Annotated in this window: 49 protein-coding genes (1 of these 49 only partly in view); 14 read left to right on the top strand and 35 right to left on the bottom strand. The window is 58.7% G+C overall.

The features are described from left to right. The 3 genes from gltB to hemE form a co-directional block, all read left to right on the top strand. A protein-coding gene (gltB, locus tag K5D32_RS09740) for a glutamate synthase large subunit (protein WP_221600081.1) crosses the window boundary here: on the top strand, positions 1–391 show its 3' end. Its footprint begins 4,055 nt before the window's first position; only the last 391 of its 4,446 coding nucleotides appear in the window; the start codon falls outside the window, past its left edge; it ends in the stop codon at positions 389–391. Positions 392–512: 121 nt separating this feature from the next. Then, on the top strand, positions 513–1,931 hold the full coding sequence (locus K5D32_RS09735) for an FAD-dependent oxidoreductase (RefSeq protein ID WP_221577111.1): 1,419 nt from the start codon (positions 513–515) through the stop codon (positions 1,929–1,931). 217 nt (positions 1,932–2,148) lie between these two features. Continuing rightward, a complete protein-coding gene (hemE, locus tag K5D32_RS09730) occupies positions 2,149–3,213 on the top strand; it encodes a uroporphyrinogen decarboxylase (protein ID WP_221600079.1) in 1,065 nt (354 codons plus the stop codon). A gap of 53 nt (positions 3,214–3,266) precedes the next feature. On the opposite strand, the gene K5D32_RS09725 is transcribed toward hemE, so the two are convergent. The 3 genes from K5D32_RS09725 to K5D32_RS09715 form a co-directional block, all read right to left on the bottom strand. Next, positions 3,267–3,929 (bottom strand): retron system putative HNH endonuclease, encoded by a 663-nt coding sequence (locus K5D32_RS09725; protein ID WP_221600076.1) that lies wholly within the window; start codon positions 3,927–3,929, stop codon positions 3,267–3,269. Next, positions 3,926–5,194, bottom strand: a complete 1,269-nt coding sequence (locus tag K5D32_RS09720; RefSeq protein WP_221600074.1) for an AAA family ATPase — start codon at positions 5,192–5,194, stop codon at positions 3,926–3,928. Before K5D32_RS09720 ends, K5D32_RS09725 begins: the two co-directional genes overlap by 4 nt. A 77-nt stretch (positions 5,195–5,271) precedes the next feature. Next, positions 5,272–6,525: an MFS transporter gene (locus K5D32_RS09715; RefSeq protein ID WP_308125044.1), complete on the bottom strand. Its 1,254-nt coding sequence runs from the start codon at positions 6,523–6,525 to the stop codon at positions 5,272–5,274. Between the two features lie 116 nt (positions 6,526–6,641). Here K5D32_RS09715 and K5D32_RS09710 point away from each other — a divergent pair, with 116 nt between their 5' ends. After that, positions 6,642–7,526 carry a LysR family transcriptional regulator gene (locus K5D32_RS09710; RefSeq protein ID WP_221593225.1) on the top strand — a complete coding sequence of 295 codons (885 nt, stop codon included), beginning with the start codon at positions 6,642–6,644 and terminating at the stop codon, positions 7,524–7,526. 75 nt (positions 7,527–7,601) lie between these two features. Here K5D32_RS09710 and K5D32_RS09705 read toward each other — a convergent pair whose 3' ends face one another. From K5D32_RS09705 to K5D32_RS09605, 21 genes are read right to left on the bottom strand one after another with little or no spacing between them, the layout of a single operon-like run. After that, a complete protein-coding gene (locus K5D32_RS09705) occupies positions 7,602–8,024 on the bottom strand; it encodes a hypothetical protein (protein ID WP_221600069.1) in 423 nt (140 codons plus the stop codon). A gap of 26 nt (positions 8,025–8,050) precedes the next feature. Then, positions 8,051–9,277, bottom strand: a complete 1,227-nt coding sequence (locus K5D32_RS09700; protein ID WP_221600067.1) for a beta-ketoacyl-ACP synthase — start codon at positions 9,275–9,277, stop codon at positions 8,051–8,053. Beyond that, the gene (fabG, locus tag K5D32_RS09695; protein WP_221600065.1) at positions 9,277–10,005 is read right to left on the bottom strand and encodes a 3-oxoacyl-ACP reductase FabG; all 729 of its coding nucleotides are present in this window, start codon (positions 10,003–10,005) and stop codon (positions 9,277–9,279) included. Before fabG ends, K5D32_RS09700 begins: the two co-directional genes overlap by 1 nt. Continuing rightward, on the bottom strand, positions 10,002–10,457 hold the full coding sequence (locus tag K5D32_RS09690) for a hotdog family protein (RefSeq protein ID WP_221539408.1): 456 nt from the start codon (positions 10,455–10,457) through the stop codon (positions 10,002–10,004). The genes fabG and K5D32_RS09690 overlap by 4 nt, the downstream gene beginning before the upstream one ends. Continuing rightward, entirely contained in the window at positions 10,454–11,650 is a 1,197-nt protein-coding gene (locus K5D32_RS09685) for a beta-ketoacyl-[acyl-carrier-protein] synthase family protein (RefSeq protein WP_221600063.1), read from the bottom strand. Before K5D32_RS09685 ends, K5D32_RS09690 begins: the two co-directional genes overlap by 4 nt. Then, complete coding sequence (locus K5D32_RS09680; protein WP_221600061.1) at positions 11,647–12,129, bottom strand: hypothetical protein; 483 nt, start codon at positions 12,127–12,129, stop codon at positions 11,647–11,649. Before K5D32_RS09680 ends, K5D32_RS09685 begins: the two co-directional genes overlap by 4 nt. Further along, the gene (locus K5D32_RS09675; protein ID WP_221600059.1) at positions 12,126–12,860 is read right to left on the bottom strand and encodes a class I SAM-dependent methyltransferase; all 735 of its coding nucleotides are present in this window, start codon (positions 12,858–12,860) and stop codon (positions 12,126–12,128) included. The genes K5D32_RS09680 and K5D32_RS09675 overlap by 4 nt, the downstream gene beginning before the upstream one ends. Beyond that, positions 12,857–14,104 (bottom strand): NAD(P)/FAD-dependent oxidoreductase, encoded by a 1,248-nt coding sequence (locus K5D32_RS09670; protein ID WP_221600057.1) that lies wholly within the window; start codon positions 14,102–14,104, stop codon positions 12,857–12,859. Before K5D32_RS09670 ends, K5D32_RS09675 begins: the two co-directional genes overlap by 4 nt. After that, on the bottom strand, positions 14,091–15,263 hold the full coding sequence (locus tag K5D32_RS09665; RefSeq protein WP_221600055.1) for a sodium:proton antiporter: 1,173 nt from the start codon (positions 15,261–15,263) through the stop codon (positions 14,091–14,093). Before K5D32_RS09665 ends, K5D32_RS09670 begins: the two co-directional genes overlap by 14 nt. Continuing rightward, a complete protein-coding gene (locus tag K5D32_RS09660) occupies positions 15,260–17,581 on the bottom strand; it encodes an MMPL family transporter (protein WP_221600053.1) in 2,322 nt (773 codons plus the stop codon). The genes K5D32_RS09665 and K5D32_RS09660 overlap by 4 nt, the downstream gene beginning before the upstream one ends. Beyond that, positions 17,565–18,176, bottom strand: coding sequence for an outer membrane lipoprotein carrier protein LolA (locus K5D32_RS09655; RefSeq protein ID WP_221600051.1), 612 nt, complete (start codon positions 18,174–18,176; stop codon positions 17,565–17,567). The genes K5D32_RS09660 and K5D32_RS09655 overlap by 17 nt, the downstream gene beginning before the upstream one ends. Then, complete coding sequence (locus tag K5D32_RS09650; protein WP_221600049.1) at positions 18,173–18,598, bottom strand: thioesterase family protein; 426 nt, start codon at positions 18,596–18,598, stop codon at positions 18,173–18,175. The genes K5D32_RS09655 and K5D32_RS09650 overlap by 4 nt, the downstream gene beginning before the upstream one ends. Beyond that, positions 18,588–20,135: a histidine ammonia-lyase gene (gene hutH / locus K5D32_RS09645; RefSeq protein WP_221600047.1), complete on the bottom strand. Its 1,548-nt coding sequence runs from the start codon at positions 20,133–20,135 to the stop codon at positions 18,588–18,590. The genes K5D32_RS09650 and hutH overlap by 11 nt, the downstream gene beginning before the upstream one ends. Beyond that, positions 20,116–21,060 (bottom strand): glycosyl transferase, encoded by a 945-nt coding sequence (locus tag K5D32_RS09640; protein ID WP_221600045.1) that lies wholly within the window; start codon positions 21,058–21,060, stop codon positions 20,116–20,118. The genes hutH and K5D32_RS09640 overlap by 20 nt, the downstream gene beginning before the upstream one ends. After that, on the bottom strand, positions 21,057–21,791 hold the full coding sequence (locus K5D32_RS09635) for a glycosyltransferase family 2 protein (RefSeq protein WP_221600043.1): 735 nt from the start codon (positions 21,789–21,791) through the stop codon (positions 21,057–21,059). The genes K5D32_RS09640 and K5D32_RS09635 overlap by 4 nt, the downstream gene beginning before the upstream one ends. Continuing rightward, complete coding sequence (locus K5D32_RS09630) at positions 21,784–23,472, bottom strand: acyl-CoA synthetase family protein (RefSeq protein WP_221600041.1); 1,689 nt, start codon at positions 23,470–23,472, stop codon at positions 21,784–21,786. The genes K5D32_RS09635 and K5D32_RS09630 overlap by 8 nt, the downstream gene beginning before the upstream one ends. A 10-nt stretch (positions 23,473–23,482) precedes the next feature. After that, positions 23,483–24,028 (bottom strand): hypothetical protein, encoded by a 546-nt coding sequence (locus tag K5D32_RS09625; RefSeq protein WP_221600039.1) that lies wholly within the window; start codon positions 24,026–24,028, stop codon positions 23,483–23,485. Further along, positions 24,025–24,279 carry an acyl carrier protein gene (locus K5D32_RS09620; protein WP_117167185.1) on the bottom strand — a complete coding sequence of 85 codons (255 nt, stop codon included), beginning with the start codon at positions 24,277–24,279 and terminating at the stop codon, positions 24,025–24,027. Before K5D32_RS09620 ends, K5D32_RS09625 begins: the two co-directional genes overlap by 4 nt. 9 nt (positions 24,280–24,288) lie before the next feature. Continuing rightward, entirely contained in the window at positions 24,289–24,549 is a 261-nt protein-coding gene (locus tag K5D32_RS09615; RefSeq protein ID WP_025258164.1) for a phosphopantetheine-binding protein, read from the bottom strand. After that, on the bottom strand, positions 24,524–25,336 hold the full coding sequence (locus K5D32_RS09610) for a 1-acyl-sn-glycerol-3-phosphate acyltransferase (protein ID WP_221560961.1): 813 nt from the start codon (positions 25,334–25,336) through the stop codon (positions 24,524–24,526). Before K5D32_RS09610 ends, K5D32_RS09615 begins: the two co-directional genes overlap by 26 nt. Further along, positions 25,312–26,031: a beta-ketoacyl synthase chain length factor gene (locus tag K5D32_RS09605; RefSeq protein WP_221577090.1), complete on the bottom strand. Its 720-nt coding sequence runs from the start codon at positions 26,029–26,031 to the stop codon at positions 25,312–25,314. Before K5D32_RS09605 ends, K5D32_RS09610 begins: the two co-directional genes overlap by 25 nt. A 335-nt stretch (positions 26,032–26,366) precedes the next feature. Here K5D32_RS09605 and K5D32_RS09600 point away from each other — a divergent pair, with 335 nt between their 5' ends. Further along, the gene (locus K5D32_RS09600) at positions 26,367–27,146 is read left to right on the top strand and encodes a ParA family protein (RefSeq protein WP_221577089.1); all 780 of its coding nucleotides are present in this window, start codon (positions 26,367–26,369) and stop codon (positions 27,144–27,146) included. 43 nt (positions 27,147–27,189) lie between these two features. On the opposite strand, the gene K5D32_RS09595 is transcribed toward K5D32_RS09600, so the two are convergent. Beyond that, positions 27,190–27,591 (bottom strand): PAAR domain-containing protein, encoded by a 402-nt coding sequence (locus K5D32_RS09595; protein WP_221577088.1) that lies wholly within the window; start codon positions 27,589–27,591, stop codon positions 27,190–27,192. A gap of 253 nt (positions 27,592–27,844) precedes the next feature. Between K5D32_RS09595 and K5D32_RS09590 the strand changes: the two genes are divergently transcribed. The 3 genes from K5D32_RS09590 (at position 27,845) to K5D32_RS09580 (ending at position 30,068) form a co-directional block, all read left to right on the top strand. Next, complete coding sequence (locus K5D32_RS09590) at positions 27,845–28,291, top strand: hypothetical protein (RefSeq protein ID WP_221577087.1); 447 nt, start codon at positions 27,845–27,847, stop codon at positions 28,289–28,291. Between the two features lie 75 nt (positions 28,292–28,366). Further along, positions 28,367–29,176 carry a hypothetical protein gene (locus tag K5D32_RS09585; protein WP_221600037.1) on the top strand — a complete coding sequence of 270 codons (810 nt, stop codon included), beginning with the start codon at positions 28,367–28,369 and terminating at the stop codon, positions 29,174–29,176. A gap of 25 nt (positions 29,177–29,201) precedes the next feature. Further along, a complete protein-coding gene (locus tag K5D32_RS09580) occupies positions 29,202–30,068 on the top strand; it encodes a hypothetical protein (RefSeq protein ID WP_221600035.1) in 867 nt (288 codons plus the stop codon). Here the strand turns inward: K5D32_RS09580 and selO are convergent. From selO to K5D32_RS09565, 3 genes are read right to left on the bottom strand one after another with little or no spacing between them, the layout of a single operon-like run. Next, the gene (gene selO / locus K5D32_RS09575; RefSeq protein WP_221600033.1) at positions 30,007–31,470 is read right to left on the bottom strand and encodes a protein adenylyltransferase SelO; all 1,464 of its coding nucleotides are present in this window, start codon (positions 31,468–31,470) and stop codon (positions 30,007–30,009) included. The genes K5D32_RS09580 and selO overlap by 62 nt on opposite strands. Positions 31,471–31,518: 48 nt before the next feature. Continuing rightward, on the bottom strand, positions 31,519–34,905 hold the full coding sequence (gene mscK / locus K5D32_RS09570) for a mechanosensitive channel MscK (RefSeq protein ID WP_221577084.1): 3,387 nt from the start codon (positions 34,903–34,905) through the stop codon (positions 31,519–31,521). Positions 34,906–34,944: 39 nt separating this feature from the next. Continuing rightward, positions 34,945–36,687: a potassium/proton antiporter gene (locus K5D32_RS09565; RefSeq protein ID WP_221600031.1), complete on the bottom strand. Its 1,743-nt coding sequence runs from the start codon at positions 36,685–36,687 to the stop codon at positions 34,945–34,947. A gap of 197 nt (positions 36,688–36,884) precedes the next feature. On the opposite strand from K5D32_RS09565, the gene K5D32_RS09560 reads away from it, so the two are divergent. Next, positions 36,885–39,182: a dermonecrotic toxin domain-containing protein gene (locus K5D32_RS09560; protein ID WP_221600029.1), complete on the top strand. Its 2,298-nt coding sequence runs from the start codon at positions 36,885–36,887 to the stop codon at positions 39,180–39,182. Here K5D32_RS09560 and K5D32_RS09555 read toward each other — a convergent pair. Beyond that, positions 39,179–40,981, bottom strand: coding sequence for an acyl-CoA dehydrogenase (locus K5D32_RS09555; protein ID WP_221577081.1), 1,803 nt, complete (start codon positions 40,979–40,981; stop codon positions 39,179–39,181). The genes K5D32_RS09560 and K5D32_RS09555 overlap by 4 nt on opposite strands. A 161-nt stretch (positions 40,982–41,142) precedes the next feature. After that, the gene (gene putA / locus K5D32_RS09550; protein ID WP_221600027.1) at positions 41,143–45,096 is read right to left on the bottom strand and encodes a trifunctional transcriptional regulator/proline dehydrogenase/L-glutamate gamma-semialdehyde dehydrogenase; all 3,954 of its coding nucleotides are present in this window, start codon (positions 45,094–45,096) and stop codon (positions 41,143–41,145) included. Between the two features lie 455 nt (positions 45,097–45,551). On the opposite strand from putA, the gene putP reads away from it, so the two are divergent. After that, entirely contained in the window at positions 45,552–47,039 is a 1,488-nt protein-coding gene (putP, locus tag K5D32_RS09545; protein WP_221600101.1) for a sodium/proline symporter PutP, read from the top strand. A 65-nt stretch (positions 47,040–47,104) separates the two neighbouring features. Here the strand turns inward: putP and K5D32_RS09540 are convergent, their stop codons facing one another. After that, complete coding sequence (locus K5D32_RS09540) at positions 47,105–47,776, bottom strand: polysaccharide lyase family 7 protein (protein ID WP_221577079.1); 672 nt, start codon at positions 47,774–47,776, stop codon at positions 47,105–47,107. A 310-nt stretch (positions 47,777–48,086) separates the two neighbouring features. On the opposite strand from K5D32_RS09540, the gene K5D32_RS09535 reads away from it, so the two are divergent. Genes K5D32_RS09535 through K5D32_RS09525 form a run of 3 tightly spaced genes read left to right on the top strand, consistent with a single transcriptional unit; the run spans position 48,087 to position 51,105 of the window. Beyond that, positions 48,087–50,213, top strand: a complete 2,127-nt coding sequence (locus K5D32_RS09535) for an EAL domain-containing protein (protein ID WP_221600025.1) — start codon at positions 48,087–48,089, stop codon at positions 50,211–50,213. 41 nt (positions 50,214–50,254) lie between these two features. Continuing rightward, positions 50,255–50,782, top strand: a complete 528-nt coding sequence (locus K5D32_RS09530) for a M48 family metallopeptidase (protein WP_221600023.1) — start codon at positions 50,255–50,257, stop codon at positions 50,780–50,782. 26 nt (positions 50,783–50,808) lie between these two features. Next, on the top strand, positions 50,809–51,105 hold the full coding sequence (locus K5D32_RS09525) for a helix-turn-helix domain-containing protein (RefSeq protein ID WP_095067267.1): 297 nt from the start codon (positions 50,809–50,811) through the stop codon (positions 51,103–51,105). Between the two features lie 12 nt (positions 51,106–51,117). On the opposite strand, the gene K5D32_RS09520 is transcribed toward K5D32_RS09525, so the two are convergent. Beyond that, positions 51,118–51,576: a GNAT family N-acetyltransferase gene (locus tag K5D32_RS09520; RefSeq protein ID WP_095067266.1), complete on the bottom strand. Its 459-nt coding sequence runs from the start codon at positions 51,574–51,576 to the stop codon at positions 51,118–51,120. 256 nt (positions 51,577–51,832) lie between these two features. Here K5D32_RS09520 and K5D32_RS09515 point away from each other — a divergent pair, with 256 nt between their 5' ends. Beyond that, positions 51,833–52,585, top strand: a complete 753-nt coding sequence (locus K5D32_RS09515; protein WP_221600021.1) for an ABC transporter substrate-binding protein — start codon at positions 51,833–51,835, stop codon at positions 52,583–52,585. Here the strand turns inward: K5D32_RS09515 and yccS are convergent. The 3 genes from yccS to dbpA form a co-directional block, all read right to left on the bottom strand. After that, positions 52,551–54,746, bottom strand: a complete 2,196-nt coding sequence (gene yccS, locus K5D32_RS09510; protein WP_221577075.1) for a YccS family putative transporter — start codon at positions 54,744–54,746, stop codon at positions 52,551–52,553. The two genes, K5D32_RS09515 and yccS, sit on opposite strands and share 35 nt — an antisense overlap. Before the next feature lie 124 nt (positions 54,747–54,870). After that, positions 54,871–56,049, bottom strand: coding sequence for an NAD(P)/FAD-dependent oxidoreductase (locus K5D32_RS09505; RefSeq protein WP_221577074.1), 1,179 nt, complete (start codon positions 56,047–56,049; stop codon positions 54,871–54,873). A 71-nt stretch (positions 56,050–56,120) separates the two neighbouring features. Further along, positions 56,121–57,500 (bottom strand): ATP-dependent RNA helicase DbpA, encoded by a 1,380-nt coding sequence (gene dbpA, locus K5D32_RS09500; RefSeq protein WP_221593206.1) that lies wholly within the window; start codon positions 57,498–57,500, stop codon positions 56,121–56,123. Positions 57,501–57,671: the final 171 nt, after the last annotated feature.

The following is a 57,671-nucleotide window of genomic DNA, read 5'->3' as shown; positions in this document are numbered from 1 at the left end:
CTCGGGTGCCCACGCCGTCGTGGAAGGCACTGGCGACCACTGCTGCGAATACATGACCGGCGGTTTCGTCTGTGTGCTGGGCAAGACTGGCTACAACTTCGGTTCCGGCATGACGGGCGGTTTCGCCTACGTGCTCGACCAGGACAACACCTTCGTTGACCAGGTCAACCATGAGCTGGTCGAGATTCAGCGCATCAGCGGCGAGTCGATGGAAGCCTATCGTACTCACCTGCAAAGCGTGCTGAACGAGTATGTCGAGGAAACCGGCAGTGAGTGGGGTCGTAACCTGGCCGAAAACCTGGACGACTACCTGCGCCGTTTCTGGCTGGTCAAGCCCAAGGCTGCCAACCTGAAATCGCTGCTCTCCAGCACCCGGGCGAATCCGCAATAAGGCACAGCTGCAAGCGGCAAGTTTCAAGCCGCAAGTTAACAGCAGTGCGCGAATTGCCTGCGATCATGATTCTTGCAGCTTCAGGCTTGTAGCTTGAAGCTGCCGTTAGAGGTTCCAGAGTATGGCTGAACGTCTCAGTAACGACTTCCAGTTCATCGAGGTCGGACGTAAAGATCCGAAGAAGAAGCTGCTGCGCCAGCGCAAGAAAGAGTTCGTGGAAATCTACGAGCCCTTCAAGCCCCAGCAGTCCGCCGATCAGGCTCACCGTTGCCTGGGCTGCGGCAACCCGTATTGCGAGTGGAAATGCCCGGTACACAACTTCATCCCCAACTGGCTGAAGCTGGTATCCGAAGGCAATATCCTGGCGGCCGCCGAGCTGTCGCACCAGACCAATACCCTGCCGGAAGTCTGCGGCCGTGTATGTCCTCAGGATCGTCTGTGTGAAGGTGCATGCACCCTCAATGACGGTTTTGGTGCTGTCACCATCGGTTCAGTCGAGAAATACATCACCGACACCGCGTTCGCCATGGGCTGGCGTCCGGACATGTCCCGCGTTGTGCCGACTGGCAAGCGCGTGGCGATCATTGGTGCAGGTCCTGCGGGCCTGGGTTGTGCCGACGTGCTGGTGCGCGGTGGCGTAACACCGGTGGTCTTCGACAAGAACCCGGAAATCGGCGGTCTGCTGACCTTTGGTATTCCCGAGTTCAAGCTTGAGAAAAGCGTGTTGAGCAATCGCCGTGAAGTGTTCACCGGCATGGGTATCGAGTTCCGTCTCAATACCGAAGTCGGCAAGGACGTCACCGTCGATCAACTGCTTGAAGAGTTCGATGCCGTGTTCATGGGCATGGGAACCTACACCTACATGAAAGGTGGCTTTGCCGGTGAAGAACTGCCGGGCGTACACGATGCGCTCGACTTCCTGATCGCCAACGTCAACCGCAATCTGGGTTTCGAGAAGTCGCCGGAAGATTTCGTCGACATGAAAGGCAAGAAAGTTGTGGTGCTGGGTGGTGGTGACACCGCGATGGACTGCAACCGTACGTCGATCCGCCAGGGTGCCAAATCGGTGACCTGTGCCTATCGTCGCGACGAAGAAAACATGCCGGGTTCACGCAAGGAAGTGAAGAACGCCAAGGAAGAGGGCGTGAAGTTCCTCTACAACCGCCAGCCAATCGCCATCGTTGGTGACGGCAAGGTTGAAGGTGTGAAAGTGGTCGAGACTCGCCTTGGAGAGCCTGACGCCCGCGGTCGTCGCAGCCCAGAGCCGATTCCGGGGTCCGAAGAAATCATCCCGGCCGACGCTGTGGTCATCGCCTTCGGCTTCCGCCCAAGCCCGGCGCCATGGTTCGAACAGTTCGGCATCAACACCGACAGCCAGGGCCGCGTCATCGCCCCGGAGCAGTCGCAATTCAAGCACCAGACCAGCAACCCGAAAATATTCGCAGGCGGCGACATGGTCCGCGGCTCCGACCTGGTCGTCACCGCAATCTTTGAAGGCCGCAACGCGGCTGAAGGGATTCTGGATTATCTGGGCGTCTGATGACGGCAGCTTCAAGTTGTAAGCTACAAGCTACAAGCTACAAGCTACAAGCGGTAAGCAAAGGCAGGCTTTTCTGCTTCTAGCTTGCCGCTTAAAGCTTGTAGCTTAAAGCTACCCTGTGCCCCCAATCACCCCAATAGAGAAAAGAAACCGCTCTTGCCGTGCCTTTTGTGTCGAGCTCTGAGAAAATGCCCGCACTTTTTTTGCGGATGCCGACATGACTGCCCTGAAGAACGACCGTTTCCTTCGTGCCCTGCTCAAGCAACCCGTAGACGTCACGCCTGTCTGGATGATGCGTCAGGCCGGTCGCTACTTGCCTGAATACCGCGCCAGCCGTGCCAAGGCGGGTGATTTCATGAGCCTGTGCAAGAACGCCGAGTTCGCGTGTGAAGTCACGTTGCAGCCGCTGGATCGTTACCCGCTGGATGCTGCGATCCTGTTCTCCGATATCCTCACCATCCCCGATGCCATGGGCCTGGGCCTGTATTTCGAGACCGGTGAAGGTCCGCGCTTCAAGAAAACCGTCAGCACCCTGGCCGACATCGAAGCCCTGCCGATTCCCGATGCGCAGCAAGATCTGGGCTATGTGATGAATGCGGTCAGCACCATCCGTCGCGAGCTTAATGGTCGCGTCCCGCTGATCGGTTTCTCCGGCAGCCCATGGACGCTGGCCACTTATATGGTCGAAGGCGGCTCGTCGAAAGACTTCCGCAAGTCCAAGGCCATGCTCTACGAAAACCCGCAAGCCATGCACCTGCTACTCGACAAGCTGGCGCAGTCGGTCACTTCGTACCTCAATGGCCAGATCCTCGCGGGTGCTCAGGCGGTGCAGATCTTCGATAGCTGGGGCGGCAGCCTTTCCTCAGCGGCTTATCAGGAATTCTCGCTGGCCTACATGCGCAAGATCGTCAGTGGCCTGATCCGCGAGCACGATGGCCGCAAGGTTCCGGTCATCCTGTTCACCAAGGGTGGCGGTCTGTGGCTGGAAAGCATTGCCGATGCCGGTGCCGATGCTCTGGGCCTGGACTGGACCTGCGACCTCGGCCAGGCCCGCCAACGCGTCGGCAACAAGGTTGCGCTGCAAGGCAACATGGACCCGACCGTGCTTTATGCACGCCCGGAAGCCATCCGCCAGGAAGTGGCCCGCATCCTGGCCAGCTACGGCAGCGGCACCGGCCACGTCTTCAACCTCGGCCACGGCATCACCCCGGAAGTCGACCCGGCCAATGCCGGTGCGTTTATCGAAGCGGTGCATGAGTTGTCGGCGCAGTATCACCAGTAATTTGTATTGCGGTCATGAAAGCGCCCGGTTTTTGCCGGGCGTTTTCATGTGCGTCAGACGGTGAGGAGTTGTTCAGCGTACCGGGCAATAACGTGGCAAAAGCGTGTTTGTTGTCCACGGGCGCGTTGGGCGATTATTTGTAGCTCGTCTTTGCTTGCCGTAAGCAAGAAGTCGTCATTGAAGATACCGAGCATCGTTTCTTCCCGACGGTTATTCAACCGAAGGGTGTCAAGCGCGAGGATTTCGAGCATTTTTGATGCGGCTTCATCATCTGCGTCTGTCGGTTTTATCTCGCCACTCAGCGTATATTGAAAGCGGCTTTCGCAGTTTTCATCCTGTGGGGAGATATGCCGAGCTTCATCAAAGAGATTGCCTTTCTTATGGCCGCAATGCAGCAGGTAATCAGGTTCTCTTTGTTGTAGCTCACCCACGTCGCGCAAGCAGGAGGCATGCAGGTTGCTATAGTCAAGTTCCAGGCTCTTATAGTCTGATTTTGGGCGAAAGTGCTCTATGTGGCTGGTTTGCTCGGATATCTCATCCCCGCAATAACAGCACAGATAGGCTTGCTCTCTCAGCAGGCTTTCATGGACCTCTTTTTTCTTTTGTGGCGCAGAGCGAGTCAGTGATTTATAGGTAGGCTTGCGGTTTTCTCTTTCTGCTTTGACTTTCCAGCGTGTAAAAGACAGCGGCTCAATTCCCTTGAGTACTTTCCTCATCTGCCAATCATCTCTTTGCGGGTTATCAGAGCCTGAGCTCTAGCATATTCAGGAAGGTCTGGAGTCAGCGCTTTGAGTTCTTCCAGTTGCAGCTTGGCCTTTTCGAGATTGTTATCTTCCAGTGTGGAAAATAGCTGGTTCAGTAACTTTTCGATCTCTGGATCGCGCTGCGTAACGCCCATGACCTCTTCAAGCACGCTGCTGGAGTCCATTCCGTAGGTCGTTCTCGGGTTAGAGGCCTTGCCGTTATGCAGCAGGATGACTTCTTCGGGTTGCAGGCTGCCGATGATCTGTGGTGAATGGCTTGTGGCAATGAATTGCACTTTCGGGAATGCTTTTTTGAGCGTAGGAGCAATATTGCGTTGCCAGGCTGGGTGAAGATGTATGTCCAACTCATCGATAATCACGATGCCATTGGTATTCTCCAGAACATCTTTCCCCATCTGTGGATTGAGGATGCACATCCGACGCGCAATATCGGCTATCAGAGCAATCAAACTGCGCTGCCCATCACTGAGGTCGTGGAACGGCACAGTCTTGCCTGGCCCCATATCGATTAGCAGACTTTGCAGTCTCAAGTCATATCTGAGGTCAAGCGCATCAGGGATTGCGAGCTGTATCGCCTGGTTTACCCATGTGAGTTCATCCTCGGGTTCGCTGTTGGACTTCGAGTCCAGCTTGTCCTGAAGACGCTCAAGAGTCCTGGCGATTAACCAGCTTTCAAAGTCGCGCAAGTCGGCTACGGCATCAAACCAGTTCAGGTAGCCATCGAAACGGGATAATTTCTGTTGTGCCGAAAACTCTGCCGATACGTTAGCGCTTTTCCACCGGCGATTGGCACGATAAAAAGCCAGTACTGGTAGATCGATACGCTCCCCCGCATTCCACTTGGCATGTACTTCTTCCATGTGCGTCAGGAATGATGGGTCGACGGCTGCTTCCCAGATATCAGCCAGCTGTATCGTTCCCCAGTCCGGAAGGCCAAAAATGTCACCCTCGGCTTTTATGAAAACAGGAAGTTTGCGTTCAAACCGGCTTCGCCCTTCGTACTTATCAACAACGAAGCGCACATCTTCGATGGGTAAATTTTTTTCGTCGCATTTCATCGCGTTGCCAAACGGCACAAGAGACACGGCCACCCCCTGCAACAACGACGTCTTCCCACTCCCATTGACCCCAACCACCAGGTTAAACCCCGGCTGGAAATCAAAATGAGCATCTTCGTAACAACGAAAATTCTGTAGGTGGAGATGGTCGAGGCGCATGCTGGTTTCCTTTACCAAGTCTGGCAGATGCGCCAGTGTACCTTGGCTTGCCGTGTCTGCCAGCGTTCAGTCTGTGACTAGGCCTTTGCAGGCAGCGGCTGCAACCTCGACAGCCGCAAGGCTACGCCCAGTGCGATCAGCAGCAAGATGCCAATAAACAGGCCGATGCCGTTCCAGCCAGCGTAATGCCAGAACACGCCACCGCCGGTTCCGGCCACGCTTGAGCCGGCGTAATAGCAGAACAGGTACAGTGAAGTGGCCTGGCCTCTGGCCTTGACGGCTCTGCGACCGACCCAACTGCTGGCCAGTGAGTGGGCACCGAAGAAGCCGAAGGTGAAGATCAAGACGCCGACAATGATGACTGCCAACGGGCTGAACAGGGTCAGGGCCAGGCCGATCAGCATCATGACGATGACGGCCCACAACACTTTGCGCCGTCCCAGCCTGTCGCCCAGTGCGCCGATCTGCGCGGAGCTGTAGATGCCCGACAGGTAAACGATCGAAAACACGCCCACCACTGCCTGGCTCAGGTTGTAGGGTTCGGTCAGCAGGCGATAGCCGATGTAGTTGAACAGGGTGACGAACGCGCCCATCAGCAGAAAGGCGAGCAGAAACAGCAGCGGCAGCCCTGCATCGCGAAACTGCAGGACGAAACCGTCCAGCAGGCTGCGCGGGTGCAGCGAGCGGGGCTGGAAGTTGCGGGACTCGGGCAGGATTCTCCAGAACACAGCTGCAGCAATCAGTGCCAGACCGCCGACCACCAGCATCGCGGTATGCCAGCTTACGTAATCGATCATCACTCCCGTAATCAGCCGTCCGCTCATGCCGCCGACCGCGCTGCCGCCGATATAAAGCCCCATGGCCAGGCCAAGGTGCATCGGGTGGATTTCCTCGCTGAGGTAAGTCATGGCCACCGCCGCCAGCCCGCTGAGGGACAGGCCGACCATTGCGCGTGTCACGAGAACGCCTTCCCAGGTGGGCATCAGTGCGCTGGCAATGGTGGAGATGGCTGCACAGAACAGCGCCAGCACCATCACCGGCTTGCGCCCCAACCGGTCGGAAATCGGCCCGGTGATCAACAGGCCAATGGCGAGCATTGCCGTCGCAACCGACAGGATCAGGCTGCTTTGCGCGGCATTGATCGAGAACTCCTGGGACAGCAGCGGCATCATCGGCTGCACGCAATACAGCAGGGCAAAGGTCGCGAACCCTCCGGCGAACAGCGCCAGCACTGTCCTGGTGAAAGCCGGTGTGTTTTTTTCGATATAGCTGTCGCCTGCGGCAGCGGTGGGCTGAGAGTCTGTGGAAAGCGGGGCAACGGCAGGGTTCACGATGGACCTCGGGGCGCGGCAGACAGGTAATGAAAAAAGCATATAGCGCCGAAATCATTCAATCCAATATATTGTTCGACCTGTTTGATATGTAAAACGACTTGATCGGAGGTCGCATGGAATTGCGTCATCTGCGTTACTTCATCGCAGTTGCCGAAGAGCTGCATTTTGGCCGTGCCGCTCAGACGCTGGGTATTTCCCAGCCGCCGCTGAGCCAGCAGATCCAGACGCTGGAGCAGGAGCTGGGAGCGCGTCTGTTCGACCGCACTAACCGGCGGGTGCAACTGAGCGAAGCCGGGCGGCTGTTTCTCGAAGAAGCTCGTGGCGTGTTGGCGCAGGTCGACAAGGCTGCCGATGTGGCGCGTAGGGCACAGTTGGGTGAGCTTGGCGAATTGAAGATCGGTTTCACCGCTTCGGCGCCTTTTACCTCCAGCATCCCACAGGCAATTTTCTCTTTTCGGCAGAAGTACCCGGCTGTACACCTGGCCTTGAAGGAGATGACCAGCAAGGATGTGGCCGAGCAACTGGAGGACAGATCGATACAGGTCGGCATCATGCGTCCGCTGGCCTTGCCTGATTCACTGGTGTCTTTCGAGCTGTTGCGCGAGCCACTGGTGGCAATCATGCGTTCAGACCATCCATTGGCGGCGTGCAGCGAGCAGGGGCTGTACATGTCGGAGCTGGCGACCGAGCCGTTCGTGTTTTTCCCACGCACTTATGGCAGCGGTTTGTACGCCCAGATACTGGAGCTGGCGCGAGACGCCGGTTTCAGCCCGCTGATTACCCAGGAAGCCGGAGAGGTGATGACCATCATCGGGCTGGTGGCAGCCGGTCTGGGTGTAACGGTTCTGCCTGCGTCCTACCAGCGAATGCGCATCGAGGGCGTGGTCTATAGAACCTTGCTGGACCCGGCGGCAACCAGCGCGGTATGGCTGGTACAGAGAAAGGATGAACAGTCACCAATGGCTAAGGCGTTCTTTGAACTGGTGACTGGCCGGTAGATTTCACTTGCCCCGTCGCGGGCAAGCCCCCTCCCACAAGGATTTGCGTTCATCCTGCGCCAGATCATCACGTCGTCATTGACGATGCCCCGCATTGAAGTCCTGGATGCCTGGATTGATCGACAGCTCCTTGAGGATTCTTTCACGCAGCAGGTTAATCCAGCGGTTGTAGTTACGGTGGATCTGGCCGTCCTTGTAGTCCAGGCCGGTACTGCTGCGGTAGTCGATTTCAAACGAGGTCGGGGTGTACGGAATATCGACCTCGGCATGATGACGGCCACGCACGGTGATGGCGGCTTTGATCATGCCCGGTTTTATCGATTGCACGACCCATTGGCGATCATTGAGCGCGGTGACGATTGCACGGCTCATCTGCTCGTTGCTGAAACCCATCTCGCTGGAGAAGTTTTCCTTGGCGTTGTACACCGGCTTGCTGGTACAGCCTGTTATCAACAAGGCCAGAGCCATCAAGGCGACGATGCGGTGGATCAGATTCATTCCCTTTACTCCGTAGGTAGATCGGTTTAGTGCCAGCGGCGGAAAATCAGCGAAGTATTGACCCCGCCAAACGCAAAGTTGTTGTTCATCACATACTCGTTGCTCATTTGCCGGGGTTCGCCGATCAGGTAATCCAGCTCGCCGCATTGCGGGTCGATGCTGTCGAGATTGAGCGTGTGGATGTAACGGTCGCGGTTGAGCATTTCGATGCTGAACCATGATTCCAGCGCGCCGCAGGCACCGAGCGTGTGACCGAAAAAGCTTTTTTGCGAGCTGATCGGCATGCGCGGGCCAAAGAGGCTGCTGGTCGCCAGGGTTTCGGCGATATCGCCCTGCTCGGTGGCTGTGCCGTGGCCGTTGACGTAGCCGACGGCCTCTGGCGGCAGGTTGGCGTCTTCCAGTGCCAGCTCCATGGCGCGGCGCATGGTGATCTGCTCCGGACGGGTGCTGTGAGCGCCATCGGCATTGCTGCCGAAACCGACGATTTCCGCGTAGATATGCGCACCTCGGGCCAATGCATGCTCAAGCTCTTCGAGCACCAGCATGCCGGCACCCTCACCAATCACCAGCCCATCGCGCCCACTGTCGTAAGGCCTTGGGCTGGTGTGCGGCGCGTCGTTTTTCAGGCTGGTTGCGTACAGCGCATCGAAAACCATGGCTTCGGTGGGGCACAGTTCTTCAGCGCCCCCTGCCAGCATCAGCGGCAAGCGTCCGAACTTGATCGCTTCATAGGCGTAGCCGATGCCCTGACTGCCGCTGGTGCAGGCACTGGAGGTCGGGATCAAGCGTCCGGTCAGGCCGAAGAAGATGCTGATATTGGCTGCCGTGGTGTGGGGCATCATTCGCACATAGGAGTTGGCGTTCAGGCCTTCTGCCACGGAGTTGAGCAGCATGTTGCCGAATGCTTTTATGTCGTCGGTACTGCCAGTCGAGGAGCCGCATGCAGTGCCCATGCGACCGTCGCGAATGATCGGGTCATTCAGCAAGCCTGCATCTATCAGGGCTTTTTCCGACGCGCCCACAGCCATACGCGATACCCGGCCCATGCTGCGCAACTGCTTGCGGGTCCAGTGCTCGGGGACTGCGAAGTCGTCGACAGGTCCGGCCAGCCGTGTGTTGAGTTCGGGGAACCGATCCCACTCGCCCATGCGCCGGATGCCGCTGCGGTTAGCGGTAAAGTTGGCTTCGATGCTGGCCCAGTCGCTGCCCAGTGAAGTAATGCCGGACATGCCGGTAACGACAACGCGCTTCATCAGCACAGGCCTCCGTTGACGGCCAGGACCTGGCGAGTGATGTAGGCTGCCTCCGCGGACATCAGGAAGTTCACCGCGCCGGCGACCTCTTCAGGCGTGCCCATGCGCTGGGCCGGGATCATTTTCATCAGTTCGTCCACCGGAACGTTTTCGTCCAGCATCGCCGTATCGATCAGGCCCGGTGCCACGCAGTTGACGGTGATCTTGCGTTTGCCCAGTTCGATGGCCAGAGCCTTGGCTGCGCCAATCAGGCCCGCTTTGGAAGCGCTGTAATTGACCTGCCCACGATTGCCGATCAGGCCCGAGACCGACGTGATACACACAATCCGGCCAGCCGCACGACGGCGAATCATCGGCATCATGACCGGGTGCAGCACGTTGTAGAAACCATCGAGGTTAGTGCGCAGCACTTGATCCCAGTCTTCTTCGCTGAGAGCCGGAAAGGCACCATCGCGAGTCAGGCCGGCGTTGAGCACGACGCCGTAATAGGCGCCATGGACTTCAACATCCTCTTCGAGAATCGCCTTGCAGGTGGCACGGTCGCTCACGTCGAATTGCAGAACGCGGGCCTGACGACCCAGGGCGATGACCTCGGCCTGAACGGCTTCGGCTTCACTGCGACCGCTGCGGCAATGCAGGACCAGGTCATATCCGGCCTGGGCCAGACGCAGCGCAATGGCGCGGCCGATGCCACGGCTGGAGCCGGTGACCAGTATCGATTCAGTCATGCCATGGCTCCTTCGGTCAGGTATTGGGCGGCGTTGGGTGGGCAATAGACACTGAGGCGGGCAAAGGCCTGGATGTCCGGGCCGGTCAGGTTGCATTCAAAGACACCCATGCCGCTGTCGTCCTGCAATGAGCGTGTGGCCTTGATCGTCAGCTCGCTGCCAGCCGGGAAATGCCCGACGTTGCATTCGTATTTTCGGCTGCCGAGCAGGAAGCCCAACTGAACAGGCTCGCCCTTGAGACGGGCCTGACAACCGGCATAGGCCGCAACACTCTGGGCCATCAGTTCTACGCCGATCCAGGCGGGAAGGTTGCCATCCGGCTGGCTGAACAAGCCATCGGGGCGCACGGTCACGCGGGTCTGGATCTGTTCTTCGTCAAAGCTCAGGACCTGATCGATAAGGATCATGTCGGCAGCATGGGGGATCAACTCGGCGAGCGGCCAATCGATCATGGTGCATCTCCGATAATCAGGCTGATGTTGTTGCCGCCGAAAGCAAAGGAATTGCTCATCAGGTAGCGGGAGTCAGTGAGCGCCAGCTGCGCGCCGGGCAGTGTCCATTGCAGGACTGGCAACAATGGATCGGCCTGGCCATCCCACAGATGAGGAGGCAAGGCCCGTTCGCTGTTCTGCGGTGCAAGAGTGAGCCAGCAGAACGCGACTTCCAGGGCACCGGCGGCACCGAGGGTATGGCCGCTGAGAGGCTTGGTCGAAGAGCACGAAACACCGTAGGGAAATACCGCCTGCACGGCCAGGCTTTCCATGGCGTCATTGTGCTGGGTCGCGGTGCCGTGCAGGTTCAGGTAACCGATTTGCCGGGCAGCGAGCCGGGCATTGTCCAGTGCCTGTTGCATGGCTTGCCGGGCTCCACGGCCATTGGGCTCTGGCGCGGAGATATGGTGAGCGTCGCAACTGGCACCGGCCCCGAGCAGGGCGATCGAGTGTGTGCCGCTGGCTTCACGGGTCATGAGGAACAGGACGGCCGCTTCGCCGATATTGATGCCGTCGCGGTTGACTGAGAATGGATTGCAGCGCTGTTGCGACACGGCTTCCAGCGCGGAAAAACCATTGAGCGTCAGCCTGCAAAGGCTGTCCACGCCACCACACAGAACGGCGTCGCACAGACCCATGTCCAAGGCTCGCCTTGCGCTGAGCAAGGCGCGGGCGCTGGAGGTGCAGGCTGTGGAAATCACATAGGCCGGGCCGCGCAGTTCCAGCCATGACGCCAGGAAGGTCGCCGGTGCGCCCAGTTCCTGCTGCTGATAGTCGTAATGTTCGGGGAAACTCTGGTCGCGCAGCCAGGTCGCCATGCTGTTGCTGGCTTCGTCGATACCCGAGGTGCTGGTACCCAGAATGACTCCGATACGCTCGACGCCATAACGCTCGATGGCTTGACGGATATCACTTTCGATCTGCAGGGCGGCGGTCAGCAACAATTGGTTATTGCGACTGCCCTGTGCGCTCAATGACGCGGGGATGGGAGCCAGGGCATCTTTGATTGCGCCGACCGGCAATACCCGGTCGGGCACCCAGCCGTTCTCTGCAACCATCCCCGAACTGTCGGCAGCGAACAGCTTGCGCGACACCTCTTCAGGACCATTGCCCAGGGCACAGATCAGCCCCATGGCATTGAGGTAGGCAGTCATTGTGAGGTCTCGACATTCAAGGGGGTGATTTCATAACTCAGCCCTTCCTTGAGCTTCAGCGTAAAGACAGTGGCAGAACGGTAATCGACCCGCCAGCGGTCATCGAGGCGACGCTGCTGTTGTTGATCTTGCGCGGCAGGATAACTGATGAGCAGCTTTTCGTTTGGTGTCAGGGCAAACAGCAGTGCTGCGAACAGCTCACGCGCCTCCGGGTTCGGCGGCAGTAGGCCATCGGCCTGCCACTTGCCCTGAATCAGCAACTGGCGTGCTTGGGGAATGCCCAGCGGGTCCATCAAGGACCAGCGCAACCCGGCATTTTCACGCTGGATAATCAGCAGCCAGTCCTGGCGCTGATCGGCCTGCTCACGCTGGATGTGCAGCTGCATTGGTAACTGTAACGACGGCATGGCCGCAGGCAACGGTGCCTGACTGGCACAGCCGCTCAGCAGCAGAATCACGAAAAGCCAAGCGCGGATCATGACGCCTCGCCGGTCAGGGGCTTGCGAGCCACGACATTGACCAGGGTTTCTTCGCGCTGCCCGAACGGCTTGGGCTTGAGCAGCTTCAAGCGCTCCAGCAAGCCGAAGTCCTTGGAACGACTCCACCACAGATAGGGGTACGAGACATTCTCCGCTTCAAACTCGAAGCCCTGGTCGCGAATCATCTCCAGGTACTGCGCTGCGCTTTTCTGCACATGCATGGGGTGGCGAAACAGCCAGCGAATCACCCAAGTGTCGATATAGGCCTCGGTGGATTCGGCGAACAGCAGATAACCGCCCGGCTTCAGCACGCGATAGAACTCGGCAATGGCTTTTTCCTGCTCGACCAGATGGTGAAAGGTCTGGTGACAGAACAGCATGTCGACGCTGGCATCCGGCAATTGCAGGGCGGCGCAATCACTGCCGATCAGCTCGATATCGATACCCTGGCGGCGAGCTTCTTCACGGCTCATCTTCAGGCTGTGGGGGTCGGCGTCCACACCTAGCAAGCGTGAAGGTGCGAAGACCTGACGCAAATACTGGAAGGACTTGCCTTGACCGCAACCGGCATCCAGCAGCACCGGCGCTTCAGGCGGTTGGCCATTGAACAGCGTGCGCAGATCATTGATCGCAACCCGCAGGACGTGATGCTGCCAGGTGTGGCTGCGCAGGAACCAGAACCCGAAACGGGTTTCTTCGACATAGCTGTCGCTCAGGAATGGCTGGTTCATGAGGCGTTACTCGCGCAGAACTCGGCCAGCATCCGCAACCGGCGCTTGGGCTCGCTGACAAAGGGATTGCGTTCATCCCAGGCATAACCGGCCAGGATGGCGCTGATCATGCGGCGGATTTCCGGGGTGCTGTCGGGGTAGAAAATCACGTCCTGAAAGCTGTTGTCATACCAGCCTTCGACATAGGCGCGGAAGGTATCGACACCGCGCTTGAGCGGGATGGCGAATCCGGTTTCCCAGTCCACGCTTTCGCCCTGTAACTGTCGGCTCAGCAGGTTGGCGGCCATGCTGGCCGAGCGCATGGCAATGGTCACGCCGGACGAGAACACCGGGTCGAGAAATTCCGCCGCGTTGCCCAGCAGTGCGAAGCCCGGGCCGTAGAGGGTTTTTACGTTGGCCGAATAACCACCGATGGTCCGTGCTGGCGTATCCCAGACGGCATTTTTCAGCACCTTCTTGAGCTGTGGTGTTTCATCGACGAATGCTTGCAGGCAGGCGTCCAGATCCTGCGGCTTATCCTTGAAGCGCTCAGCCGAAGCCACCACGCCCAGAGAACAGCGGCCATTGCTGAACGGGATCGACCAGAACCAGACGTCCCGGTGCTCGGGATGAATGCTGATCAGGATCTTCTCGCGGTCGAAGGGCGGGCTTTCGATATGGTCTTCGATGTGGGTGAACACGGCCTGGCGCACCGGGAAGCCGGACGGAGCTTCAAGGTCCAGCAAACGCGGCAGGACGCGGCCATAACCGCTGGCATCCAGTACGAACACGGCTTGCACGCTGTACTCGCTGCCGTCTTCACGACGAACGCTCAGGATGGGCTGCGAGCTGCTGAAGTCGACGTTGATGATTTCCTGCTGATAGCGGATTTCAACACCTTGCAGCGCTGCCTGATCGGCCAGCAGCTTGTCGAACTCGCTGCGCTGGACCTGAAAGGTCGTGGGTTTGCCGTTGCTGAACGTGTCACCGAAATCGAAATCGCTGTACTGATCACCGACAGCAAAGGCTGCACCGTTTTTCTTCTGGAATCCGGCCGCCTCAACCGCTTCGAGCATGCCGGCTTCTTCGACGAAATCCAGGCAATGGGAGAGCAGGCTTTCGCCAATGGAGAAGCGTGGAAACAGCTGGCGTTCGATGATCAGAACATCATGGCCCTTGCGTTTGAGCAACGCTGCGGCGATAGCACCGGCAGGGCCGGCACCAATGATGACAACCTGCCGATTTTCCATGTCAGTGAGGGGCACAAGAATTCCTTATCGGTTGGTCGGTGTTAAGGGAGGACGGCAACGGTTTGCGACCCATGCCGGTCAGGGCAGGCATGAGCGTCGCCAGCAGGCTCATCAGCATCAGCGCGAAATACAGCGCCGGACTGATGAGTTGCTGTTGCAGCAGAAGATTGAGAAAGACGATTTCGCTCAGACCGCGGATGTTCAGCAGCACGCTTTCGCGCCAGCGGCTTGCGCCTGCAAAAGAGGGTGGAGCCCAGCGCAGACCGATCCAGTTCCCCAGCATCTTGCTGACGATGGGGACGATGATCAGTGCGCCCAGTTGCAGCCAGCTCAGGGTGCTCATGGCGCTGTGTATGTTGATTTGCACAATGCCGAAGGTCAGCAGCAACGGGATCGCCAGTTGGTTCTGCAAGCGTTTGAACAGGGCCGCAGGCAGCGGCAGCCTCCAGGTTTGCCCAAGGCGCGACATGCATAGCAGATAGCCAATGCCGAAGATCAGCGCGTTAAGTTTGTAGTGCTCGGCTACCACCAGCATTGCAAAGAACGTCAGGCTGTAGAGCAACGGCTGGCGCAGGCCCACTAGGCGAAACAGCAAGGGAATGCAGGCTCCCAGCAACGGCAGTAACAGGCTGGCGGGTTTCAGGCTGCCCTGGCCCATGGCAAACAGGCTCCAGCAGGCCAGATCGATGAGGATCGCGGTCTGCACCAGACGGCGTGTCGCCTGAGGCGGGTAGCCGATGTGTTGCAGATAGAGATAAAGCACCGGAATTGCAGTGATCGCGAACACCAGCCCAATGGCCAGCGAGCTGAGCCAGGATTGGTCCGGCAGCAGCCATAGCGCACAGGCCAGGCCTGTAATGAAGGGCACCAGAAAGCTCGGAATCGCGACTTTCAGGCTCTGGCGGTCCAGTCGGGCATCGATGACATCGCTGAGGATATGCCCAAGGACTATCGCGAAGGCCAGGCCATACAAGGTTTTGAGCCATACCGGCGACACCAGTTGCGCGCCGCTCAGTTGCCAGTTCGGCTCGATCCAGAACAGCATCAGCAGCGGCAAACCAAAGGTCGCCAGCAGCAACTGACTGACGATGGGAATCAGCCCCAGCCGCTGACCCGCCCAGGTTGCCAGGGCAAAGGCCAATAGCGCCATCAGCCAGAACAGAAGGATCATCACGAGCGATGTTCCTTCTTCGGACTTGCCCAAGGCGCAAGGATGAAGCTGAACGCCAGCCCAAGGCTGACGGAGAGCCCGAAATTGCTGATGGCCGGGGTACTGGATATCGCCAACAAGCCGAACGAAAGCCAGGTGGTGACAGCCGCCAGCAGCGTACCCAGCAGGCTGACGGCAGCGCCGCCGATCTGCTCGCGCATGAGAATGGCGTAATCGACACTGATCGCCGTCACCAGCAGCAGGCCGAACAGGCTGAACAGGGTCAGCGGCTGACCGAGCCAGCCCAGGCTTGCCAGACTGCACAGTGCCGCCAGCAAGGGCAGGGCGACAATGCGCAAGGCACCGCCGAAGCCGAATGGCACGATCAACAACAGGACGATCAATACGCAGGACAGCAGCTTCAGTTCGGCGGCGCTGATCTGGGTGGCGGCGAATACGCTGTTGAGTTCGCCCAGGCGATCCACCAGTTGTACACCTTCCAGCCCTTGCGCCTGAGTCTTCAGCAGAGCGGGATCGTTCAGACCTCGCAAACTTACGATGCCGGCCACGCCGTTATCGTCATGGCCGAGCCAGAGCGTGCGCCAGGGTTCGCTGAGTGGTCCGGTGAGGGCGAGGTCGATATTTTGTGAGGGCAGCGCTTGCAGTCGAGCCAGCTCGGCCTGCAATGCGCTGGCCGGTACGCCCAGTTGGACCAGAGGCTGCCAAAGCGGCTCCAGACGGGAGAGTGCAGTGCGTGTGGCTTGCTGGTCGGCGGGCGATGCGACCAGTTGATTGAGCGCCATGTAGCCCTGCAGCTTGCCGACATTGACCAGTTGTTCCAGTCGCTGGGTGAGTGCCGACTGGCGCTCCAGCAATTGTTGCTCATCCTTGCCCCGAACCAGAAAGAACTGGCTGGTGGGCTGGTAGCCGGTGATGCGGGCGATGGCCTGGGCTTCGTCTGTCAGTGCCTGAGGCGCCGAAACCCATTGGCGGATATCGTTTCGAGTGGTCAGTTGCCACAAGCCTGTTGCACAGAACGCCAACAGCACTGCCAACAGTACGGGAGTACTGATGCGTTGCAGCAAGGCTTCGCGGCAATCGAGCAGGTGTTGTGCCAGAGCCAGAGGCCATTGCGCGGGATGGATTTCGACCTTGGCGAGCAACGCCGGCAGCAGGCAGACCGCTGTCAGGTAGGCCCCGATCAGGCCGGCAGCCGAGAACACGGCGATTTGCGTCAAGGCTGGAAATGGCGTCCAGGCCAGGGCCAGATAGCCAATACAGCTGGTGATCAGGCTCAGGCTCAGACCGGGCAATGTGAGGCGCAAGGCAGGCCAGCTTCGCCATGGCTTCAGGCTCCAGCTCTTGGACAGATAGTGCAGCGGGTAGTCCACGGCTACGCCGATCAGGCTGGAACCGAGTACCAGCGTCATGACGTGCATGCTGCCGAAGAACGCCACGCAGGCCACTGCACCGAACAGCATGCCCACCAGCACTGGCACGAAGGCCAGGAGCACTTTCCAGCGTCGGAAAGCCAGCAACAGCAGCAACAGAATGCCCAGCGTGGCACCGCCACCTACCCAGGTGATTTCCCGGCTGGCCTGTTTCTGCCCATTGGCGGCATACAGCAGGCCGCTGGCTGCCAGTAACTGGCCGTCGACCTGTCTGGCCTGTTCGCGAGCAGCATCCAGCAGGTTCGCGACCTGGGTGGGCAGGTGCATGTCGAATGCATCGCTGCGAGTGCGCGAGCGCAGCAATACCCAGCTTTTGTCATCGGCCACGGCAATCAATGCGCCGCTGGCCAGATCCGGCTGGACCGAGCCCTGTTTCGGCAGCCCATTCTGAATCCGCCCGGTCAGGCCCAGCCAGTCGTCCTGACTCGCCACCAGACTGAATCCTGCAAATGGATCGAACAGGTTTTGTACGCGCTGCTCGATGAAGGCCTGTGGATCGTTGATCAGCAGGTCGCGGTCTGCATCTGGCAGCATCGCCACCCGGCCTTGCAACAGCTGATTACGCAAGGCCGGCAGGTCCGCTTGCAATGACCACTGCACTTTCTCGAACAGTCCGCTGGCTTGCCATTGTTCGCTCAATCGGCGAGCCAGTTCGATGGCCTGTTGGCGGTCGGCATGCCCGACCAGTACCAGCATTTCCCGATTGAGCGGTTCCTGCATGCGCTGTTCGGCGCGCAGTACCAAGGCATCGGTGTTGGTGCCGGGCACCAGCTCCATCAGGTTGGCCGACAGTGGCGAGCGGTCACGCCACTGCCACCCGGCCAGGGCCAGAACGCCCGCCAGGATCAGCAGGAACAGGCGCGGCAGCAGGCGTTCAGTTGTTGAATTCATTGCGCTGCACGTCGGTCAAGGCCTGGGAGCTGCTGCTGTCGAGCATTTTCAGAACAGTGCTGTCGCCCTGGGTTTCCAGCAGTTCGATACGGTTGACCAGTTCGCCGCCGTTGATATTGATCTGCTTGAAGACCTGTTGCAGCAGCAGTGAACGCGGGATGAGGGTGAGCTGCCAGGCTTGGGCGTCGCCTTTCAATTGCAGCTCGAAGTCCCGCTGCAAGCCGCTGCTGTCGCCTTGCAGTACGGCGAGAAAAAGTCGGTTCTGTTCGGCGCCTGCGCTCTTGCCCGGCAGGAGTTTCCAGGGGCCGCTGCCCGGTGCTTCGCGGCGAGCGATACCGGCTGGCGTGATGCGGTAATCCTGTTTCAGTGGCGTTTCCAGCAGCCAGAGCAGGCCGAACTCTTTGGCCAGAACGAAACGGCCTTTGCTGAGCAAGGGTTGCGGCAGTGCGCGCAGGTGTTTTTCCTGAACGAAGTTGCCCTGTACTACTACAGGTTTGGCCAGTTGATCACTGAGTTGTTGCAGATCGAAGGCCAATGCCAGTGACGGCAGGCACATCATGCTGAACAGGCACAGAGCCCGAATGGCGCGGTTCATGGCATGACCTTCTGGACGGCATCGATAAAGACTTGAGGGGAGGCCAGTTGCATCTCGCGGCTTTCCCGACTCACGGCGACCTGAACCGTACTGGCGCGGGTCATGCGCTCCCCGGTGCTGGCGTCGGTGATCAGGTAGTTGATCTTCAGGCGGTTTTCCCATTCCACCAGACTGGCGCGCACGATCAGTTTCTGGCCGAACACAGCACCCCGCATGTAGCGCAGTTGCAGGTCGATCACGGGCCAGCCGTAGCCGGACTCCAGCATGTGGGTGTAGTTGTGGCCGATATGGTCCAGCAACGCACAGCGAGCGACTTCCAGGTATTTGACGTAGTGGCCGTGCCAGACGATGTTCATCATGTCGACATCGAAAAACGGCACCGTCACTTCTGTGTCGACGTGAATGAATCCCTTACTGCGCATGCAACCTCCAGTGGCGGTTGGCGATGCGATTCAGGCACAGGCGCAGCTCGGCTTCCAGGGCGCGATCCTCTATGACTGGCGGGAAGTCCTGAGCCAGTTGCTCGTGCATGGCGGCCAGTGCCGGTGGCAATGGACGTGCGTCATCTGCCTGACTGCGCAACCAGACGCCCTGATTGGCGGCGATCAGTGTGGCGGCAGCGACCTGCTCGGTCAGTTCCAGTACGCGGATGGCATCCCGGGCAGCAATCGTGCCCATGCTGACCTTGTCCTGGTTGTGGCATTCGGTCGAACGCGAGAACACGCTGGCGGGCATGGTGTTTTTAAGGGCTTCGGCGGTCCAGGCGCTGGCACCGATCTGCACGGCCTTGAAACCGTGATTGAGCATGGCCCGTTCGCTGCTGGCGCCGGACAGGTTGCTCGGCAGGCCATGGTTGTAGCGTGTGTCCACCAGCAACGCCAGTTGCCGGTCCAGCAGGTCGGCGACGTTGGCCACCAGGGTTTTCAGGCTGTCCATGGCAAAGGCGATATGCCCGCCGTAGAAATGCCCGCCATGCAGGACGCGCTCGGCTTCGGCATCGATGATCGGGTTGTCGTTGGCGCTGTTGAGTTCGATTTCGATGAACGAACGCAACCAGTTCAGGCTGTCTGCCAGCACGCCCAGTACATGGGGCGCGCAACGCAGCGAGTAGCGATCCTGTAGACGATGCAGCGGCGCAGTGGGCGCATCAATGGCCAGATCCTGACGCAGCCAGGCGGCGACCTGAGTCTGGCCCGGATGAGGTTTGGCGGCGAACAGGCGCTCGTCGAAATGCTCCGGGTTACCTTGCAGCGCTACGACATTCAGAGCCGTGATGCGGGTTGCCAGTTGCAGCAGGTAATCGGCGCGGGCGAACGCCAGACAGGCCAGACCGGTCATGACGGCGGTGCCGTTCATCAATGCTAGCGCTTCCTTGGGCCTGAGCTGGAGCGGTTGCCAACCCAGTTCGCGATGTACATCGCTGGCCTGACGTCGCTCGCCACGGAACATGACTTCACGTTCACCGGACAAGGTGGCTGCCACATAGGATAAGGGCGTCAGGTCACCACTGGCACCCACCGAGCCTTCTTCCGGAATCAGCGGCAAGACGTCGTGTTCGATAAAGGCTTGCAGGCGTTCCAGCAGCTCGACGCGCACACCGGAAACACCGTGACACAAGGATTGCAGGCGCGCAGCCAGGACCGCACGGGTGGCCTGTGCATCCAGCAGCTTGCCCAGGCCGCAACCGTGAAAGGTGTACAAGTGACGGGGCAGGGCCTCGACGTGCTGCAACGGCACGGCGACCACGCAGGAGTCACCGTAACCGGTGGTGACGCCGTAGATCACGCCTTCCTTGTCCAGCAGGGAATCCAGGAACTGCGCGCCTTTGGCGATGCGCTCCCGAAAGGCGCTGTCGCCTTGCAGGGCCGTAGGTGCCTGGCGATTGGCAAGGGCCAGAACGTCCTCGATACGCAGTGCGCGTTCGCCAAACATGACCGTGTCAGGAGCTTGATTCGTCATCGGACTTCCAGAAAGGGTAGAAATTGAACCACTGCTGCGGAGCCTCAAGGCAATAGTGCCCAAGGCGTTCGGCATAGCGGCTGGCCCAGTGGGCAATCACTTCGGCGCGGTCGCTGCGGCGCCATTGAATGGCATCGGTGAAGGGTTCCAGAATCACTCGGTAACCCTTCGGGCCCTTGAGGCAGAAAAACAGATTGACCGGGCATTTGAGCAGCCCGGCCAGTAACCATGGTCCCTGGGGGAAGCTTGCCGGTTGGCCGAGGAAATCAGCCTGCACGTTGCGCCCGCCGTGCAGGGTGACGCGATCCCCGGCAATGGCCAGCCATTCGCCTTCATCCAGGCGCTGGCTCAGTTGCAGCATGATTGCCGGGTCCAGCTCACTGACCTGTATCAGGCGCAGATTGTTCGCGCCCGCCTGACCCAGCAGGCGGTTGAAGCGCTCGGCGTGCTTGGTGTGGACCAGCACATTCATGGTGACCTTTTCGCCCAGCTCGGCCAGCGCACGGCAGACTTCAAGATTGCCCAGATGCGCCCCGACCAGTAACTGACCGCGCTCGCCTCGCAATTGATCGCGCAGAAGCGCGGGGTCGACGATTTCAATCTGCTCGATCCCGAGCTTGCCGTTCCAGACGTCGAGCTTGTCCAGCAAAGCATCGGCAAAGGCCATGAACTGGCCGAAAACCCGCCATTGAGTGGGGCGCAGTTCAGGCTTGCCGCTCCAGTGCGCCAGCCGTTGCTGGTATTGCCAGATGCTTCGGCGAGCCCGACGACCGAACAGGAAGAAATACAGAACGATGCCGTATAGCACCGGGCTGAGCACACGCCGGCCCAGCACACGCACGCCCCAGGCGGTGAGCTTCATCAACAGGAAACTGCCACGCTCTTCGTGGTTGGCCCAATGCTGCTTCTGCGGGTTGTCACTCATGGCTTCAACCGCCGCCACAGGATCAGTGGTAGACGCAGCAGCATGCCGAAGAACAGCTTGGTGTGCATCTTGGAAATCAGTGCGTTGTCATGAAACAGGCGGAAGTGTGACAGCCCGTCCTGGGGGTAGTGAACCCGAGTCGGCAGCCAGCGCATCGGCTGCTTGCGCCATGACAGGCGCACCAGAATTTCCGGGTCGAAGTCCATGCGTTTTCCGACGTGAACCGAGTCGATCAGTTTCAGTACGGGCGGCAATGGATAGACCCGAAAACCGCACATCGAATCGCGAATCTGTAGCGACAGGCTATTGATCCAGACCCACACATGGGTCAGGTAACGGGCATATAGCCGGCCTTTCGGGACGCTGGCGTCATACTCGGGATAGCCGCAGATGATCGCCTCCGGGTAGAGACGCGAGTTGTCCAGAAACACCGCGACATCGCTCAGGTCATGCTGGCCATCGGCATCGACTTGCAGCGCGTGGCTGAAACCCAGTCGCGAAGCTTCACGCAGCCCGGCCATGACCGCGCCGCCTTTACCCTGGTTGACCGCAAGGGTGACCAGAAAGACCTGATCGTTTTCAGCCAGCGATTGCAGCACAGCCGCACAGCTCTGGCTGCTGGCATCATCGACCAGAACGCACGGCAACCCGGCTGCCCGCAATGCCTTGACGACATCGGGTACGGCCAGCTCATGATCGAACACCGGGATAACGGCGCAGGGGTTATGCATCCTGGCTGGCCTCCAAGAGAATTCTCCCGCTGGAGCAGGGAGCGTTGTCGGTGTTGGTGAAGGCGAAATACAGCTTGGAGCGTTCGGCATCGAAGCGCAGGGTCAGCTTGAGCCGATCGCCCGGGCGAACCAGTTGCTGGAACTTGAGCACTTCCATGCCCGCGAACACAGGCGGTACCTCCAGCAGTTGCCGGGCCAGATGCATTGCCCACTCGACCTGCACCACGCCTGGCAGCACCGGGATTTTGGGGAAATGCCCGCTGAAATACGCGAGGTCCGGCGGGACCAGCAGGTCCAGGTGCAATTCAGCGTCGACGGTTTGCTGTTTCAGCAGCTCTGGCTGCTTGGGGCGCGGAGCCATGAGCAATGCCTGGACTTGCGCCTGCGGCAGCTTGCCTTGGGCGTTGAACGGCAGTTGCCGCAGCATGCGCCAGCGACGCGGCAGGGCAATGGCCTCGCAATGGGCGCTCAGGTGCTGGCGAAGGCTCTGGGTCAGGGCACGTCGACCCTGGTTGCGTAGCGCATGCATTCCGCCCGGGCTCAACACAATCAAGGCGCCAAGCGATGCCCGGCTTTCCTGAACGACTCCCAGGCGCGCGTCCTTGATCCACTCATGGCTCATGAGGGCTTCTTCCAGAAGCGGCAGGGAAATGCGTTTTTCTTCAAGCTTGACGATGCGGTCCAGGCGCCCCAGCAGCTCGAAACGGCCATCTTCATCGATGCGGGCAGCATCGGCAGTCTGCTCGACATGAGCGGCGGGCATGTAGGGCGAACGGATGCACAGCGCGCCATCGATGTTCTGACTCAGTTGTACGCCATCGAACGCCTGCCAGAGGCTTTCGCCCTGACGCCAGGCGATCCCGCCTGTTTCGGAACTGCCGAGAATCTCGGTGGGCCATTGCCCCAGGCGTTGCTGCAGGCTCTGAGCGGCATCGGCGGGCAATGCACCGCCGGATGAAAACACCCGGCGTACTGCGCTCAGGCTGGACCAGTCCAGGTTGTCGCCCATTCGCTTGAGCAATGCCGGGCTGGCGACCCAGGCGAAGGCCGGATATTCCCGGCTGGCGCGTTGCAGGTCTTCCGGGAACGGCAATTGTTTGCGCACGAACAGGCGGGCGGCGCACAAAGGCCACAGCACGCGAAACAACAAACCATAGATATGTTGAGAGGCTACGCTGCCGATGATGCAGGCCGATCCCAGCTCCTCGCCCCAAAGTTGCTCCAGGGCTTCGACTTCATTGGCCAGTTGCCGAAGGCGTTTTTCGATCAGTTTGGGTTCGCCGCTTGAGCCCGAGGTACACAGGCTCAGGCGACATTCGTCCAGGTCCAGCGCCATGGGGGCAAGCGGTGCTATGTTCTGCAATTCGTGTGGTTTGGTGTCGCCAGCCTGATCGGTCAGCCACACGTCCACATGCTTCGCCCAGCGCTGGCGGGTCTGGGCCTGCAGGTCGGCAGGCAGCAAGATTTCCACACCAGCGCGCCAGGCACCGAGCAGCGCAATGGACAGATCGCCTGCGTCCTCAAGGTGTACGGCCAGTCGCTTGATGTTCCGGGCCTGCAAACCGGCAGCCAGACGTAATGCCTGCTCACAGAATTGAGCATGATTGAGGGCGGGTTCTTGTGTCAGTAGCCGATCTTTCGAGGGTTCGAGCAGCAGGTTTTCGAGGTTTAACCAGTTCATGCGATCCATTTCATGCTCCGCCTCGGACACGTCGGCGGACTATCAATTCGCCTGCAAACAGCAGGCCCATCAGTCCATAGGAAATCAGGCCGGTATACAGCGCCCACCATGACAGGGGAGCCCACAGTGTCAGGGCTGCTGTAATCAGGCCGTTGCCCAGAAAGAACACACACCAGACCTGGGTGACCTGGCGCGTGTAGCGGACGGCGACCTCAGGTAATTCAGGCTCTTTCAGACGCGCCATTCGCTCCACCAGAGGCATGCCATACATCAGGCTCGAACCGAACAGGCACAACATGAACAGGCTGATGAGCACCGGATACCAGCGCAGCAGAAGCGGGCTGTCCAGCACGCCCAGCAACAGGCAGAACGCAATCGCCGCTGTCGCCATGGCCAGAGAACCGGTCCGCCTTTCGCCCGTCAGTGCGCGTATCAGCCACAGGCTGCCCAGCAACAGGGCGAACTGCCAGGGCGCGAAATGCTCCGTGCCCCAGTAGACGGCAAACGGGTAGAGCACACCGATCAGTAGCAGACCGGGGCCGATCAGCCGTTTCATTCCGCCGGGTTGGCCATGCGATAGACGGCTTCGACTACATCGTTGACCGTTCTTACCGACTTGAACTCTTCGGCGGCGATTTTCTTGCCGGTCTTGCGCTTGATGTGGTCGATCAGGTCTACGGCATCGATGCTGTCGATTTCCAGGTCCTGATACAGGTTTGCTTGCAGGGTGACGCGCTCCGGCTCAAGTTCGAACAACTCGACCATGGACGCACGCAGGGTCTCGAAAATGTCTTCGCGGGTTTGCATGTTCAGTCCTCAGGCCGATTGTCTGGCGCTGACGAAGGCCGCAAGGCTGTCCACGCAGGTGAAGTGATTGCGAGTGTCTTTTGCATCGGCATCGATCTTGATGCCGTAGCGCTTCTGAATCGCCAGCCCCAGTTCCAGTGCATCGACCGAGTCCAGTCCCAGGCCTTCGCCAAAGAGAATCTGATCGTTGCCTATGTCGTGGGGTGTGATGTCTTCGAGGCCCAGGGCATCGATGATCAGTTGCTTAATGTCCCGGTGTAGATCGCTCATCTATGGCGAGCTCCTTGATGAAATACGCATGCAGGTAATCGTTGAGTTTGCGCGACGCCAGCGGCGGCGGGCCAAGTGCAGCAAAGCTGTCGGGATCGATGTCTTCGCCGACGCGCAGGGTGAAATGCACGCGGCGTTGGGGGATCCGGTACCAGGGCTCGGCCTTGGTCAGGGTGGTCGGGCTGACCTGGATGATGACCGGGGTAATCATGCTGGCACCGCGCAGGGCGATAGCGGCTGCACCGCGGTGAAAGGCGGGCGCCATGCCCGGCTGGGTCCGGGTGCCTTCCGGGAAAATGATCAGGGTCTGGCCTGTCTGCAGGCGATCGACGGCCGCGTCGAGCATGTCCATGCTGCCGTCGTTGCTTATGTAGCCTGTGGAGCGAACGGGGCCGCGCGTGCAGGGGTTGTCCCACAGGCTGCGCTTGACCACACAATTGGCATCGCGCACCAGCCCGATCAGGAACACCACATCGATCAGCGAAGGATGGTTGGCGATGATCATCTGCCCTGGGCGACCAAGGCGGTCGGCGCCTTGTACGTCATAGGTCAGGACACCCATGCGCGCCATGATGCGGATAAACAGCCAGAACAGACGGCTGATGGTACGTCGGGCACGACGCTGATGGCTGGCCTTGTCCCCTGGCAGGCAACCCAGCAACGGAAAAACGAACAGGCGCAGGCACAGCCCGCTCAAACCGAACAGGACAAAACTGATTCCGGTCGCCAGCAGACGCCAATAGTAGGCATCCCGGCCTTTCTTCAGAGGTTGCGTTGCCAGTTCCATAACCGGTTATTCCAGGGATGTTGGCAAACGGATTGGTTGGTGTTCAGAGCGCGTAACAAATTCAGGGCGTGGGGCCATTGGGTACGCTCGATGGCTTGGGCATCGCCGCCCAGAGACAACTGCCAGTCATTACCCCTGGTCAGCAGCAGGCCAACGGCATAGGGAAAGGGCACGTCATCGATCCATTGGGCATAGGCTTGCGGTGGTTGTTCTTCGGTCACCACCACCAGCACGGCGCTGCTGCCTTCGGCCAACAGCGTGACGGCTTCGAAAATCCCGTGTTCCAGACCGTCGCCTGCCGCGGCCAGGGCGGTCATTTCGCAGGTTTCTCCACGCATGATCGACCACAGCCCAATCACCGCGTTGTGTACGGAAAGGCTGAATTGTGTCGGAGATAGCGGCTCGTTTGCCGCAAGGTCGCGCAAGATGTCAAAGGTGCGGGGCGTTTCCCCATGGCGCGACACGAATACCAGAGGCAGTCGTTCATGACCTTCAGCCAATGGCCAGCCAACGGTGAATGCCATACGCGCCATTCTGCTCAGGCGCCTGCGCTGCATGGCGGGAAGAAAAGAGACGTCCGGTGCGGCATCGCTGCTTTGTAAAAGCGTTGGATTCCGGCTCCACTGCTGCCAGTCGTCCACGCTTGCCAGGCCAGGAGCCCAGGCGCGCCATTGTGCGATGTTGAATGTGATCACAACTTCTCTTCCCGCCCCTGCGGGCTACTTCTTGCTGCTGCTTCAGGCGAGCGATATCAGCCTTGGTGCGTCATTTTGACTGACTGCGCGCATTATCCTGATGGCCCGTATGAGTAGCAAATTTGTTACACATTATTTGTTTGTAGGCGCTTTTTTTACGTCTATTGGCGCTTTTTGATGCTTTATCACGGTCATATTGCAGGTGTGCGAGGCCTCTATGGACTCTTGTCTTGTGGAAAACTCGCCCTTGTCATATGTATTGCCTAGACTCGGACTTCCTGCGAATCCTTTATCGGCTTTGCGGGTTGTTTCTTCACTGAGCAAGGAGTTATTGCATGCGTCGCGTGGTGTTCAATCAGAAAGGGGGTGTCGGCAAGTCCAGCATCGCCTGCAATCTGGCAGCTGTCAGCGCCAGCGAAGGTTATCGAACCCTGTTGATTGATCTGGATGCCCAGGCTAATTCGACCCAATACCTCACCGGCCTGACGGGCAACGATATTCCGATGGGGATTGCCGAGTTCTTCAAGCAGACGCTTTCTTCCGCACCGTTTGGCAGGAAGAATCATGTCGATATCTATGAAACGCCTTACGACAACCTGCATGTGGTGACCGCGACCGCAGAGCTGGCTGACCTTCAGCCCAAGCTTGAGGCCAAGCACAAGATCAACAAGCTGCGAAAACTGCTGGATGAATTGAGCGAGGATTACGAGCGCATTTATCTGGATACCCCGCCAGCGCTGAACTTCTATGCCGTTTCGGCACTGATCGCGGCTGACCGTGTACTCATTCCCTTCGATTGCGACAGCTTTTCGCGCCAGGCCCTTTACGGATTGCTGCATGAAGTCGAGGAACTCAAGGAAGATCATAACGACGGCCTTGAAGTGGAAGGGATTATCGTCAACCAGTTCCAGCCTCGTGCCAGCCTGCCCCAGCAAATGATCGACGAACTGATTGCCGAGGGACTGCCGGTCTTGCCGATTCATCTCAGCGCCTCGGTGAAAATGCGCGAGTCGCATCATGCCAGCACACCTTTGATTCATTTCGATCCTCGCCACAAGCTGACGCAGCAATTCGTTGACCTGCACCATTGGCTGGAAACCAGAGCTCAGGCTTGAAGATGGACCGGAATGGGGGGGCAAGACCCCATTCCAGGAGGTATTAGCCCGGCGCATCGGATTTGAATAGCGGGGAAGAAAAGGTACCGGCCTTGATCGAGCTGATGATCTGCTCGGCATTCATCAGCGCCTTTTCGGCCATTTCCGTTGGAATGCTGATGGTCGCCTCCATGTCGGCCCTGGAATGTTCCTGAGAGGCTGTCAGTCGATTGTCGCCAGGTCGGCATCCGCATTTCACCTCATGCCCGTGCGTGGCGACGGCAACACAGCCATTGATATAGGTCGGATTCCCCTGGGCGATGTAGCCCACGCTCTTGCATGCCGGGCACCACACTGGATCGCCCATGCGCGCCACCCTGCGCTCATCTATCAATTCTGTTGCTGACGCTGACAGCACGAAACCACCCGTGGTGGTTGGATCGCCTTCCCTGACTAAAAATGACATGACCTGCTTTCTCTGTCTTTTGGAAAGTGCAGAGATTAGGCGCAAAACTCTGTTTTAGGGGGCAATAATTAATATTAAGGAAGAGTCCTACAAATAAATAAGTGAATTCTGTTTTGTTCGCGAATTAATTCGCTCCTACAGAGTATTTTTATGCGAAAAACCTATCCTTTCGGGTTATCCGATCGGGTAGTTGAACGAAGCGCTCGGTGTCTTTAACCTTTTTTGCAGGAACTAACAAAAAAGGTATCAAGGAATGAAAAGTCTAAAAGTTATTAAAAGGGGCGTGGCTGTTGCCGCATTTATTGCAGCAGGTATGGCGCAGGCAGGACCGTCGGTGACGGTTGTTTTCAAGAATAGTGGTTCGTCGCCTGCGGTATATAGTCCCATTGATAGTAATGAGGGGTTGACCAGGAGTTTTGCAAGGTCAGCGCCGCTAAATAGTGTTTCAGCAGGCGCTACGGATAAGTATGTTGTTCAGGGTCGTCTTTCTCCTGATGCCAGTCATGCCTTTGTTCGCTACAGAGCAGGCAGTAAACAGTGCAAGTTCAAATCGACTTACATCATGGCTCATACCCGTGGGGTAAGAGCGCCGAAGTGGATCAAGGAGGCTGTGGCAAGTGGTGGTGCGCGTTGTGATGCCAGAATAGTTTCTGTCAACAGCTCTACGCATGAATGGACGGTTGAATTTGTCATGAGATAGGGGCTTCCGGTTTTCGTACCGGGAACAGGGCACTATTTTCGGTACGAGTTTCCTTCCTCAAAGAGAGGGCTGTATATGATAAGCAGTATAGAAACTCACGCGACACCTTTACCCGTCACGCCGATACCAGCGATAAAAGCAGTTGCTACTCCAAGTATCGATGCGGCTGCCGAAGTTTCATCACCTTCGCCCGATACAGCCAATATATCGATACTGTCTCGCCAGCTTAGCGAAAGTGCCGCCCGGGCCGAGGTTCGGGATCAATCGCTTAGCCGCCAGGCGTTGGGAGATCTTGCACTCAGATTCCAGGCTCACTTTGGTTCCGTGCCTTATGATCGTAGTGATGCTATGAGTGTTTTGCCGGACGCCACAATAAATGACCCCTTCCTGAGAGAGCGAGATCGTCAGGCGGTGGAATATGTGATTCGCGATATGCAGCGTGATCCCAGCGCCAGAAATCCTTTTGCCGGTCTGTCATATGAGCAATTGACGGTGATTGCTTACGATGAGGGCGACACCTTCACCTTGCATGAAAGGCATGCTGCTTTTCGTGGTGCAAGGAGGATTGAAGAGGCGTGGCGCTTTAATATCGGTCATGAAAGCCAGCAAGGGGCGTTCACCCATCAACCTCATGTCTTTCATGCCGAGCATTTGGCCCATTACCGGTCTCTTCCTCTGATCGAGCAAGCTCAATACCCCGAAGATTACGAAGCCAAAATTGAAGGCTGGATGCTCGAAGCCGCCGCCGGCCCCAAGCAAGACGAACGACTCTTAACGCTATTTGAAATTCTGGCAGGCGCAATACCTGGTAAGGATGACAAAGTGGATGCCTCAAAAGAACAAGACTCTAGCACTTCAACTTCGGAGGACGCTTCTCATCGTTAGTCTCGCCAATAATCGGGAGCTGTATATGATAAAAAATATTGAAGTTCATACTGCACCTTTACCCGTCACGCCGATATCATCGATAAAAACAGTTGCTACTCCAGATATCGATGCGGTTGCCGAAGTTCCAGCACCTTCGCCCGCGACCAATATATCGATACTGTCTCGCCAGCTAAGCGAAAGTGCTGCCCGAGCTGAGGCGCGTGATCAATCGCTGACCCGCAGTCAACTGGGAAGTCTGGCGAGCACATTGCGCGCTCAGTTCGATGCCGTGCCCTATTTTCGCGCTGATGCAATGCAGGTTTTACCTGACGCCACAATAAATGACCCCGTCCTGAGGGAGCGAGATCGGCAGGCGGTGGAGTATGTGATTCGCGATATGCATCGTGATCCCAGTGCCAGAAATCCTTTTGCCGGTTTGTTATATGAGCAATTGACGGTGATTGCTTACGATGAGGGCGACACCTTCACCTTGCATGAAAGGCATGCGGCCTATCGTGGAGCATGGGAAATTGAGCTGGGGTGGGCAACAAATATGGGCAATCGAAGTCAGCAAGGTGATTTTACTCAAAAGTCTCATGTTTTTTATGCCGAACATTTGGCCCATTACCGCTCTCTTCCTCTGATCGAGCAATCCCGATACCCCGAAGATTATGAGGCTCAAACAGAGGCTTGGATGCTTGAGGCAGCCGCCGGCCCCAAGCAAGACGAACGACTCTTAACGCTATTTGAAATTCTGGCAGGCGCAATTCCCGGCAAGGACGACAAGGCGAAGGAAAAGACTCCGGACGCCAAGGAAGCCGAAACCCCGGTTGCTTCAGGGCCCGGGATCAAGACGAGCAGCTTATCTCCAGGTGCTTCCCCCAATCCGGCGGGCGTTGCGCGTAGTTAGTCATGCCGAGTTGTTCGGTGAAGGGGTTGCAGAGCACTTCATGCAGGCGGCGGACTTCTGTGTAGTCGCCTTTTTCTGCCGCTTCGATTGCGTTTTGCGCCAGGTAGTTGCGCAGGATGTAGAGCGGATTGACGGCGTGCATGCGTGTCTGGCGGTCCTGCTCGGTGCCGTTTTCTTCTCTGGTCTGACGCGCCTGATAGCTTTCGGCCCAACTGTCGAAACCCTTGATGTCGACAAAGTCGTCGCGCAGTGTGCGCAGTGCATCGGCGGCGGGTTCGTCGCCCAGACGGCGGAAGAACAGGGTGTAATCGACGCCGCTGTTCTGCATCAGTTGCAGGAGGCGGCTGATCAGTTTGTCATCCTCGTCTTCGGCGCGGGTCAGGCCCAGTCGGCGGCGCATGAGGTCCAGGTAGTGGGCCTGATAGAGCGGCAGGAACAGGCCGATGGTTTCGCGCAGGGCTTCGATGCTGATGAAGGGCGTCAGGGCTTGAGCCAGTGCGCTGAGGTTCCACTGCGCGATAGGCACTTGATTGCTGAAGGAGTAGCGGCCTTCGTGGTCGGAGTGGTTGCAGATGAAGTGCTCGTCGAAGTCGTCCAGAAAGGCGAACGGGCCGAAGTCGAAGGTGATGCCCATGATCGACATGTTGTCGGTGTTCATCACGCCATGGCAAAAGCCATAGGCCTGCCATTTTGCGATCAGTTCGGCGTTGCGCTCGACAATTTCCCGGAACATCGCCAAGTAAGGCTCAGGTTGTTCCAGGCACTGCGGATAGTGCATGGCCAGTACATGCTCGCCCAGTTCTTTAAGGCGATCCGGCTGCTTGGTGTAGTAGAAATATTCAAGGCTGCCGAAGCGGATATGGCTTGGAGCCAGCCGCAAAACCATCGCCGCTCGTTCCTGGGTTTCGCGCCATACCGGCGTGCTTGAGCCGATCACGCAGGCTGCCCGGCTGGTGGGAATGCCCAGTGCGTGAAGGGCTTCAGAGGCCAGGAATTCACGGATCGAGGAGCGCAATACGGCGCGCCCGTCGCCCATGCGTGAATAAGGCGTGCGGCCAGCACCCTTGAGGTGCAGGTCCCAATGTTCGCCTGCGTCGTTATAGACCTCACCCAGCAACAGGCCGCGTCCGTCTCCCAACCTTGGGTTGTAGGAGCCGAACTGATGGCCGGAATAGACCATTGCCCGTGGATCGGCATCGCTCCAGAGCTTGTGACCGCTGAATATTTCGGCGAACAAGGGGAGTTCGGCCTGGGCCGGGTCAAGATCCAGAAGTGCCAGAGCCGACTTGCTGGCAACTACCAGGCGCGGTTCTTCGATGGGCTCAGGCAGGACGAATGTTGAAAACACATCGCCCAGTCGGGCGAAGCGGTTGTCGAAGATGAGTTCGTCGAGGGCTTTCACGGGCCATCTCCAGCAGAATGTCCGAGCATTCTGCTGGGATTAACCCTGTCAGTCGAGTCTGAGTTCAGGCGGCTCGGGTGCATCTTTGGGTGCAGGCTTCACTTTGGTGGTGACCGGCGGCGTCGCAGGCTCGACAGGCAGGATGGTCTTGTCGGCGTTTTCGATGGGCACCATCTTGTATTCCTGGCCATGGAGATTCTTGAGATAGACCTCTACCTGGCGGAACGAGATGTTGATTTTCTGCTTCTTGAACTCACGGTTGATGAAGCGGTTGATCTCGTCCAGCACGGGGTTACGGTCGCCAAGGTCGCGCACATGCATGCGCAGCTCGTGGTCCAGTGTGCTTTCGCCGAAGTTCAGGAAATAGACGATCGGTTCCGGTTCCTTCAGTACGCGAGGGTTGTCGCGGGCGGCCTGGAGCAGCAGGGTGCGAACCAGGTCCAGGTCCGAGCCGTAATCCACGCCCAGTTTCAGGGTGACGCGGGTGATGGTGTCGGTCAGCGACCAGTTGATGAGCTGGCCGGTGATAAAGGTCTTGTTCGGGACGATGATGTCCTTGCGGTCAAAGTCGGTGATGGTCGTGGCGCGGATGCGGATCTTGCTGACCGTACCCGACAGGTTGCCGATGGTGATGGTGTCGCCGATCCGCACCGGGCGCTCGAACAGGATCATGATGCCGGAGATGAAGTTCGCGAAAATTTCCTGCATGCCGAAACCCAGGCCGACCGACAGTGCGGCCACCAGCCATTGCAGCTTGTCCCAGCTCACGCCCAGGGTCGAGAGGGTGGAAACGAAGCCGATGCCGGCAATGGCGTAGGACAGCAGCGTGGTCGTGGCATAGGCACTGCCTTGCGCCAGATTCAGGCGTGACAGCACCAGAACTTCCAGCAGGCCTGGCAGGTTGCCCGCCAGCACGAACGTGATGCCGATGATCACCAGTGCGCCGATCATGTCGCCGAGGCTGATAGGCACCATGCTGATGTTGGCACCCGTGCCGCTGGTGTATTCGTACAGGGTGATGTTGTCCAGGTACGCGAACACCGTGATCAGGTCGGCCCAGACCAGATAGAGCCCGCCGATGAAGCCGCCCAGCAAGGCCAGGCGAATCAGGCGCAGCGACTGTTGGTTGACCTGCTCGATGTCCAGCTTCGGTTCTTCTATCGCGATTTCGCCGTCACCGCTTTCCCGTGCGGCCTGACGCTTGGCCAGGGCGCGCTGGTAAGCCAGGCGGCGCGCGGCAACGCTCAGGCCGCGCACGAAGGTGGCCTCTGTCACCAGCCAGAGCATGATCAGGTACAAGGTATCGATCAGGCGGTCGCTGAGTTTCAGCGCGGTGTAGTAGTAACCGAAGCAGACCGCCAGAAACAGCGCAATTGGCAGAGCCGTGAACGCAAGACCGACGGCTTTGCGGAACAGCGAAGCGTTGTGATGAGTCGGGCTGGAGAGCAGCAGGCGGCTGAGCAGCCAGGCCATCAAGGCGTAGCAGGTCAGTACCACGCCAATGCCCAGCACATCGTCAGCCAGTGCAGCCGGTTGGTGTTCCGCAACGGCGACCACTGCCACCAGTGCCAGCACCACCAGCCCCAGCCGACGAACCCAGCCACGCAGGAATTCCACCTGGGCCGTTTCCCAGCGGAAATGCAGTTGCGCAACGCCGGCCGGTGCCAGTACGCGATAGGCCGTGTAGAACACCAGCCAGGTCAAGGCAATCTGCAGCAATGCTTCGCCCAGATTGGCGTTCTGCCCGCGGGCATCGATCTGCAGGGCGTAGCCGCACAAGGCCAGGCCCAGCGCCACAGGCAAGGCCAGCAGCACGTTGATCAGCAGGGCCAGAGGCGTTTTCCACTGGCTGTCACGTTTGAAGTGGCCGATATCGGAGTGCAACCGGCCCAGCTTCTGATAAAGCGCCTTGCGTCGCCATGTCAGGACACCGATCAGCACCAGCAGCGGCAGGAACAGCAGCGGACGTTGGGTCAGCCCGTCGGACAGTTCGCTGAGGCTGGATGTCCAGGGAAGTGTGGCGAGTTGCTTGGTCAGGCGTGGCCAGATGTTCTGGAACCATTCCAGATCGAGCGGCTTGTTGCTGGGGATCCAGAACATCTGCTCGTCCAGCGTGGCGCGCAGGCTCAAGGCAGTGCTGGTCAGCTGTTTCTGGTTCAGTTGCAGGGTAATGGATTCGTTGAGCAGGGCGCTGAGTTCGCGGTTCAGGCGTTCCAGCAGATCGCTGCGGGTAATGGCCAGATCCAGCAGGGTCTTGCGCAGTTGCGGGGTGATGTCTTCGGGCGGTTGGGTCGCCAGCAGTTTTTCGACGTAGGCCGAAGGGCTGCTCATCTGTTCACGCTGCTGATTGACCTCGAACTGGTACAGGCGAATGTTGGCGATTTCGTCGGCCAGGCCTTTGTCCAGTTGTAGATGGGGCAGGGCCTGCTTCTGTTTGTAGAGAATCTTGGACAGCAGCAGGCTGCCACTCAGAACGTTGATCTGTTCGCTCAGGGCCTGATCGGTCTGGGTCAGGTTGTCCAGTTGCTGCTTGGTCTTGAGGTTCTGCTGGGTCAGCTCATTGAGGCGATCAGTGCCGCGCAGCAAATAGTCGGACAGCTTGAGGTTGGCCGCGCTTTCAGTGGCCAGCAGGCTGCTGCTGCCTGCCTTTTGCGCTTCCAGGGACAGCTCTGCCACGGTTTTCTGGGACTGGGCGCGGCGCTTGTCGTTGATCAGGGTCTGCAGATCCTGGATTTCCTGCTCCTGACGGGTCACTTTCTCGGTCAGCAGGTCATGCTGGCTGTTGCCCAGATCCTGAAGCTGGCTGTTGCCGGCCAGTTCCTGGCGGCGCAGCAGGTTCAACGCATTGATCGAAGCCAGTTCGGCATTGAGCATGTTGCGCTGGTCGGCGTTGAGGGTTTTGCCGTTATCCTTGCCCAGCTTGAGCGTGGCGTTGATTTGCTGGATGCGGGTCTGGTTGGCGCTGATTTCCGCCTGGGCTCTTTCCGGCCGCGTCTGTGCGGTGATGGTCAGGCTGTTGGCTTCGTTGAGGGCCTTTTGCAGGTCGCTTTGCTGAGTGCTGCGCTGGCTGAGCATCTGCTCGAGTTGCGGCACGTCAAGGTTGCCATAGCGCTGGGCAACAGGAATGACTCTGCTTTCTTTCAGGCGGCTCAGTTCACGCTGGTTCTCGGTGGTCTGTTTGGGAGCCTGATTCAACTGCTGCTTGAGCGCGGCGAGTTTCTCCTGGCTGTCCTGCTGACTGGCCAGAAACGCGAGGGTTTGTTCAAGCACCTGCTGCAGGGCCTTCTGATCGGCCTCCGGCAGTTTACGGTCGGCGATCTTGTCCAGGCTTTGCTGCACGGCTGCACTGGTTGGCGGGTCAGCCGCCAACGCCGGGAAAGTGGAAAGGCAAAGCCCGAGCAGAGTGACAGCAAAGAATGCACGCAGCGAAAACATAGACACCGGTCGCTTGATAAAACGGAGTGGATTGGCAGTTTAAAGGAACAATCCGGGACCCGGGCGGCTTCCTTCGGGGAATCTGACGCCGACTTTGAGGATCTTGTTCCCTTCCATCACCGCAACAGTCCAAATAGTTCCATTCCATTCGATCTGGTCGCCCACGACGGGCTCACCGCGATTCTTCTGGATGATGAACTGGCTGAGCGGCATATTTGTATCCAGACCGTCGAGCTTGAGGCCATACAACGCCGCAACGGCACCCAGTTGCGCATCGCCTTCAAGGACGAAGTCGCCGAAGAAGCGCAGGTCCAGGCCGCGCTGCGGTGCCTGGCTGAACAGCTTGCCCAGCGCCGGAAGATCATGTTCGTGACCGATCACGCACAGCATGTCGCCTACTTCCAGCGTGGTACTGCCGGAAGGGTGGAGCAGTTGCTGATTGCGGAACAACGCCGCAATACGGGTGTTTTCGGGCATTTTCAATTCGCGCAGGGCCGCGCCGATGCACCATTTTTCAGCCCCCAGGCGATAGACGAACAGCTCCCATTCACTGGTGACATGCACTTCCAGCGCCGAGCGGGTAATCGGTGCCGGATCAGGCGGAACCGTGACTTTCAACAGTTTTGCCATCCACGGCAGGCTGGTGCCTTGCAGCAACAGCGAAACCAGAACGATGAAGAATGCGAGGTTGAAGTACAGCTGCGCATTGGGCAGGCCGGCCATCAGCGGGAACACCGCCAGAATGATCGGAACCGCGCCGCGCAGGCCGACCCAGGCAATGAACGCCTTTTCACGGCCATGGAACGCCTTGAACGGCAGCAGGCCGACCATCACCGAAAGCGGGCGCGCCACCAGAATCATCCACAACGCCAGGCCCAGGGCCGGTATGGCGATAGGCAACAGGTCGTGGGGTGTGACCAGCAGGCCCAACACCAGGAACATGCCGATCTGCGCGAGCCAGGCCATGCCGTCGAGCATGTGCAGAATGCCGTGGCGGCTGCGGATTGGCCGGTTGCCCAGCACCAGACCGCACAGGTAAACGGCCAGGAAGCCGCTGCCGTGAATGGCGTTGGTCAGGGCAAAGACCGCCAGACCACCAGCGATGACCAGAATCGGATACAGCCCGGCTGCCAGATTGATGCGGTTGACCAGTTGCAGCATCAGCCAGCCGCCACCCAGGCCGATGAAGCTGCCGATACCGAATTCCTGAATCAGATGCCCCACCAATCCCAAGTGCAGGCCGGTCTGGCCGCTGGCGAGCATGCCGATCAGGGTTACAGTCAGGAACACCGCCATCGGGTCGTTACTGCCGGATTCGATTTCCAGGCTGGCGGTCACCCGCTCGTTCAGGCCCTTGCCGCCCAGCAGCGAGAACACCGCCGCGGCATCGGTGGAGCCGACGATTGCGCCGATCAGCAGGCCCTGGATCATGTTCAGATCGAACAGCCATGCCGCGACCATACCGGTCAGCCCGGTGGTAATCAGGACCCCGACCGTTGCCAGCGACAATGCGGGCCATAACGCGACCCGGAAGCTGGCGACTCTGGTACGCAGGCCACCGTCTAGCAGGATCACCGCCAGGGCCAGGTTGCCCACCAGATACGCAGTGGCATAGTTGTCGAAGATGATCCCGCCGCCATCGACCCCGGCCACCATGCCAACGGCAAGAATAATGACGAGAATCGGGATGCCGAGGCGTGAAGACAGAGAACTGACCAGAATACTTGCGCCCACCAGCAACGCGCCGATCAGGAACAGGCTGTTGATGGTCGTGGCATCCAAGGGCGGTACTCCAGATATGAACGTTATAAACAGGCAGGACGCAAACTGACCATGCAGTCCGCGTGCCAAGGGATTCTAACCTGTTGAATTGGCTGGCTGTCAAAAAAGGTTACAGACAAATCCTATAAATAATTAACGCCTTACAATTTCGCTGTCTGCTCACGTGCATGGCTTGTCTCCTACAGGAAAAGAAAGTCATGCCCACATCTACCGCTGACGTTACCCAAATCGCGATTGGCAGAGACGAGCATCGCCTCAAGACCATCGCTCGTGCGTTTATCGACGATTACCCGGACATCCACGGCCTTGCCTATGCAGAAGCCCGCAAGCTGCTGGTCAGGCTGACCGGCCAATCGCTGGACCCGGACACTGTCTATTGGCATCGCTTTGCCACAGCGGTGAGCAGTTTGAAAACCTTCACCGGCTGGCAGCATTCCGGGCCGCCAGTGGAGTCGATGACTTTTGTCGAACTGATGATTCGTCGTTTCAGCGTTGAAGATCTGAGCGCTAGCGATGAACCTTCATCCTACGGCGGTTTCTATCGCGGCGGGCCGCAACAGTTGTGGTTCGACGAGCGCAACGAAGTTGCCGTGCTTCCCCGACAAACTCTCGATGATTTCTGGACGCTGGATTTCAATCGGCTTTTCACCGCCAGAATGGAGCGTTTCTGGGCGCTGCACCGGGAGAATTTCTGCACCCTGGCCCGCTCCGCGTTTTTGGCATCTGCCGGTTCGCAAATGCTCAAGGGGCGCTTGAGCATCGAGCAGTTCAAGCTCGTTACTGAAACGGTCATCGGCCAGCTGCAGCCTGTCATGACCTTCGAGACGTTGCGAGCAGGTGTGACCCCGAGAGCCGGGCTGACCTTGCGCACCTTCGATATCGGAGGCTATGCATGCACCGAGAGCTTTCGCATCATTGATGGCACGGGGCAGCAATTTCTCTATCTGCCCGGCGATACCAATGCCTTCCATGTATTTGCCTCGGATAAAGCGCTGTATGAATGGGTGCAGGAGCGATTGCTCGATACCTCCCCAGCAGCAGCCATCTTCAAACAGTTTTTCATTCGCTCGGCTGAGCGTCGGCAATTGTACGCAGGGGACTTCGATGAGCATGCCCGGCAGATTCTGGACACGCCCTGGGTGGCGGGGCAAACCCTGATCAACAGCAGCGATTTTGCGATCAAAGGTGATGTTTTTGCCTACCTGCGCGGGCTCGCCAGAGAGCAGATGCGGGGTGATTCGCAGATATTGCTGACCTCCGACACCCGCTTGCGCAGGCCGATATGGCTTGGCTACCTGAATGCGTTCACCCATACATCAGCCGCTCAGGCTCCACTGGGTTGGCCGATGGCTTTGCTCATGGTCGGGGCCAGTCTTGATCAGGCCCTCAATGCCCGCGACTCCCGACAGCGCAAGGCCGGGCTCATCCGTTCTGTTTTCGGTGTGCTGCATCTGGTATCCAATCTCACCATCCTGGTGGGTATGAGCAGGGCGGGCGCGGGCAACCGAAGCGTTGGCAGTGCGGTTTTACCCAATGCCCCGCAAACCATTGCGCTTATCGAACACAATCCTTCATTGCACCCCGCAGAGCTGATAAACGTTCACTCGTCTTTCTGGAGCATTTATATGCAGCTCAATATTGCCGAGGAAAAGCGCCTGTCGCAGGTGGCTCTGGCGCGTCAGAAAACCCTCATGCATGTGCCGCAGTTGAGCCCGAACGATCTGATTGCGCAGGATCTACAGGGGCATCCGGTGTATATCGACGAGTGGGGTGATATGCATCGCATCTACAAAAAGCCTGACGGCCAGTATGTGGGTGGACGTATCCCGCTGTATTCGGACACGGACATGTCCTTCAACCAATACCTGCGTACTGGCATTTCAACCGGACCGGAGCAAGTGGACCTGATCGATGAGCTGGCCGATGACTTGCACACTGTAGGTTTCGACAACAGCGTCACGCTCTACCGTGGTGGCAGTGAGCTGCGTGGCACCTCGGGGCGCTTTTTTCGTGATGGGCAGGTCAAGAGTGGCGATGTGTTGGTCAGTACCGATATCTTGTCGTTCAGCGAAAATCCTTATGTGGCGCGGGTTTTTTGCAGCACTCAGGCGGGTGAGCATTCAGCCAGCTTTGCCCAGAAAGGTGTGCCCGTCAGTTTTAACGACACCTCCGTGGTTTATGAGTTGCCCGCCAAAAACTATCTGGGTGCAACCCCTGTTGCGCCGTTTTCCACCGAACCTGATGAAGCCGAGTCGATTTTCCTGCCGGGCCGCTACTTCCTGATCGATGACATCCATCAGGTGTTCGGCCCCCATTACCGGTTCATCAAGGTGCGCCTGATTGAAATCGCCTCGCCCAAGATATGGCACAAGCTCTATGACTTGCGTACCGGCGAGCCCTTTACTCGCGAGCGCTATGCGACAAAGCTCGCAGAGCAAGGTCGACGACTGGTGGACCGGTTCTTTCCCCATGACTCGTTGGGGCTGAGTTTCTAGAACCAGTCGGCTTGCATGCCCAGGCAGGCATCATCACGGATCTCCAGCAACGCCAGTTCATGATTGCAGCCCGGTACTTCCCAGGTCAGGAAGTACCGGGCTGCCTGCAACTTGCCTTGATAGAAATCGGTATCGGCCGAATTGTTTCGGGCCAGTCCCTCTGTGGCGCGAATGGCCTGTTCCAGCCAGCGCCAGCCGATGACGGTATGGCCGAACACTTTCAGGTAGAGCGCCGAATTGGCGAGCGTGGTACTGACCTTGCCCTGTGCCAGATCGGTCAACAAACCAACGGTCACGGTTTGCAGACGCGTCACCAGTTGCTCCAGCGGTTGGCGCAAGGCGTCGAGGTTTTCGTGGGCGCTGGCTCGTTTGGTGGTGTCGGCAATCAGGCGAATCAACTGTTTGAGCCCGGCCCCCTTATTCTGCGCCAGCTTGCGCCCCAGCAGATCCAGCGACTGGATGCCGTGGGTGCCCTCGTGGATCGGGTTAAGGCGGTTATCGCGGTAATACTGCTCCACCGGATATTCGCGGGTATAACCATGGCCACCCAGAATCTGGATCGCCAGTTCGTTGGCTTTCAGGCAGAACTCCGAAGGCCAGGATTTGACGATGGGCGTCAGCAGGTCGAGCAGTTCATGGGCCTGGCGCCGCAGCTCTTCGGTTTCGCCGGTGCGGGTATCGTCGAACAGACGAGCGCTATATAAGCCGAGATCGAAGGCACCTTCCACGTAGGCTTTTTGCGTCAGCAGCATGCGCCTGACATCGGCGTGCTGAATGATCGGCACGGGTGCGCTCTGCGGGTCCCGGTTATCGGGCAGTCGTCCTTGCGGGCGTTCACGGGCGTAGTCCAGAGAATACAGATAACCTGCATAACCGAGCATGATTGCACCCATGCCCACGCCAATCCGCGCTTCGTTCATCATCTGGAACATGTAGCTCAGGCCCTGATGGGGCTTGCCCACCAGATAGCCCACACATTGCCCGTTATCGCCGAAGTTCAGTGCTGTCGAGGTGGTGCCGCGCCAGCCCATCTTGTGAAACAGGCCGGCCAGAATCACGTCATTGCGTGGGCCGTTGCTGCCGTTTTCATTGACCAGAAACTTGGGCACGATAAACAGGGAAATACCTTTCACACCGGCAGGCGCGTCCGGCAGTTTGGCCAGCACCATATGCACGATGTTTTCCGACAGCGAGTGATCGCCACCGGAAATGAAAATCTTGTTGCCGCGCAAACGATAGCTGCCATCCGCAGCAGGTTCGGCGCGGGTGCGGATATCTGACAGCGACGAGCCAGCATGAGGCTCGGTCAACGCCATGGTGCCGAAAAAACGGCCTTCGATGATGGGTTGCAGGAAACGCTGCTTTTGCTCGTCGCTGCCAAAGCTTTCGATGAGGTTCGCCACGCCCATGCTCAGGAACGGGTAAGCCGTGGTGCCCGCATTCGCAGCCTGGAAGTGAGCAAAGCAGGCTTGTGACAGCAAGGTCGGCAACTGCATGCCGCCTTCCTCGAAGTCCCGCGCCGCATTGAGGAAACCGGCTTCCAGAAACGCATCCACCGCAGGTTTGACCTCTGGGATCAGCACCGCCTCGCCATTCTCGTAGCGCGGCTCGTTTTCATCGGCCTTGCGGTTGTGCGGGGCAAAGTACTTCTCGGCAATGGTACGGGCCGTACCGATGGCCGCATCGAACGTCTCGCGACTGTGCTCGGCAAAACGCTCACGCCGGGTCAGCGCCTCGGCATCCAGCACTTCATACAGCTCGAAAGCCAGATTACGGGAACTGAGCAGCGTCTCGGACATGACCTTCACCCTTTGTCTTGTAGTGGGCAGAGTCTAGGCCGGGGATTGAGTGCTGCACAGCATGATTGATAAGGGTGATGGTGGGGGGAAAGCTGCAAGTTACAAGCGGCAAGCTGCAAGTCAAAAGCTTGAAGCTTACAACTTGCAGCTTGCAGCTTTCCTCAACCTATCGTCATCAAGCTCGCATTCCCTCCCGCCGCGGCGGTGTTAACGCTCAGTGCCCGTTCGATCACCAGGCGTTCCAGCGCGACGTTGGTTTCGCCGTGTGACAGGCCGTTGACGCCGATGATCGCGCCGGAGCGCTGGGCCACTTGTTCGCAAATGGCGCGTAACTGGTCTGAATCGCCGTGATGCAGAACGGCGTCGATCAGCACTTCGTCCTTGCTCCAGTCGGCCACCAGTTTGATGCGGGCCTGGACTTCTTTTGGCAGGCGGTTGCGCAGCGGTTTGCTGATTGCGGTATCCGGCCAGAGGGCGGTGCTGCCAACGGCCAGGACGGCGGCCAGTTGGGTCAGCAGGTCGGCTTCGTCGTCGGCCAGGCACAGCACGTGTTCACGAGGCAGGATGCTATAGCTGTTGCGTTCGCCGGTCGGGCCGGTCAGCAGGCGCGTGATGCCGCTTTGCGATTGCTCGGCAAACTGGCTGCACAATTCGTCCAGTGCGGTTTGCTGATTGCTTGCAGCCCATGCTTTCAAGGCTTGCAGCGGTTTGCCCAGGGCTTCCTGCAGGCGGGTGTCGGGTGCGATCAGTTTGTCGCCACGGCCAAAGGATTGTTCGATGGCGTCCTGTGGGCGAGTCGACAGCAGGCGATACAGGTACAGCGGCCCGCCCGCTTTCGGCCCGGTGCCCGACAGGCCTTCGCCGCCGAACGGCTGCACACCCACCACGGCACCGACAATGTTGCGGTTGACGTAGACGTTACCGGCATTGACGTTATCGATGACCTTGGCAATCGTCTCGTCGATGCGCGTGTGTACGCCCAGTGTCAGGCCGTAACCGGTGGCATTGATCTGGCCGATAAGCTGGTCCAGTTCCTTGCGCTTGTAGCGGACCACGTGTAGCACCGGCCCGAAGATTTCCCGTTGCAGTTCGTCGAAGCTTTCCAGCTCGATCAGGGTCGGCATCACGTAGGTGCCGCGCTTGAGGTCTGCACTGTTGGCGATTGCCACCTGATAGACCGTGCGGCCTTTGTCACGCATGCCCTGAATGTGTTTCTCGATTCCTGTCTTGGCTTCGGCGTCGATCACCGGCCCGATATCCACGGACAGATGCTCCGGGTTGCCCAGGCGGTTTTCGGCCATGGCACCCTTGAGCATTTCGATCACGCGATCAGCCGAGTCTTCCTGCAGGCACAGCACGCGCAGTGCCGAGCAGCGTTGGCCAGCGCTGTCGAAGGCCGAGGACAGAATGTCGATCACCACCTGTTCGGTGAGTGCCGAGGAGTCGACGATCATGGCGTTCTGGCCACCTGTTTCGGCGATCAGCGGGATCGGTCGGCCCTGGGCATCAAGACGCCCGGCAATGTTGCGTTGCAGCAGGCGCGCCACTTCGGTGGAGCCGGTAAACATCACGCCTTTGACGCGCTCGTCGCCCACCAGTCGGGCACCGACGGTTTCACCGCGGCCCGGCAGCAGTTGCAGCACACCTTCCGGGATACCGGCTTCCAGCAGCAGGCGCACGGCCTGGGCTGCGATCAGCGGGGTTTGCTCGGCAGGTTTGGCCAGTACCGGGTTACCTGCGGCCAATGCCGCTGCGACCTGACCACTGAAAATCGCCAGCGGGAAGTTCCACGGGCTGATGCAGACCACCGGCCCCAGCGGGCGGTGCGTATCGTTGCTGAAATCGTTGCGGGCCTGCACCGCGTAGTAGCGCAGGAAGTCCACGGCTTCGCGAACTTCGGCAATGGCGTTGGCGAAGGTCTTGCCTGCCTCGCGGACCAGCAGGCCCATCAACGGCTGGATCTCGTTTTCCATCAGGTCGGCAGCGCGCTCAAGAATGGCGGCGCGCTCGGCTGGCGGCGTGGCTTGCCAGATCGGGCCGGAAATCAGCGCGTTCTGGATGGCGTTATCGACGTCTTCCAGGCTGGCTTCCTGCACATGGCCTACCACGTCTCTGTGGTCGGACGGGTTCAGAGTCGCCAGTGCTGTGCCTTCGCTCGCGGGGCAGCCGAGCAGTGGTGCGGCTTTCCAGTCGGTGTGGGCGGTCGCCAGCAAGGCCGACGATAGCGAGGCCAGACGATGTTCGTTGGCCATGTCGATGCCGCTGGAGTTGGGGCGCTCCGAGCCATAGAGGTCGCGGGGCAATGGAATGCGTGGGTGTGGCAGGCCGAAGCTGCCTTCCTGGGTCGCCATGCGCTCGATGCTGCTGACCGGGTCGGCCACCAGTTCCTGGATCGAAACCGACTGATCGGCGATGCGGTTGACGAACGAAGTGTTGGCACCGTTCTCCAGCAGGCGTCGCACCAGATACGCCAGCAACGTTTCATGGGTGCCGACCGGCGCATACACACGGCACGGACGGTTCAGCTTGCCATCTGCAACTTTGCCCACCACTTGTTCGTAAAGCGGTTCACCCATGCCGTGGAGGCACTGGAATTCGTACTGGCCGGGGTAATAGTTCTGACCGGCAATGTGATAAATGGCCGCCAGTGTATGGGCGTTGTGGGTCGCGAACTGCGGATAGATGACTTCCGGCGCGGCCAACAGTTTGCGGGCACAGGCGATATAGGAAACGTCGGTATAAACCTTGCGGGTATAGACCGGATAGCCTTCCAGGCCTTCGACCTGAGCGCGCTTGATTTCGCTGTCCCAGTACGCGCCTTTTACCAGACGGATCATCAGGCGGTGACGGCTGCGACGGGCAAGGTCGATCACGTAATCGATCACATAAGGGCAGCGCTTCTGGTACGCCTGAATGACGAAGCCGATGCCGTTCCAGCCGGTCAGTTGCGGCTCGAAGCAAAGGCGCTCCAACAGGCCCAGCGACAGTTCGAGGCGGTCGGCTTCTTCGGCGTCGATATTCAGGCCGATATCGTATTGCTTGGCCAGCAGGGTCAGCGACAGCAGGCGCGGATACAGTTCTTCCATCACCCGCTCGTATTGGGCGCGGCTGTAGCGTGGGTGCAGCGCCGACAGCTTGATGGAAATGCCCGGCCCTTCATAAATGCCACGGCCGTGAGAGGCTTTGCCAATGGAGTGAATGGCCTGCTCGTAGGACGCCAGATACTTCTGCGCGTCGTGTTCGGTCAGGGCCGCTTCACCCAGCATGTCGTAGGAGTAGCGAAAGCCCTTGGCTTCAAAGCGACTGGCATTGGCCAGGGCTTCGCCGATGGTTTCGCCGGTCACGAACTGCTCGCCCATCAGGCGCATGGCCATGTCCACGCCCTTGCGGATCATGGGCTCGCCACTCTTGCCGATGATGCGGCTCAGGGACGAGGAAAGACCGGTTTCGTTGTGGGTGGACACCAGCTTGCCGGTCAACAGCAATCCCCAGGTTGCAGCGTTGACGAACAGCGAAGGGCTATTGCCCAGGTGAGGCTGCCAGTTGCCGTTGCTGATCTTGTCGCGAATCAGTGCATCGCGGGTGCCTTTGTCGGGGATGCGCAGCAGCGCTTCGGCCAGACACATCAGCGCCACGCCTTCCTGGGACGAGAGCGAGAACTCCTGCAGAAGCCCTTGAACGATTCCGGCGCGACCGCTGGCGCTCTTCTGGTTGCGCAGTTTTTCGGCGATGGAGGCCGCCAGCTTGTGAGTGGCGTCGGCCATTGGGGCGGGCAGGCGCGCCTGCTCCAGCAGCATCGGGACAACTTCCGGCTCGGGGCGGCGGTAGGCGGCGGTGATGGCTGAGCGCAGAACCGATTGCGGCAGGATGCTTTCGGCAAACTCCAGAAAGCTCTGGTAGCTCGTGTCGGCTGGCAACTCGCCGCTTTCATCGCCGTCCTTGCTGCCCAGGCCATTGAGTTCTTGCAGGGTTGCACCACTTTCCAGCTTTTCCAGGTAATTGAAGATGGCCTGCTTGATCAACCAGTGCGGCGTACGGTCGATGGATTGCGCGGCTGCTTTCAATCGCTCGCGGGTCAGGTCGTCAAGTTTGACGCCCAGAGTGGTGGTGGCCATGTCTTGTCCTCATTGTCGCCACTCTGTATGTGGCTTCGGCTTTGGCGCAGGTTAGCTTTGCGTCGGTAAAGGTGCAACCGGGTGCAACCTGTTTTTTGCGGAATATTTCAGGCGCATTTCCCTGAAGACCCCGCTATGCAGGACAAAAGCGTGATTCTGGTGCGTTTTCTTTTGCGAAAGGGGTATTTACCGCTTCAAAATGGTGCGGAAATCACAGTGCAATGATGGTTTTGTGATAGGTGCAACTTATTCAGTGAATTTGGTTGCACCTTTTTCAATTTGTCTAATAGGATTCGCCACCACGGTGCAACCGTTAGCGAATCGTTCAGTGGCTGCTTCCTTGCGGGAATTTCAGTCAGCGCTGCGTCGGGTATCAAGGCATGGATAGCGGGTTCGGTAACCGACTTTCTTCCGGGTATCTGGCGTTTCATAAAAACAATGCCAAGGCAGAACTCATGAGCTTCAACAACCCTATCCTGATCACCTTCGTGATCTACATCGCTGCTATGGTGCTGATCGGCCTCATGGCCTATCGCTCCACCAATAACTTTTCCGATTACATTCTTGGCGGGCGCAGCCTCGGCAGCGTGGTAACCGCACTTTCAGCGGGCGCTTCGGACATGAGTGGCTGGTTGCTGATGGGCTTGCCCGGCGCCATCTATATGTCTGGCCTGTCGGAAGCCTGGATCGCCATCGGCCTGATCGCTGGCGCTTACTTTAACTGGCTGTTCGTGGCCGGTCGTCTGCGGGTGCAGACCGAGCACAACGGCGATGCGCTGACCCTTCCGGATTACTTCAGCAGCCGCTTTGAAGACAACAGCGGCATGCTGCGTATCATCTCGGCCATCGTGATCCTGGTGTTCTTCACCATCTATTGCGCCTCGGGCATTGTGGCCGGTGCGCGGCTGTTTGAAAGCACCTTTGGAATGTCTTATGCGACGTCCTTGTGGGCGGGCGCTGCGGCAACCATCGTCTACACCTTTGTCGGTGGCTTCCTGGCAGTGAGCTGGACGGATACGGTCCAGGCCACACTGATGATCTTCGCGCTGATTCTCACGCCGATCATCGCGCTGCTGGCGACCGGTGGCATCGACACCACCTTCCTGGCCATCGAAGCCCAGAACCCGGCCAGTTTCGACATGTTCAAGAACACCACTTTCATCGGTGTCGTTTCACTGCTGGCCTGGGGCCTTGGCTATTTCGGCCAGCCGCACATCCTGGCGCGCTTCATGGCGGCGGATTCGGTCAAGTCGATTGCCAATGCCCGCCGCATCTCCATGACCTGGATGATCCTGTGTCTGGCGGGTGCGGTTGCAGTGGGTTTCTTCGGTATCGCCTACTTCGCGGCAAAACCTGATGTGGCCGGTCCCGTGACCGAAAACCCGGAGCGGGTGTTCATCGAGCTGGCGAAGCTGCTGTTCAACCCGTGGATTGCCGGTGTGTTGCTGTCTGCGATTCTGGCAGCGGTGATGAGCACCCTGAGCTGCCAGTTGCTGGTGTGCTCCAGTGCCCTGACCGAAGACTTCTACAAGGCGTATCTGCGCAAGAACGCTTCGCAGCTTGAGCTGGTCTGGGTGGGTCGGGCCATGGTGCTGCTGGTGGCGGTGATTGCCATTCTGCTGGCTGCCGACCCTGATAACCGCGTTCTGGGGCTTGTGAGTTACGCCTGGGCCGGTTTCGGTGCGGCGTTCGGCCCGGTGGTGCTGATTTCGGTGCTGTGGAAAGGCATGACCCGCAATGGCGCGCTGGCAGGCGTGGTCGTAGGCGCACTGACCGTGGTGCTCTGGAAACAGTTCAGTACCATCGGCCTGTATGAAATCGTGCCCGGCTTTATCTTCGCCAGCCTCGCGATTGTGCTTTTCAGCCTGATTGGCAAAGGCCCCTCGACTGCAATGCAGGAGCGTTTCATCGCTGCCGAGAAAGAGTTCAAGGCTGCCCGTTGATCGGTCTGTCTTGAAATGAAGGAGGCCCGCCCATCAAGTGCGGGCCTTTCTTTTGGGGCGGTATATCAGATCTTGTTGTGATCGATATCCAGGTTATAGAACGTGGCTTTACCGCCTTCATTGCTGTATCCGGAGTTGTCCTGGGTATATACGCCAGCCTTGAAATAGAGCGGTTTTGTTTTCCAGGAAGAACTGATGGATGTGCTCCAGTTCACATCTTTGGCGCTGACGCTCAATTCTCCACCGGGACTCAGGTGGATGATGTATTTGAACTTCTCGTTGAGTGGCACGCCTTCGACAATCTTGATGACTTTGCTTTCGTCATCATCGAAGCGCTTGCGAACTTTCACCACGATATTGCCGGTCTGGGTCTTCTTCTTGTACTGATACTCCACCTTGAGCATCGGCTCGGTGCTGTCGTAGGCGTGGATCTGGCCGATGACGATCTTGCCCGATGAGGGCACCTGATTGACTTCAAGAGTCGCATTCAGAAAGTTGTCTGCATCGGGGTACAACCAGTTATGCAGCGTGCCGTCGGACCACGTCTCGCGCAGCTCGCTACGTGGGTATTTGGCATTTTCGGTGCGGGTGCCGGTGACGGGCGACCAGAAAAAAATGTACCCCGAATGGGACTCGAAGTACTTGCCGTCATAGCCTTGGCGCAACTGTGAGGTTTCTACGGTTTTGGGGGGTGAGCCCACCGGGATACTGAGATTCCACGATCCTAGGTCTATCATTTTGTGCTTCCAGAAAAATTCGTTCGACTGCTCTGAAGTCTCTGCTCAGAGGGTTTCGGCAGCTTTTATACGATTTGAAAATGCATTTGTTAATGCTTGGCGAGCGAACTAATGACGTCAAAGTGCTGTCATTTTTCCTGTAGGACAGAATCTATATGGCCTGCAGGAATATACCGTTAGTCGGTTATGTGGAACTTTGGTGATGGCAGTAGGCTGCCTTGCTGCTGCTTTTTTCAGGAGCGACTAAAGTTGATGCAAATTGGACAGGGTTTTCTGTAACAGGCGCCGCCCACAAAAGTAGAGAAGCAGCATGGAATGCGTGCAATCCAAGCCCAATGATGGCTCTTCGGTTCTTCTGGTTGTCGATGACTACCCGGAAAATCTGGTGACGATGTGCGCAGTCCTTCAGCGAACGGACTGGCACATCGTCACCGCCAGTTCCGGCGTCGAAGCACTGACGGTGCTTCTGGAGCAGGAAGTGGATCTGGTTCTGCTGGATGTGCAGATGCCCGATATGGATGGATTTGAAGTCGCACGCCTGATGCGCGGCAGTCAGCGCACAAGCCTGACACCGATCATTTTTCTGACCGCCAACGAGCAGACCCCGGCTTCAGTACACAAGGGCTATGCAAGCGGGGCTATTGATTACCTGTTCAAGCCCTTCGACCCGAATGTGCTCAAGCCCAAGGTTCAGGCCTTGCTGGAGCAGCAGCGCAATCGTCGTGCCTTGCAGAGGCTCACTCAGGAACTGGAAAGCGCCAGGGCCTTCAATGCTTCGGTGCTGGCCAATGTGGCCGAAGGCATTGTGGTGGTGGATGAGGCTGGCATCATCAGTTTCGCTAACCCCGCCATCTGTCGCCTGCTCGATATCGTGGATGAACAATTACGTGGCACAAGCGTGCTGGATTATGTGCTGGAACCCAAGGTCCAGAGCTGGCTGGAGTCGGATTTCTACAAGCACTATCGCAATGCCGACACTTACCGCGTGCATGATGCCGTTCTGCGTACGGCTGGGGGCGGGCAATTGCCGGTGGCTTTGTCCTGTGCGTCGCTGCCTTGCGAGCAAAAGGCAATGGTGCTGACCATTCTCGATATGTCGCTGGAGCGCAATCTGTATCAGCAGCTCGAGCAGCAGGCGGTGACCGACGCCTTGACGGGGCTGCTCAATCGACGCGGCTTCTATCAGGCTGTCGAGGGCATGCTGCTGCGTAACGAGCATGCGGAGCAGTATTTGGTTGTGCTGTATCTGGACCTGGACGGCTTCAAGCAGATCAATGACTCGCTGGGCCATGATGCTGGCGATCAGGTCTTGTTGTGGGTGGCCACGCAGCTCAAGGATTGCCTGCGCCCCTACGATGTTCTGGCGCGCATGGGCGGTGACGAATTTACTGTGGTGATCGAAGGTTTCGATTATCCCGAGCAGGCCGCCAAGGTGGCTGAAAAACTCATCGAGCGGGTATCGATGAAACGTCAGGTCGATGGCGTGGACATTTCCCTTGGCGTCAGCATCGGGATTGCGACTTATCCCGAGTGCGGCTCCAACCTCGATGGCCTGCTGCGGGCGGCGGACATTGCCATGTACGAAGCCAAGCGGGCAGGGCGCCAGCAATATCGTTTCTATGACCAGAACATGAACGGTCGTGCGCGTTCGCGCCTGATGCTCGAAGACAGCGTGCGCAATGCTATCGAAGGCAAGAATTTCTCGGTGGTCTATCAGCCTCAGGTGCATGTGGCGGATGGTCGCCTGCGAGGGTTTGAAGCCTTGTTGCGCTGGCAGCACGCCAGTGTCGGGGACGTGCCGCCAGCCTTGTTCATTCCCTTGCTCGAGGAAACGCGGCTGATCAACCGGCTTGGCAGCTGGATTTTCGATCAAGGGGCCGAACAGCGTCAGGCATTGGGTCGGGTCTTTGCTTCCGATCTGGTGGTGAGTGTCAGTGTCAGCCCGACGCAATTCTGCATGCCTAATCTGGCCGCGGAGCTACGGCGGGCGATGGATCGTTTCGAGTTGCAGCCCGGCCAGCTGGAAGTCGAGCTTACCGAAGCCTCACTGGTGAATAACCTGAGCCACAGTCACAAGCAGTTGCAGCAACTGCGCGAGATCGGTGTGCGCGTGGCGCTGGATGATTTCGGTTTGGGTGAATGCTCTCTGTCGCACCTGCGCAACCTTCAGCTCGATACCCTGAAGCTCGATAGACACTTCATTGCCGGTCTGCTCGACTCGCCTCGCGATGCGGTCCTGGCGCGCAGCATCATCGATCTGTGCCGCAACCTCGACATTCTGGTCATCGCCGAAGGCGTCGAGACTTTGCAGCAATATGAGTGGCTGGCCAATAATGGCTGTCAGGTCATCCAGGGGTTTCTGGTGGCTTATCCGCTCGATGCCGAAGATGCCCGCTCCTTCCCTGCACGTTTTGACTGGTCGAGGCTGCGTGGCTGATTGCGGTAGACTGGCGCCTTTGAATCATCTGCCACGGCCCCATGACTGCTTCAGCACCTGTACCGCTCAAATACCTGCAAGCCTATCCTGCTTCCCTTCAGGATCAGGTGCGGCAACTGATTGCTCAGGACAAACTGGGCGACTATCTGCAACAGCGTTATCCGGAGCGTCATCAGATCCAGAGTGACAAGGCGTTGTACGCCTATGCCTTGGCCTTGAAGCAGGAGCATCTGCGCAATGCGCCGCCTGTGGACAAGGTGCTGTTCGACAATCGTCTCGACCTGACTCATCGCGCTTTGGGCCTGCACACCACGGTTTCGCGAGTGCAGGGCGGCAAGCTCAAGGCCAAGAAAGAGATTCGCGTTGCTGCGCTGTTCAAGGAAGCAGCAACGCAGTTTCTGCGCATGATCGTGGTGCATGAACTGGCGCACTTCAAGGAGTCGGATCACAACAAGGCGTTCTACCAGTTGTGTGAACACATGCAGCCGGGCTATCACCAGCTTGAATTCGACCTGCGGGTCTACCTGACGTATCGCGACCTGCAGGCTGGCGCCCGGTCGACCACCTGAATACTGCTCCAGCAAGGATTTTGAAGATGGATGTCAGCAAGACCAAAAGCAGCTTTTATCGTCGTCTGTACGTTGCGTACCTGATCGACAGCCAGCTTGCCAGCACGGTGCCCGAATTGACGGAAGTCACCGGCATGCCGCGTCGTACGGCACAAGACACTATCGCGGCGCTGGCCGACCTGGATATCCAGTGCGAATTCGAACAACAGGAAGGTGCCCGCAACCATGCCGGGCATTACCGGATTCGGGACTGGGGTGCGATCGATAAAGCATGGATAACCCGCAATCTGGCCAGCATCAAGGCCGTACTGGGTTATCCCTGACGGAAGCGGGCCTTATTCGAGGTCGCGGCGCATGCCGATGTGCGGGATGTCGTCTTCCAGATACTCCTCGCCTACTGCGTTGAAGCCGTAACGGCTGTAGTAACCCTGAAGATGAGCCTGGGCCGACAGATAGATGGGCTGGTCGGGCCATTTCTTTTCGGCGTGTTCCAGCGCCTGGACCATCAGTTCGTGGCCCATGCCCTTGTTGCGAATCGATGGCGCGGTCACCACGCGGCCAATGGTGACATCGCCGCCTTGCTGGATCGGGTCCAGCAAGCGCAGGTAAGCCACCAGCTTGCCGTCCTGCCAGGCCATCAAATGGCAGGTGTCACCTGTCAGGTCCAGCCCGTCCACATCCAGATACACGCACTGCTGCTCGACCACGAAAACCTCGGCGCGCAGTTTCAGAGCAGCGTAAAGCTGTTCGATGCTCAGGTCGGTATGGTGTTTGCAGATCCATTTGATAGGCATGTTGTTGACTCGCAGAGAAACCAGAAGGGAATTCTAAACGTATACCGCCGCATTCCCAATAAAAGGCCGTGATGTCTGTCGATCGTTTTGGCTTTGGTCTGGAAAATATTTTTACATCAATCACATGGCTGTCACATGGGCGTGGGTTGTTTCCTGACGGGATTGGGTCTTCAATACAAGTCAGGATTCAAATGACGCTATTGATCAACGACTCTCGGTCTGGATCGGGCATGCTGCCCACCTGGGGAATTCAAGCATGTCGCGACTGCTTCAAGCTGTTGGGTTGCTGGGGTTACTGCTGATCGCACAGGCTGGTGCAGGCGAGAAGTTGCGTCTGGTTGCCGATGCCTGGCCTCCCTTTACCGATGACACCTTGCTCCACGACGGCCTGGCCACCGATATCGTGAGAACCGCACTGCAGCGTGCCGGGTATCAGACCGTTTACGAGCAGGTGCCCTGGGCGCGCGCCATGCATGGTATCGCCGAGGGGCGCAATGATGTGCTGATCAATGCCTGGTTCAATGAAGAACGCACCCGGGTTGGTCAGTTTTCCGCCGAGTATCTGGTCAATCGGGTGCGCTTTCTCAAGCGCAAGGACTCGAATATCGGTGTCTCGAACCTCGATCAACTGCACAAGTACATCATTGCGGTGGTGCGTGGTTACGCCTATTACCCGTCGTTCGACAATGATCCGGCGTTACGCAAGGTTCCGGTCCACAATTTCTCCATGGCGGCCAACATGCTGGCCGCCGGGCGTGTGGATCTGGCGCTGGAAGATGAGTTCGTGGCCCGTTACAGCCTGGCCAACGAGCCCGACGCAGTGCGCAATCACGTCGAGTTCCTGCCGGACTCACTCACCGAGAACAGCCTGCATATTCTGGTCAGCCTGAAGAACCCGAAGCATGCGCAAATCGTCGCCAGCTTTGATCGGGAAATCGCAGCCATGAAGGTTGATGGTACTTACGACGAACTGCTCAGGCTGCACGGTCTGATGCCTGTGGCCCCTTGATCAAATGCGCCGCCAGCGTGCGTAACGGAGCCAGCTGGCGATAGATCAAGGCCAGTTGCGTCTGCACCAGCCGCTGGCTCTCGTCCAGTTCGTCAGGCATCTGTTCCAGTTGGGTTGCCAGCTCCTCTTCGGCATCGTTCTGCACGGCAACCGGTTTCTTTTCGGCCAGGCTCTGGGCGATCTCATCAATGCTGGCTGCCAGCGCCGCGCCTGCGCCATCAATAAGCTGTTCGTGGACATCGCTGGGCAGTTGCGTGTCGCGATGCGCGCCCAGCCCGGACAGATAACTCAGCAGCGTGTGCGACAGCACCAGAAAGCGAAAGCCCACATCCGCCTCTTTGCGGAAGTGTCCAGGCTCCATCAGCATGTTCGCCAACGTCGTTGAAAGCGCCGCATCGGCATTGTGCGCATTGCGCCGGGCCAGACGATAAGCCAGGTCGTCGCTCTTGCCCTTGGCGTATTGCTGCATGATCTGGCGCAGGTAAATGCTGTTGCAGCTCAGGGTATTGGCCAGCACTTTGTTCAGCTTGCGACCTTGCCAGTCCGGCAGGAACAGGAACACTGCCAGCCCGGCAATCAGGCTGCCCAGCAAGGTATCGAACAGGCGTGGCAGGAACAGCCCGTAGCCATCGCCCACCTGATTGAAACAGAACAGCACCATCACCGTGATCGCAGCGGTCGAGAGTGTATAGCGTGTCGTGCGGTTGACGAAGAACACCACGCCCGCGAGCACGGCACACATCGATTGCAGGACTGGATTGGTCACCAGATCGAACAACGCCCAGCCAGCGGTCAGGCCAAGGGCGGTGCCGATAATCCGTTGTACCAGCTTGCGGCGTGTCGCGCCGTAGCTCGGCTGGCAGACGAATACCGTGGTCAGAATGATCCAGTAGCCTTGAGACGGGTGGATCAGATGCACCATGGCGTAGCCCACCGACAGGGCCAGCGGCAAACGCAAGGCATGACGAAACAGCAGCGAGGTCGGTGTCATCTGCAGGCGAAGGCGTGTCCAGACATCCTTGAGGTTGCGTGGCGAACGGTCCAGCAGGCTGCTGTCGGTCGCATCGGCCAGGGCATCCGGGTTGCTGGCATCGCTGATCAGGCGGTCCAGGGTTTCAAGGTTGGCTGCCAGTGCCCGCAATGAGCGCAACAGGCTGCGCCAGGCCGGATTGCTCTGGATGCGCAGGTGCTCAAGGGAGGCACGCAGGTCTTCCATCGCTTCGGCAAAGCTCGGGTCGTAGACAAACGGCTGGCGCAACTGGATGGACTCGGACAACGCCTGACAGGCCACACCCTGCTGGCGCAGCAGACGCTGGCAGCGGAACAGCACATCGCTATGGAAAAACGCCTCGGCCAGCGAGTTGTAGGGGTAATGCGAAGAACTGGCGCGTTCGTGAATGTCCTGAGCGATGAAGTACAGCTTCAGATAACGGCTGACCTTCGAGCCGGGCCGACCACTGCCTACCCGGTGCAGAATGATTTCCTTGGTGCTGTTCAGCGCCGCTACTACCCGACCATTCTGCTTGGCCAGCTCCAGGCGCCGCTCTTCTACATCCAGGGTGCGAATCGGCTCGAACAGGGTCGACTTGAGCTTGAGGTACAAGCCCAGCTCGCGAAACAGCCGCGCCAGCGCCTGCTGCACCGGCTGGTTGGAAAACAGCATCTGCCACAGTACCGACAGCAGGCCGTACCAGGCTGCGCCCGCCACCAGCAGCATCGGCTCATGCCAGAAGTCCAGAACTTCGCCGCCGCGCTGGTCCACGCCAATCATGGTGTAGACCGAGAGAATCAGGGTGCCGTAGGCAATTGCACCGTAGCGTTCGCCCAGCGCTCCGAGCATGGTCAGGCAGAAACTGGCCAGCGCCATCGCGCAAACGAACAGCCAGGGATAGGGAAACAGGAGTTCCACGGCCAGCGCGGCGATGCTGAAGCACACCAGCGTCACGGCCAGGGCATTGAGGCGGCCTTGCCAGCTGTCATCGGTTTCGGCCAGGGCGCAGGCGATAATCCCCAGGAACAGCGGGATCAGCAAGCCCATCTCATTTTGATACCAGCACAGCGCCATGCTGCCAGTCAGTGCGATAAAGACCCGAACGCTATAGCTGAACTTGTCCAGTGCCCATAACCGGCGGAGTGTATGACGCAGAGATTTTGATGCCATGAATGAGATGACGGCCTTGTTTGCAATTGATCGATCCTGCAGAAAGATATGTACAGGCCCGAGGCTGGCCTGTACATCCGCTTGGGAAAAAAATTATTGCCCGCAGCGCGTTACTTTTCCGCTATCAGACGTACTGTGCCGCCGCATAGGCCGACGCCCAGGCCCACTGGAAATTGAAACCGCCCAGATGGCCGCTCACATCCAGTACTTCACCCACGAAATACAGCCCCGGTGACTTCAGCGATTCCATGGTCTTGGAAGACACTTCACGGGTATCGATGCCGCCCAGCGTAACCTCGGCCGTGCGATAGCCTTCGGTGCCCGCCGGCACGACCCGCCAGCTCGCCAGTTTCTCGGCGATGTCGGCCAGTTCGGCGTGGGTGTACTGCTTCATGGGTTTTGAAGCAAACCAGTGTTCGGCCAGCAGGTTGGCCATCTTCTTGGTGAAGATTTCCCCCAGCAGGGTTTTCAGTTCGCTGTTCGGGCGCTCTGCCTGCTGCTCGGCCAGCCAGCCCGGGACGTCATGATCGGGCAGCAGGTTGATTTCCACACTGTCGCCCGGTTGCCAGAACGACGAGATCTGCAGGATCGCCGGGCCACTGAGGCCGCGGTGGGTAAACAGAATGTTTTCGCGAAAGCTTGTGTCATTGCAACTGACCAGACAGTCCACCGACGTTCCCGACAACTCGCTGCACAGTTCCTTGAGCTGATCGGTGATGGTGAACGGCACCAGCCCGGCGCGAGTCGGCAGCAGCGTATGGCCGAACTGCTTGCCCACCTGATAACCGAAACCTGTGGCACCCAGCGTCGGAATCGACAGGCCGCCTGTGGCAATCACCAGCGACTCGCAGCTCAAGGTGCCAAGGGTGGTCTCCAGGCGGTAGCCGGTTTCAGTCTTTTCGATCTGCTGCACGGACGTGTCCATGTGCAGACTGGCACCGGCCTTTCGGCACTCTTCGAGCAGCATTTCCAGGATGTCGCTGGACTTGTTATCGCAGAACAGCTGGCCCAGCTTTTTCTCGTGATAAGGCACGCCATGCCTGGCGACCATCTCGATGAAGTCCCACTGGGTATAACGGGCCAGTGCCGACTTGCAGAAGTGCGGGTTCTGCGACAGAAAATTGCCCGGCTCGGTGTACATGTTGGTGAAGTTGCAGCGTCCGCCACCGGACATGAGGATCTTCTTGCCCGGCTTGTTGGCGTGATCGATCAGCATCACCTTGCGCCCACGACCTGCGGCGGTGAGCGCACACATCAAACCTGCGGCGCCAGCGCCAATGATTACAACGTCAGTAACGGGCACAGCATGGTCCTCAGAGGTATCAGATCTACAAATCGCGTGGGAGCGAATTCATTCGCGAAAGGGGCATGAAATCAAAGAATACGAACCCGCAACGACTTGCCCTTGATCTTGCCATTGTTCAAACGCTCCAGCGCCTGCTTGGCGATGCTGCGCTCGACGGCCACATAAGCCTGGAAGTCGAAAATGGCGATCTTGCCAACCTGCGCGCCCGGAATACCGGCCTCGCCCGTCAATGCACCCAGAATGTCGCCCGGACGCAGCTTGTCCTTGCGGCCCGAACCGATGCACAGGGTCGTCATGGCTGGCAGCAACTTGCCGCCTTCCTTGATGCTCAGGTTGTCGTACTGCTGCCAGTTCAACGGAGCCTTCTGCAGCTCTTCGATAGCACGGGCACGCTGGCTTTCCGAAGGGGCCACGAGGCTGACCGCGATACCTGTCTCGCCCGCACGCCCGGTACGACCGACGCGGTGGATGTGGATTTCCGAATCCCGAGCCAGCTCGACGTTGATGACCATGTCCAGCGCATCGATATCCAGACCTCGGGCCGCTACGTCAGTGGCCACCAGTACCGAAGTGCTGCGGTTGGCGAACATCGCCAGAACCTGATCACGATCACGCTGTTCCAGATCGCCATGCAGGCCAACGGCAGACATGCCTTTGGCGGTCAGGTGATTGACCACTTCCTGAACCTGCTGCTTGGTGAAGCAGAACGCAACGCAGGACGTCGGACGGAAATGGCCAAGGACCTTGACCACGGCTTCCAGGCGCTGCTCAGGGGAAATTTCGTAGAAAATCTGCTCGATCTGGCTGTCGGCATGCAGCGCCTCGACCTTGACGGTCTGCGGATCGCGCATGAACTTCGAAGCCAGTTGCTTGATGCCGACCGGGTAAGTGGCCGAGAACAGCAGGGTCTGGCGACGCTGCGGGGTCTGCTCGATGATATCGGCGATGGCGTCGTAGAAACCCATGTCCAGCATGCGGTCGGCTTCATCGAGAATCAGCGTGTTCAGACCGTCCAGCACCAGCGAGCCCTTGCGCAGGTGCTGCTGGATGCGGCCCGGTGTGCCGACGATGATGTGTGCGCCATGCTCCAGCGAGCCGATCTGCGGGCCGAAAGGCACACCGCCGCACAAGGTCAGCACCTTGATGTTGTCTTCGGAGCGGGCCAGACGACGGATTTCCTTGGCCACCTGATCGGCCAGCTCGCGGGTCGGGCACATCACCAGTGCCTGGCAACCGAAGAAGCGCGGGTTGATCGGGTTCAGCAGCCCGATCCCAAAGGCTGCGGTCTTGCCGCTGCCGGTCTTGGCCTGAGCGATCAGGTCCATGCCCTTGAGAATCACCGGCAGGCTTTGCGCCTGAATCGGCGTCATCTGGGCGTAACCAAGCGACTCCAGGTTAGCCAGCATGGCGGCGGACAGGGGCAAAGTGTTGAAAGCGGTGTTAGTCACGACGGTGGACCTGCAAAACAAAAATGTCGCGCAGTGTATCAGGTCGTAAGCTCGGCTCAGATGGCAATGTCGATAAATGGTGATGTGCAATCTCTGTGGGAGGGGCGATTGGCCCGCCACAGCCCGGGACCGGCCCCCCCCCACAAACCCACAGAAAATACAAAACACGCC

It is taken from the genome of Pseudomonas cichorii (assembly GCF_019719005.1).
In the GTDB taxonomy this organism is placed as follows: Bacteria; Pseudomonadota; Gammaproteobacteria; order Pseudomonadales; family Pseudomonadaceae; genus Aquipseudomonas; species Aquipseudomonas cichorii_E.
Note: the sequence above shows the minus strand (reverse complement) of the source record. Positions and strands in the feature narration are given on the sequence as shown.

What these genes read in the sequence shown, in the direction of transcription:
- K5D32_RS09735 (WP_221577111.1), top strand. Translation starts at nt 513, where the DNA reads ATGGCTGAACGTCTCAGTAACGACTTCCAGTTCATCGAGGTCGGACGT.
- hemE (WP_221600079.1), top strand. Translation starts at nt 2,149, where the DNA reads ATGACTGCCCTGAAGAACGACCGTTTCCTTCGTGCCCTGCTCAAGCAA.
- K5D32_RS09725 (WP_221600076.1), bottom strand. Translation starts at nt 3,929, where the DNA reads ATGAGGAAAGTACTCAAGGGAATTGAGCCGCTGTCTTTTACACGCTGG.
- K5D32_RS09720 (WP_221600074.1), bottom strand. Translation starts at nt 5,194, where the DNA reads ATGCGCCTCGACCATCTCCACCTACAGAATTTTCGTTGTTACGAAGAT.
- K5D32_RS09710 (WP_221593225.1), top strand. Translation starts at nt 6,642, where the DNA reads ATGGAATTGCGTCATCTGCGTTACTTCATCGCAGTTGCCGAAGAGCTG.
- K5D32_RS09705 (WP_221600069.1), bottom strand. Translation starts at nt 8,024, where the DNA reads ATGAATCTGATCCACCGCATCGTCGCCTTGATGGCTCTGGCCTTGTTG.
- K5D32_RS09700 (WP_221600067.1), bottom strand. Translation starts at nt 9,277, where the DNA reads ATGAAGCGCGTTGTCGTTACCGGCATGTCCGGCATTACTTCACTGGGC.
- fabG (WP_221600065.1), bottom strand. Translation starts at nt 10,005, where the DNA reads ATGACTGAATCGATACTGGTCACCGGCTCCAGCCGTGGCATCGGCCGC.
- K5D32_RS09690 (WP_221539408.1), bottom strand. Translation starts at nt 10,457, where the DNA reads ATGATCGATTGGCCGCTCGCCGAGTTGATCCCCCATGCTGCCGACATG.
- K5D32_RS09685 (WP_221600063.1), bottom strand. Translation starts at nt 11,650, where the DNA reads ATGACTGCCTACCTCAATGCCATGGGGCTGATCTGTGCCCTGGGCAAT.
- K5D32_RS09680 (WP_221600061.1), bottom strand. Translation starts at nt 12,129, where the DNA reads ATGATCCGCGCTTGGCTTTTCGTGATTCTGCTGCTGAGCGGCTGTGCC.
- K5D32_RS09675 (WP_221600059.1), bottom strand. Translation starts at nt 12,860, where the DNA reads ATGAACCAGCCATTCCTGAGCGACAGCTATGTCGAAGAAACCCGTTTC.
- K5D32_RS09660 (WP_221600053.1), bottom strand. Translation starts at nt 17,581, where the DNA reads ATGAATTCAACAACTGAACGCCTGCTGCCGCGCCTGTTCCTGCTGATC.
- K5D32_RS09655 (WP_221600051.1), bottom strand. Translation starts at nt 18,176, where the DNA reads ATGAACCGCGCCATTCGGGCTCTGTGCCTGTTCAGCATGATGTGCCTG.
- K5D32_RS09650 (WP_221600049.1), bottom strand. Translation starts at nt 18,598, where the DNA reads ATGCGCAGTAAGGGATTCATTCACGTCGACACAGAAGTGACGGTGCCG.
- hutH (WP_221600047.1), bottom strand. Translation starts at nt 20,135, where the DNA reads ATGACGAATCAAGCTCCTGACACGGTCATGTTTGGCGAACGCGCACTG.
- K5D32_RS09640 (WP_221600045.1), bottom strand. Translation starts at nt 21,060, where the DNA reads ATGAGTGACAACCCGCAGAAGCAGCATTGGGCCAACCACGAAGAGCGT.
- K5D32_RS09635 (WP_221600043.1), bottom strand. Translation starts at nt 21,791, where the DNA reads ATGCATAACCCCTGCGCCGTTATCCCGGTGTTCGATCATGAGCTGGCC.
- K5D32_RS09630 (WP_221600041.1), bottom strand. Translation starts at nt 23,472, where the DNA reads ATGAACTGGTTAAACCTCGAAAACCTGCTGCTCGAACCCTCGAAAGAT.
- K5D32_RS09625 (WP_221600039.1), bottom strand. Translation starts at nt 24,028, where the DNA reads ATGAAACGGCTGATCGGCCCCGGTCTGCTACTGATCGGTGTGCTCTAC.
- K5D32_RS09620 (WP_117167185.1), bottom strand. Translation starts at nt 24,279, where the DNA reads ATGCAAACCCGCGAAGACATTTTCGAGACCCTGCGTGCGTCCATGGTC.
- K5D32_RS09615 (WP_025258164.1), bottom strand. Translation starts at nt 24,549, where the DNA reads ATGAGCGATCTACACCGGGACATTAAGCAACTGATCATCGATGCCCTG.
- K5D32_RS09610 (WP_221560961.1), bottom strand. Translation starts at nt 25,336, where the DNA reads ATGGAACTGGCAACGCAACCTCTGAAGAAAGGCCGGGATGCCTACTAT.
- K5D32_RS09600 (WP_221577089.1), top strand. Translation starts at nt 26,367, where the DNA reads ATGCGTCGCGTGGTGTTCAATCAGAAAGGGGGTGTCGGCAAGTCCAGC.
- K5D32_RS09595 (WP_221577088.1), bottom strand. Translation starts at nt 27,591, where the DNA reads ATGTCATTTTTAGTCAGGGAAGGCGATCCAACCACCACGGGTGGTTTC.
- K5D32_RS09590 (WP_221577087.1), top strand. Translation starts at nt 27,845, where the DNA reads ATGAAAAGTCTAAAAGTTATTAAAAGGGGCGTGGCTGTTGCCGCATTT.
- K5D32_RS09585 (WP_221600037.1), top strand. Translation starts at nt 28,367, where the DNA reads ATGATAAGCAGTATAGAAACTCACGCGACACCTTTACCCGTCACGCCG.
- K5D32_RS09580 (WP_221600035.1), top strand. Translation starts at nt 29,202, where the DNA reads ATGATAAAAAATATTGAAGTTCATACTGCACCTTTACCCGTCACGCCG.
- mscK (WP_221577084.1), bottom strand. Translation starts at nt 34,905, where the DNA reads ATGTTTTCGCTGCGTGCATTCTTTGCTGTCACTCTGCTCGGGCTTTGC.
- K5D32_RS09560 (WP_221600029.1), top strand. Translation starts at nt 36,885, where the DNA reads ATGCCCACATCTACCGCTGACGTTACCCAAATCGCGATTGGCAGAGAC.
- K5D32_RS09555 (WP_221577081.1), bottom strand. Translation starts at nt 40,981, where the DNA reads ATGTCCGAGACGCTGCTCAGTTCCCGTAATCTGGCTTTCGAGCTGTAT.
- putA (WP_221600027.1), bottom strand. Translation starts at nt 45,096, where the DNA reads ATGGCCACCACCACTCTGGGCGTCAAACTTGACGACCTGACCCGCGAG.
- putP (WP_221600101.1), top strand. Translation starts at nt 45,552, where the DNA reads ATGAGCTTCAACAACCCTATCCTGATCACCTTCGTGATCTACATCGCT.
- K5D32_RS09540 (WP_221577079.1), bottom strand. Translation starts at nt 47,776, where the DNA reads ATGATAGACCTAGGATCGTGGAATCTCAGTATCCCGGTGGGCTCACCC.
- K5D32_RS09535 (WP_221600025.1), top strand. Translation starts at nt 48,087, where the DNA reads ATGGAATGCGTGCAATCCAAGCCCAATGATGGCTCTTCGGTTCTTCTG.
- K5D32_RS09530 (WP_221600023.1), top strand. Translation starts at nt 50,255, where the DNA reads ATGACTGCTTCAGCACCTGTACCGCTCAAATACCTGCAAGCCTATCCT.
- K5D32_RS09525 (WP_095067267.1), top strand. Translation starts at nt 50,809, where the DNA reads ATGGATGTCAGCAAGACCAAAAGCAGCTTTTATCGTCGTCTGTACGTT.
- K5D32_RS09520 (WP_095067266.1), bottom strand. Translation starts at nt 51,576, where the DNA reads ATGCCTATCAAATGGATCTGCAAACACCATACCGACCTGAGCATCGAA.
- K5D32_RS09515 (WP_221600021.1), top strand. Translation starts at nt 51,833, where the DNA reads ATGTCGCGACTGCTTCAAGCTGTTGGGTTGCTGGGGTTACTGCTGATC.
- yccS (WP_221577075.1), bottom strand. Translation starts at nt 54,746, where the DNA reads ATGGCATCAAAATCTCTGCGTCATACACTCCGCCGGTTATGGGCACTG.